Here is a 55432-nt window from a genome sequence, read left to right on the forward strand (position 1 = left end):
GCTCGTTCCACAGACTTCCACCCGAAGGCTTCCGTCTGCTTCCCGCGCTCGACTTGCATGTATTAGGCACGCCGCCAGCGTTCGTCCTGAGCCAAGATCAAACTCTCCAAAGAAAACTCACTTTTGGTTCTTTCAAAAGTGTAGTTGCACTTGTGCAAGTAAGAATCGCTTCTTATTTGCCAAAAAAGTTTGTCTATGATTGACACCAATCAACCATAGGTTTAAGTCTTAGCTTTAAAATTGAATCCAGGGAAAAAGCATTTGCTTTTGTCCTGTTTCGCTTGACATACTGGTTGTTTTGTTCAGTTTTCAAAGAGCAATTCATAAGTTGTCGTTTTTTGCGACGAAATTAAATTTACCATGAAAGGCAGTTGGTTGTCAACACCTTTTTTGATAAAGTTTTTAAGACGCGAAAAATGTTTAATTTGCTTTAATGACGACAAGAAATAATATAGCATAATCACATGTTATGTGCAATAGAAAAAACCAAAAAACCATAAAAATGATTTTTTGGTTCATTCGAATTAAATGATGCTGTTACTGATTCTCTGTTCGTCTGGGCATATACTTAATGCATTCCTGCTCACTTGCCACCCGGCGAAACAGGTTGAAAAGGATTTGATATCGTTCCCGCATTGCACGCTTTACCATATGATCTATTCGATGATCTTCCAGGTCCATCAATAATTCTTCCAATTCTCGCTTCAATAAGTATTCCATTTCTTTTTGTTCCACATCATTAATTAACAATCCAAGCATTTTAGTTCACCTCAACTCTTCTACAACTAATCAGATTTTGCTTACCCCTTTTTCATGAATCGAAACATTTAACGCTTTCCACCGCCTGAGAACTTCCATTATGAAACTGCATAACACAAATAGATTTTTCCAATCTAATGCAGCTCCCAAAAAAACAAATCCAGCAGTGGAAAGCTGGTTTTATCATCTCTTTTATAAGTTTGAACGTTGTCACTATATTTATTCGAAATAATTATCGAATTCCGTCGGTTATTATTAGTTTATGTGTCAAAACAATAAAACGTGATTCGGCTTACTTACTTCCTTAAACATACTATTCCCCAATTCGCAGCAATTTCAATCATCATTTTTTCAACCGATCCAAAAGCTCGTTCATAATACGTATTTCAGGTCATAGAATATGATAACGATGATTGGGAGGAATTATGAATGGATCATTTTTATGTTATGCGGATTAACAAGTGGAAACGCTGGCTGGTTGTGGTGGCATTCGCATTCTTTGCAGCGTTGCTGTTATGGTTTGAGAGCATGGGCTCGTTGGCTGTTTTTTCCAAAGGTGAACCTGCCGCCTTTACAAGAGGAAATCCGGATCAATCAAATATTGCATTAACCTTTAATATCAGCTGGGGTGAAGAAAAGGTTCATGATATTTTAAAAATGCTCAAAAAACATAATGTACAAGCCACCTTTTTTGTGAGCGGCGAATGGGCGGAGCGTCACCCTGAAATCCTAAAAAAGATAACGAAAGGAAAACATGAACTGGGAATGCTCGGCTATCGCTATGAGAGCTACTTGGATATGGAATTGGAGCAGGTTGGCAAAGATCTGCGGCATGCACGGGAAGTTTTTAATAAACTTGGATATGAAGATATGGAATTGCTCCGGCCGCCAAGTGGACATTTCAACAAAGAAATCATCAAGCTTGCCGAGGAAATGGATTACAAAGTGGTCCACTGGAATGTAAGTCCGCATGATTGGGAAAATCCGGGAACACAACAAATTATTAATTTTGTCATGGAGAAAACAAAAAATGGTGATATTATTCTTATGCATGCATCCGACTCTGTAAAACAAACAGGCAAAGCATTAAAAACCATTTTACCCGGCTTAAAAAAGAAAGGATTTCAGTTTGTTTCCGTTTCAGAACTTATTAACCAAGCGCATGCGGAAGCAAAAATAGTGGAATAAATAATAAATAAGCCGTAGCACCAATCCAGGTGATACGGCTTATTATAACATTACTTACGATTTTACTGTGCTGGTTTGCGCCTGATTGTCCTTTTTGGCATCTTCCGCACTCTTTGTTATTTTGTGCAACACGAGCAGCTGATACGTATTGCATGCAAGCAGCGGAATAATCATCAGCCAAGCATAATCGGAACCGCTTGTGCGCAGACCCGGAACCCACTCAACTGAGGTAATGACTACCATTAGAAATAGTGCCGGAATAAACGCACGCTGATTCGTTGCCCGGGCTTTCAGCTTTGCAATCAGCCATCCATAAGCTAAAATTCCCGCAGCCATCAATATGTATAAGAACAGTGAAACATCGCCATCTGAAGCATTATATGGAAAGTAAATTAAATCAAATACGACAAACGCAATAAGTAACACCTGTACGGTCGGCCAGAATGTACGAAAAAGACCAAGTCCAAATTGATTTATAAACAAATACGCAAAAAAGCCGGTTTGACTGATAACACTGAACACCAGTCCCAACCCGATAAAGAAGATCACCAAACCACTTAATTCCATAAAATCAATGGGATTTAAAATTTTGGCATAGGATTCAGTTTTTACAAAAAAACTGGTAATAAGCCCCGCAGCCGCGCCGATTAAAAGCGTCTTTAAAAACAATCCCACCCACTTGCGACTATTCAATCTGTTTTCCTCCTAGTGTGTGTTCAACATTCAAGCCTATTTTATCACGAACAGTCGTACTTTTCCTCCATAAAGTGCATATTTTTTCTTCTTCACACTCATATTAAACATGAGAGGAAGGAGGAGTAACAAGTGAAACGAGCAATATGTGCAGCATTCATCACATTGCTCATAGTTGTCCTAAGCGCTTGTAGCGGGGAAAGTTCTGCAAGTAAACAGGCCGATTACGACGCGACCAAAAAAATGGTCGTTGATATACTGCAGACAGAAGATGGAAAAAAGGCCCTGAAAGAAATATTATCGGATGAGAAGCTGAAAAAACAGCTTGTAATCCAGTCCGATGTTGTTAAAAAGTCATTGAATGAAGTGCTGACTTCCGATAAATCAAAAGAAATGTGGACAAAATTATTCGAGGACCCCAAATTTGTAAAAGCCTATGCAAAAGCAATGGCTGATGAGCATAAAAAGTTGATGAAGGAATTAATGAATGATCCCGAATTCCAGAAACAAATGCTTGATTTAATGCAAAATCCGCAAATTGACAAGCAAATGCTTGAGGTTATGAAAAGCCAGGATTTCCGCAAACATCTGGAAAAAACAATCCAGGAGACATTGCAGTCACCGTTATTCCAGGCAAAAATGACTGAAACTTTATTAAAAGCAGCTGAAGAGCAAAGTAAACAAGGCGGCAAGCAATCACAGAGCAGCGGTCAAAGTGGTCAATCAGGCGGATCGGGAGGATCAGGCAGCTCCGGCAGTGCAGGTGGTCAATAAAAGAAGAGGTGACAGTTTATTGCCACCTCTTCTTCTTTTTGGAAACAGCCGGTTCCTTATTCTTCCACTTTTGCGATAACCTTCGCGGCTATTTTATGATATTCTTTTCCAAGTGGATGGTCCTGCTGATAAACAGATGGAGCAAACTCATCCTCTTCTTCATAAGGCTGCTGCAGCGGCAAATGTCCAAGCACTTGTGTTTTAAGTACTTCAGCTAATTTTTTTCCGCCGCCGCGTCCGAAAACATATTCCTTCTCGCCCGTTTTTTTGCTTTCAAAATATGCCATATTTTCCACAACACCCAAAATTTCGTGCTCCGTTTTAATTGCCATTTGCCCAGCACGTGCGGCAACAAATGCTGCTGTTGGATGTGGTGTGGATACAATAATTTCTTTACAGGTTGGCAACAGTTCATGTACATCCATCGCTATGTCGCCGGTTCCCGGTGGCAAATCAAGCAGCAGATAATCCAGGTCGCCCCATTCCACTTCTTTGAAAAAGCTGTTCAGCATCTTACCAAGCATTGGACCGCGCCAGATAATTGGTGAATTATCCTCTACAAAGAAGCCCATGGATATCACTTTGACACCAAAGCGTTCGACCGGAATAATTTTCTCACCGCGCACTGCCGGCCGCTCCTCTACACCCATCATGTCAGGAACACTAAAGCCATATATATCCGCATCAATAATACCGACTTTTTTACCAAGACGCATCAATGCCATCGCCAGATTCACTGTGACCGTAGACTTTCCGACACCGCCTTTACCACTGGAAACAGCAATAAAATTAGGATGCTTTCCTCCGCCCATCAGGTTTTTCTCCTGTTCTTCCTCGGCGGCAGGTTGATATTGCCGAATTACATCATCCGGCAATTGTTCAAAACGCAAACCGACAGTTGAAGCACCATTCCGCTTCAAAATACCAACAATCTCCTGCTGAAGCTGCATCTGCTCAGCGGTATTGGTTTTTCCTATCCCTATTTTAACACTGACATGTTTTTTCTCTTCTTTAATAGTTACCTCTTTTACTCCGCCTGTTTCTTCAAGCGTTCTATGTAAAAATGGGTCATTAACAGGATAAAGCAATTCCTTCACTTGTTCTTGTGACAGCACAGTCAGTCACCTTCCTTTTCCTAGCGTATTTATAATAAGTTCATTATATTTTTTCACACAACGCTAGTATAACACAAATCACCTAATTTCTAAGTGATTTGAATCATATACGGAAAGCGGAAATAACTGCATTGTTTTTGCCTCCACGCATCGCAGGCGGATCAGCATTTTCGAATGGATTCTTAACTTGCATCATCAGCTGTCATCCTTTTCTTTTTCCGGCTCCTCTGTGACATACCTGAGAATGCCGTGGTAAATACTGCCGGCTAATTTTCGCTGATACGTATCTTTTTTCAAATGTTCACGTTCATGTTCGTTCGAAAGGAATCCCGCTTCGACCAATGCAGATGGAACTTCGGCATGCTTCAGCAGATATACACCTTTGATTGGCAATGATTCACGATTGGTGTTTTCCAGGTTGCGGATTATTTCAGCCTGAATCATTCTGGCGAGGTGCCTGCTTTTATCATATTTCGGGAAATAAAAGGTCTGTGCCCCATGCCATCTTGACGACGATAAAGCATTTAAATGAATCGTAATAAAAAAGTCCGCGTTCTTCTTTTTAATAAATTCCAGTCGATTCCGTATATCCTCAGCTTTTCGACGTGATAATCCAGATGTATCCTTATCAGCAAGATCTGTATCATTTTCCCTTGTCAAATATACAAGTGCACCTGCCTGCTGCAAAAAATCCTGCGTCTTCTTTGCAATTTCCAGCGCAATATCCTTCTCAAGGGTCTCGTCCTTGCCTACTGCCCCGCCATCAGGACCACCATGGCCGGGGTCAAGAACAATTGTTTTGCCAGCCAATGGCAAAGACCATGTTTTCCAGGTTGAATCTGCTTGCTTTATCGGATATTGAATCAAAAAAGCCAATATAACAAAGCCCACTCCCCAAATAAATACTTTTTTAAATCGTTCCATGGCACTCGCTCCTTAATAATCTGCTTGCACTATTGTATGGGACAGGCGAGTAGTTTATGATTAGTATAGAAAACGGTTTAGAAATGCATTGCTGTGGTAATATAATTATCAGAGAATACTGGAAGGAGAGTTTTGCATGGATTGGATAGGAATTGGCGTCATTATTATCGGACTGGCCTTATTAGCATTAGTTGCTTTTTTGATTAAACCATTGAAAAATTTAACAGAGGTGTTTGCCAATCTCCAAAAAACGACAGATGAACTGCCGGATCAGATTGCTGATATTACAACAGAGACGGCAAACGCTATCAGTGAAGGCAGAAATGCCATTAAACAGGTGAACAGCCAGATGGAAGTGTTGAAACCCCTATTTCGACTGATTGGCAATATAGTTTATGCAGTAAATGGTCTTACATCATCAATTGTACAAGTCAATGCAACGATGAAAGAAAAAGCGGAAAAAGGCTCTGCAATTGAGCGATACAACCTTGAATGGATTTATGGCATCATGACAATCGGCTATTGTTTTGTACAGCGAAAAAAAGCATCTAAATAAACATAAAAGCGCAAGCGCCCGTTTAGCAACGAGCGACTGTGCCATACTCCAAAACTAAAAAATCCCCAACCAGGGGATTTTTATTTATCTTCGGTTGTCTTCTTTTTTCGGGAAATATTGAATTTCGCCAGAGGTGAGGTCAGCTTTCGCGACATTTCACCAACATCGCCAAGCACGTAGAATAGAGGGCTTAGCGTCCGCAATTTTTCATTTACGTCAGATAATGTATCATTCGTATGGTTAATCAAACTGCCTGTCTCCCGGAAAATATCATCCAGTTGATCCGGCAGTGGTTCAACTGTTTTTTCAATCCCGCGGAGAATGTTGGCAAGGTTATTTAACGTCCATGCCAAATAAATGGCCAGTACTAAAAATGCAACTCCAATAAATATTACTCCAATTCCTGTTAATGTCATCTTAATCCCTCATTTCTTTTATTTCTTTACAGGCAGATTTTCTTTCTGAACGATTATTTCATTCTTCGTATTTTGCTTCTTCCATCTTCGAAAGACCTTAAAGGCAACTTGCCCCCACTTCGCTCCTTCTGTCAAGCGCTCAATCGTTTGCGGCGAGCTGTACTCCGGGAGTTTTCGGCTTTGCTTTTCCAATAGCCTGCTGCAGGCATTAATGGATTGACCGGTATTTTCCATAGCATCGAACAATCCATCTGTTGCATTCATTTTATCACTAAAATCATCGACAAGCTTCTCAGTTTCATGCAACGTGTTCCGCAGCTCCGGTGTGAGGTAATTCAATTTTTGTTCAACATCACCCAACGAATTCCCAAGCGATTTCATCGTACGTGAAACCCGAAACAATACGTAGGATATATATATGGCTATCAGTGCAAATGCCAATGCACAAAGCAGTATTCCAATATATACGAAATCCATTTTTATGTACCTCCCTTATAGACTGATTTACCACCAGCTGAATGAATTAAAACGTTACCTGTTCAAAAGACCTGTAACAAAATACTCTTTCCAACTGACATTATCATATTTCCCAATACGTTTCCATTGTATGTCTGTTATATCTAGTGACGTAATGAATGGTGTACCGTTTCGGAATTGATCCCAATCCCCTTGCGCCGCCCATTCACCTGTATCTGCGCCTTTCTTTATTTCGATTAGGTCACCCATGTTAATACCTGTTTGAACCTTTTGCCGCTGCAGCAATCCTTGATCAGTCAGCATCCATACATTGGTTCCAAATAACTGGTTTTCCCTGACCACTGCAGCATTTTGTGAAGCTTTCGTTGTGATGGCCAGTTTTGCATGATATCCCGGAAGCAGCTTTTCTGTATTGGTGCCATCTTCAAACTTCACCTGAAACGGGTAGACACTCGCTGTATGTACATTAACAGTTTGCGGTGTGTCACTGATTGCACTAAGTGTTCCCTTGAGCATATCACTGTTTTCACGAATATTCACTTTAACAGGCATCTCCGGCTCGACTTCCATCCGCTCTTCCTCAGTGAGTTTACCGGCTGCCTCCAATTCCATTCCTCGGATCATAACGACTGGATTTTCCAAGGTTTCCGAAAGTTTGGCAACCCTGCCCTGATATGCACTTTCTACGGTAATCGTATCCCCGGACGATTCCAAATCCGACAATTGACCCTGAATACTATCGAGCTCCGCTTTTTTTTGGGCAAGTTCTTTTTTCTGCTCAGCAATGTATGCCTCCTTCATATATTCTACCTCAACAGGCTCGTGTGTCAGATCAAATTTTGCGCTTTCTCCTTCAAATTGTGCCTCTAAATCTGACTGTGGTGCCTGAAAGGAGGATACTCTGGCAATTGCCTCCTCAATTGCGGCAATCTGTCCGTTCAATGAAGCGGCATCACTTTCCAATTGTGCTTTTGTTTCATAAAAGTTTCGCGGTTCATATGTAAAAAGCGCATCACCGACATCAACTTCCGCACCATCTTCCACCTTGAACTCCAGAAAACTCCCTTTATCTTCATCAAAATAGACACTATTTTCTTTAGCTGCTTGTAATACTCCGTCTGTCTCAATCGTTTCATACATATCCTGCTTGGTTATGGCAGCCCATTCATCAATATAGGAGAACCGATCGACTTTCTCGTCTTCATCCAAATAAACGAGCAAACAATTAACACCAAAAAACAACACGATTAATGTTAGTATTACTTTCCTGCGATTCATCCAAACCACCCGCCAAGTAAATAAATATCGGCAACAGCCAATGCTGCGGCAAGACCCCAGTAAAGAATATGTAAAATGATAACAACTGTCCAAATCAGGCGCCTGCTGCCATCAGCCAGAAAGCTTATGAATCTTGCCTGAAACCAAATAATCCAAAACTGAAAAAGCGATATCGCACCACAAAAATAGATTATCCATGTTTTTTCCGTAAAGTATGAAGCAATGATGCCGAATGACCATGGTGAAACATGCCAGTCCAGACCCCAAAATACAGCCAGTGGAATCCACAGAACCCGTTCAACCAACATCACAAACAAAACAATCTGCTGCATAACAAGCAGTTTTTTGTACGGGATTCCAGTCAGCCAGTAAAAGATTAACGAAGGTATAAATAATACCAATAACGCGAACAGAACAGCAAAGCTCATTCTGCCAAGAACAAACCAGAATTTTGTCACCTCATATTGAAGTCCGCCGAGGGCTGTCGCAGTTTCAGATACAGGCTGCGACCCGAGCCCGAGCCCAGCCATCCAGGTATAAACAGCTATACTTAACAGCAAAAGCAGCAAAAATACTCTCCAAACGTTTTTTAGTGCTTCCGCTTCACGAATCCGATATAAATTGTCATCTATTGGAAAGAAAAATTTTATAAGATTCACCCGATAGAGCATGTACCACAGTCCTTTTAGTCAAATCTGGTCGATTTCCATCTGATTCCTATTTTAACGTAAAATTCACTAATATCCTATCATTTTCGATATTTTACGAAAATAATAGGGATTTTTTCCTATATTAGTAGAAATCCGGAAAATAAGTTTGTCGGCTAGGTACAATACGTTCCAATATTTTTACTTGCTCCGGATCTCCGGAAACCAAACCGGCTTCGTGCAGTTCCATTGGACGCTTATATCCCATCAGCATCGATGCAAGCTGCTGAACATTGCATTGGATTTCGTTTTGGCCATTCGATGATTTTAGACAGGTTATACCTGTTCCGCTTCGGGTGAGCTGATACGTTCCCGTGTTTTCAGGCAGGAAATCATCGACAACATTCAATGCCGGCAGTGATTGGCTTTCGACAGGCTGGAACGGAAATTGCTCCAGGAAACGATGCACATCGACAATTCGTGCCATGAAATAAGGTTGCAGTTTTTGGTCGAATCGCGGCTCATCAAGCAGAAGTGAAAGATTGTCATATTCAGGAACAACCATTTTGACATTTTCCGCCATTGAATCATGATTGGCAATAAATTGAAGCAGCTGTTTCAAACCATCCAGTGTCTTATACATCATTTCTTTTACAGTAAAAACTTCTTCTTTTACCTGATAAATGATATATGCTGTCGGATGATGGTCTTGATCGTAGGCAGCTGCCACATGATTATTTCCCTTTAAAACACGCTGTTCCCACCACTTAACATCTCTCACAAGTGTTCCGTTAAACCGCCGGGCATGCGCTGTGTATACATCATGAAGCAGACCGATATCGTCTTCTGCACGGCGAACATATCCATTTGTGTCCCACTGACGTTTTAATTTAGCGAGTGGTATGGAATAATGTTTTTCGACAAATGCAGTTTCCCATCCATACTTCCGGTAAAAGGCAAATGAAAAAGGATGCAGAAATGAAATTGTCTGGCCGTGTTCCTTCATGTAGTTTAATGCATGATGAAGCAGTTCTTTAACCGCCCCTTGTCTACGGTACTCCGGCCATGTGGCAACTGCACTTATCCCGCCCATTTCAAAGACTTTTCCGTTAATATAGCAGGTTAACGGAATCAGATGCAGTTTGGCCGCCAGTTCATCATTCGACATCCATCCCCAAATAATATGTCGATTCGCCTCTTCTTCCTTTTGTCGAAGTGCCTCTCCGGTCATTTCATATTGAAAAGCAAATTGCGACAGCGCGAAAATTGCCGGATAATCGCGATTAGTGAGTGTTTTTATGTATGACATCGTGATCCCCCTCAATTCATTCCTGTACAACAATCATACATTAATTTATTCAAAATATACCAATTTTGGAGTTTATTCGAGGGATGACAAATTCATATGGCAAGTGGTTCGCGCTGAAGAATGTGTCGAACCCGCTGAACAAAATGCATTTCGCGCTGAAGAAAGAGCCGTACCCGCTGAACAAAATGCATTTCGCGCTGAAGAAACCGCCAATGCTGCCGAACAATGCGCACAGCCCTTATTCAAGGCTAGCTTGTGCTGTAAAAAAACCAACCTTTCCAGACAACAAAAAAACCCCCCTTCCCGCAAAAGGAAAGAGAGCTTTTGTACAAGCAAAATTAACGCTTTGAGAATTGTGGTGCACGACGAGCGCCTTTAAGACCGTACTTCTTACGTTCTGTTTCGCGGGCGTCACGAGTCAGATATCCTTCACGCTTCAATGTTGCGCGATATTCAGGATCTGCTTTCAGCAGTGCACGTGCAATACCGTGGCGGATTGCACCTGCCTGTCCAGTGAATCCTCCACCATGCACATTTACTAAAACATCATAAGTTCCTTGAGTTTCAGTGCTTGCAAGTGGCTGATTCAAAATTAATAGCTGTGTTTCATATGGGAAATAGTCTTTAGCATCACGGTCATTGATCAGTACACGGCCGGTACCTGGAACCAGACGTACACGAGCAGTTGATCTTTTACGGCGACCAGTGCCATAGTATTGTACTTGTGCCAATTGATTTACCTCCTTTTAATTATCCTCGAAGCTCGTAGACTTCCGGCTTTTGAGCTTGATGATTGTGTTCTGAACCTCTGAATACGTGCAGTTTTTTACCCATTTTGCGGCCAAGCGGACCTTTAGGAAGCATACCTTTTACAGCAAGTTCCAGCATTTGTTCCGGGTATTTTGTACGCATTTCTTCAGCATTGCGTTGTTTCAAACCACCTGGATGGTTTGAATGACGGTAATACATTTTGTCATCCATTTTCTTACCTGTCAGCTCTATTTTTTCTGCGTTGATAATGATTACATAATCACCAGTATCAGCATGTGGTGTATAAGTTGGTTTATGCTTTCCGCGCAGGATAGCAGAAACTTCACTTGCCAGACGGCCTAAACGTTGGCCTTCAGCATCCACAACAAGCCATTTGCGTTCAATGTTATTTTCATTCGCCATGAAAGTTGTGCGCATGATGGTTTCCCTCCAAATTTCAATTCGATTCAATGTTATTCCTATATTTAACATAATTAGTTTCCGGGGCTAATCATGGTTTAGAAATAAAATGCCACAAATCATCATATACCATCTATAGCAAGTTTGTCAAGTCCTAAATAAAACAGCCTCCCTCACTGAGAGAAGCTGCCTCATTATCTTATAAAACACCGCGCATGAAGGTTTGTATTTTTTTCGAGAATATGAATAATACAATACCTGCCAGAACAGCGATACCACCGATTATTCCAAAATAATAAATTTCTGATGATGGATCATACAATTTAACAATTTGCGCGTTTACTGCTTGTCCCGCTGCATTGGACATGAACCATAAACTCATGGTCTGTGCAGAAAACGCAGCAGGTGCCAATTTGGTTGTTGCAGATAAGCCTACCGGTGACAGGCAAAGTTCACCAAGTACTACCAGGAAGAAACTCAATACAAGCCATAATGGACTTACCAATGATTCTGTTCCATTAATGACTGCCGGGAATATCAAAACCATAAACGATATTCCGCCAAGGATGATTCCAAGCGAAAATTTCTTCGGTGTAGATGGCTGACGATTTCCAAGTTTCACCCACATTGTTGCGAAAAGTGGTGTCAGCATAATAATGAATAGCGGGTTCAGTGACTGGAACCATGATGCATACAAGTCAATTCCCAAAAAGCTTAGTTCAGTCCGTTCTTTTGCATATAACGCAAGGATAATCGATCCCTGTTCCTGAATTGCCCAGAAAACCATAGATGCGATAAACAGCGGGATATACGCCAAAATACGTGAACGTTCCTCTTCGTTTGTTTTCGGACTTTTATACATGACAATAAAGTATGCAGTCGGAATCACAACGCCAAGGAAACTGATTAGATACGTAAATGTTGTAATATTCAATATATGAGTTGGAATAGTAATGGCAAGCAGGATAACCAAAATTACTGCGCCAATTCCAAATCGTTTAAATACAATCTTGCGTTCCTGAACATCAAGCGGATTTGCCACATATGTTCCGGCAAGTCCAAGATATTTTTTTCGTGTCAAAACAAAAACAACCAAACCAAGGAACATTCCGATTGCAGCAAGGCTGAATCCAAGGTGATAATTATATTGCTGTCCAACTGTTCCAACGACAAACGGTGCAATCAATGCCCCCAAATTAATACCCATGTAAAAAATACTGAAGCCTGCATCGCGGCGGGTATCCTTCTCACTGTACATATCCCCGACAACACTGGAAACGTTCGGTTTCAGAAGACCTGTACCAATGGTTATGAATAACATCGACAGAATTAAACCAGTAACTCCTATCGGCAAAGAAAGCACAACGTGACCGATCATGATGAGAATACCGCCATAGAAAATAGTTTGCTGCGTACCAAGCAAACGGTCTGCAATCCAACCACCGATGACACCTGTCATGTAGACAAGTGCACCATAAATAGCCATAATGGATGCAGCTACATCTTTGTCAATTCCCAGACCGCCATTAAATAGCTGGTCGTACATGTAGTAAAGCAGCAGAGCACGCATTCCATAGTAGGAAAAGCGCTCCCAAAACTCTGTGAAAAATAAAGTGAATAACCCTTTAGGCTGTCCAAAAAAGCCACGCTGGGGAACACTTTGTACAATTTTCTCCTTATCAAACTTCATGCTGTGAAAAACTCCCTCTCTCGTATTAGCTGTATAATAAGCCATATTAAATTTTACTTTTTTCTGATAATTATGCTTCAGCAAACTTCGGAAAAAATAAGGGCACGTTCCATAATATGTCGTGAAATCCCGCATGTCAACTGAGTGAAAACGCATAAAAATCACAAAAAAATAATCAATTAAAAAAACTTGGTACGATAGCACCAAGTTTTGGAAATATTCAATAGGTCACCTTCCACAGATATAATCCCTGTGCCGGAACTGTATCGCCTACAAGCCGCCGGTCTTTCTTTTCCAGGAGCCCTGTGATGTCCGACGCACTTCGTTTCCCCTGACCAATATCAAGCAATGCCCCAACAATAATACGGACCATATTGTACAAAAAACCGCTGCCCCGAAAAATAAACTCAATCTGACTGCCGTTTTTTTGACAGGAAACTTCATACATCTTTCGGACTTTACTTCCTTTTATAGTAGCTTTTGCAGATGAAAAGGTGGTAAAATCATGTTCACCTTCCAAAAGGTTACATGCCTTTTTTATTTCCTGCATATCTAATTGATAAGGAAACTGGTAGTAGTAGTTTTGTTTAAAAACATCTTTTCCCCGCTTATTCCATACATAATATCGGTATTCCTTTTCAACTACATCATATCTGGCATGGAATGTATCAGCGGCAGTCTCCACCACATGCACATATAGATCATCGGGCAATAACGTATTGATCGCCATTTTCCAGTTATATAACGGAAGATTGAAGGAAGTTTCAAAGTGGATGGTCTGTCCCTTCGCATGCACACCAGTATCGGTCCGTCCGGATGCCTGTATTCGGATATGCTCCCCTTTATGGATGCGCCGTAAAGCCTTCTCCAATTCGCCTTGTATTGTGCGCTGACGGGGCTGAATCTGAAAGCCGGAAAAATTCGTCCCGTCATAGCTTATAATGCATTTAATTTTTGCCATGGCCTCTCAGCCCCTTTCATTAATATGATCTGGTTAAAAACAGTCCTGCAACAACACATATAAATAATAGATAAATGACAATATCCCGTGTTTCAATCTTTAATTCACGCAGCTTGGAACGGCCTTCTCCCCCCTGATACCCCCGCGCTTCCATTGCCATAGCGAGCTCCTCTGCACGTTTAAACGCACTGACAAACAAAGGGACAAGCAGGGGCACAACTGCTTTGACACGTTCTTTCAGTGTACCTGTGCGGAAATCAACACCACGGGATGCTTGTGCTTTGGAAATTTTCTCCGTTTCCTGCAGCAGTGTAGGAATAAATCGTAATGATATGGACATCATCAGTGCCAGCTCATGCACCGGAAATTTAAATTTTTTCAGCGGATGCAGCATTTCCTCGATTGCATCCGTAATTTCAATTGGTGTTGTCGTCAATGTCAGCAGCGACGTTACCAATATCAGCAGAAAAAAGCGCATGGAAATGGCGAATCCCTGAATAAGCGCACCGGAAAATATTTTAAACGAAAACACCTCAACGAGTACCTCACCCTGTTTCGTGACGATTAAATGCAGGATAAAGGTGAAAATAATTAAAAACCAGATAGGTGTCAGCCCTTTAATAATAAATCGTAATGGTATCCGGGTCGTAAATGTACTGGCCAGTGCAAATGCAGTCAGTATGCCATAGCTCCATACCGAATTTGCAAAAAAAACGACGAACACAAAGAAAAATATAATCGTGATTTTAGTTCGCGGATCAAGCTTATGAACAAGGGAATGACCAGGGACGTACTGGCCGATTATCAGTGCATTATTCATGCTGTTCACGCCCCTTCAACAGCTGCCCGATATCGTTAGCAGCTTCTGCAATCGTTTGCCGCCTGAATGGGATTGCTTTTCCGAATCTCTGTTCAAACGCATTTAAAAATTGAACCATCTCCGGTACATCAAGCTGAACCTTCTGCAGGGCTTCTTTTTGTGAAAAAACTTCCTCAGGTTTGCCTTCCATGTATTTTGTTCCCTTATTTAAAATGATTACATGATCAGCATATTTAACGGCATCCTCCATGCTGTGCGTAACTAAAACCGTTGTTTGACCCTGTTTGTGATGCATATCAGCAAACATTTCCATCATGTCTTTTTGACCGCTTGGATCAAGCCCTGCAGTCGGCTCGTCCAGCACAAGAATCTTCGGCCGTGTTGCCAGCACACCAGCTATCGCAACCCTGCGCATCTGTCCGCCGCTTAAATCGAAAGGAGATCGCTGCATCAATTCCTCTGTCAGACCAACATCAGACATAATCGCTGGAATTCGTTTTTCAATTTCATCCTTTGGCACGTCAAAATTTTCCGGTCCAAATGCAATATCCTTCCTGACCGTTTCCTCAAACAATTGGTGTTCAGGATATTGAAAAACTACTCCGACACGGCGGCGCAGATCTTTCATATTCTTTGGCTTTTCATCGGCAGTTAAGCGGAAATCACCAATCGTAACTTCCCCTGCTGTTGGCTGAAGCAACCCATTTAAATGCTGAATCAACGTTGACTTTCCGGAACCGGTATGCCCGATTACCGCAACAAATGACCCTGACGGCACGGTGATAGACAAATCCCTCAATGCCTGGTGAGCAAACGGGGTATTCGGTTGATATGTATAACTTACATGGTTAAATGTGATTTCCATAAGTCCTCCAGCAGCTCTTCATGATTTAATGGTTCACTCGTAACGGTAACACCTGCTTTTTTAAGCTCGTCTGACAATTGTGCAATAAACGGCACATCCAATCCGATTTTACGAAGTGCTTCTTTTTTAGAGAAAATTTCCCTCGGTGCCGCCTCACCCCATATTTCACCTTCATTCATCACAATCACACGCTCAGCCTGCACCACTTCCTGCAAATCATGTGTAATCGTGATCAAGGAAAGTTCACGTCCGTTTTGCACACTGGAGATTATGTTCATGATTTCGGAACGACCTTTAGGATCCAGCATTGCTGTCGCTTCATCCAAAATAAGGACCTTTGGTGAGATAGCCAGGACACCCGCAATGGCAACCCGCTGCTTTTGTCCACCTGAAAGTTTATGTGGTTCAGTTAGCCGGTAATCCTGCATGCCGACTGCATTCAATGTTTCGTCAATCCGTTTAACCATTTCCGCACGGGGCAGACCACGGTTTTCCATTCCAAACGCAACATCATCCTGTACCGTTGTACCGACAAATTGATTATCCGGATTTTGAAAAACCATTCCGACGTCTTTCCGGATTTCCCAGACCGATTCATTTGTCAGCTTCTGACCGTTAATGATTATCTCCCCTTCCTGGGGGAAAAGCAATCCATTCATCAGTTTTGCTATTGTCGACTTCCCAGAGCCATTGTGACCAATAATGGCCATCGACTCATTTTCATAGATTTCAAACGAACAATTATTCAACACCCACGGCTGCTCTTCTCCATATCTGAACGATACATTTCTGAACTCTATTAATTTATTTCGCATATGATGTTCCTCCTCTGTCTCCGCTCAAAAGCCTGGGTGTGTAAAGAAACTTACATTCCATTCCTTAGTATGTTTGTTGTTATCATCCTGGAAAGATCGACTTCCGACAATGAAATTCATCCTGCATCATGTTTGGTCGATTCTCTGGCCACGACGGTTGATTCCGTTCATTGGAAGTTGATTCTTCGGCCACGACGGTTGATTTCGCTCCATTGAAGGTTGATTCCTCGGCCACGATGGTTGATATGTCCGGCTGAAGGTTGATTCTATGGACACGAAAGTCGATCCCGCCAGCCAACATGTTGGTCGATTCTTTGGCGTTGTAATCCATGCCAACCGACCGCATAGAACGCCAGTCAGCCGCCTCCGCTTTTCTATTCTACAAAAAAAGGGCTTGGATTCACCTCATGGAAGAGATTCAGTCCTGCCCTTATGCTTACGGTATCGTTAAACTAGTTCAATGATTGCCATTTTAGCTCCGTCACCTTGACGAGCTCCCAGCTTAAGAACACGTGTATATCCGCCCTGTCTGTCTTCGTAGCGTGCAGCAACGTCATCGAAGAGTTTTTGAATTACATTTTCATTGTCGTTTGCTTCCTGATTGTACAGGAATGATGCTGCCTGTCGACGTGCGTGCAAATCACCACGTTTTCCAAGCGTAATCATTTTTTCAACAACTGTTTTTAATTCTTTTGCTTTTGATTCCGTTGTTTCAATCCGTTCATGGATGATTAAATCAGATGCAAGGTTTCGTAACAAAGCCATACGTGCATCTGTCTTACGGCCTAATTTTCGAGCCATGGACTATCCCTCCCTTTTCTTGAAAGTCTATAGGTGTCGATTAGTCGTCATCACGCAATCCCAAGCCCAAATCTTCCAGTTTAACCTTTACTTCCTCCAATGATTTGCGGCCCAGGTTACGAACTTTCATCATGTCTTCTTCAGATTTATTTGAAAGCTCTTGTACTGTATTAATTCCAGCGCGTTTCAAGCAGTTATAGGATCTGACAGATAAATCAAGTTCTTCAATTGTCATTTCCATTACTTTTTCTTTTTGGTCTTCTTCTTTTTCAACCATGATTTCTGCATTTTGTGCTTCATCTGTTAATCCCACAAAAATATTAAGATGTTCTGTGAAAACTTTTGCACCTAAAGAAACTGCTTCTTCAGGACGAATGCTTCCATCTGTCCATACATCCAATGTTAATTTATCGTAGTTTGTGATTTGCCCTACCCGCGTATTTTCCACTTGATATGTTACACGTGACACTGGTGTAAAGATGGAATCAATTGGGATAACACCGATGGGTCTCTCATCATGATTATTTGCATCAGACGGGCGGTACCCACGGCCGGACTCTGCAGTAATCTTCATGTGCAGACTACCTTCACCGTTAATTGTTGCGATATGCAGGTCAGGATTCAATACCTCTACATCACTATCATATGTCAGGTCTGCAGCCGTAACTTTCCCTTCCCCCTGCACATCAATCTCCAATGTCTTCTCATCATCAGAGTAGATTTTCAGAGCGAGTTTTTTCAGGTTCAAAATGATGGTTGTTACGTCTTCAACAACTCCCTCAATTGTTGAAAATTCATGCTGTGCCCCATCCATTTGAACTGATGTAACAGCAGCACCCGGGAGTGAGGATAGTAGGATACGACGCAAGGAGTTTCCTAGAGTAGTCCCATACCCACGTTCGAGCGGTTCGACGACGAACTTTCCAAATTTAGCATCATCGCTGATCTCAACCGTTTCTATTCTTGGCTTTTCAATTTCGATCATTCCATAAAACCCTCCTTTAAAACGTCGAAATACCGGTTAGACGATAAGGTGTCTAACCGAGATTCCCCAAATAGGCAGTAGGCATTTCTGCGCTATTGTAAAGATTAACGTATTCGCTTGTCGCTGTCATGTTGTATCATAAAAGTCTTGCAAAAGGGATAAACCCTTTCCGCCTTATACTTTTAGTCATCATAACCCATTATTGACAGGGTGACAAATTCTATACGGTACAATTATACGCGACGACGTTTTGGTGGGCGGCAACCGTTGTGCGGAACTGGTGTTACGTCACGAATTGCTGTAACTTCCAATCCAGCTGCCTGCAGTGAACGAATCGCTGCTTCACGGCCGGCACCAGGGCCTTTTACAGTTACTTCCAAAGTCTTCATGCCATTTTCCACAGCAGACTTGGCTGCAGTCTCAGCTGCCATCTGTGCGGCAAATGGTGTTGATTTACGGGATCCTTTAAAGCCCAATGCGCCTGCTGAACTCCAGCCAATCGCATTACCTTGCACATCTGTAATCGTAACAATTGTATTGTTAAACGTAGAACGAATATGTGCAACTCCCGTATCTATATTCTTTTTTACACGACGCTTACGTGTGTTTGTTTTACGTGCCATTGATTTTACCCTCCTTCACGTTACTTTTTTTTGTTTGCTTGTGTACGGCGAGGACCTTTACGGGTACGTGAATTGTTTTTCGTTTTTTGACCACGCACCGGCAGTCCGCGGCGATGTCTGATTCCTCTGTACGATCCGATTTCGATTAAACGTTTAATATTCAATGAAGTCTCACGTCGAAGGTCACCTTCAACAGTAAAATCACCGATTTCTTTACGGATTTTAGCTAATTCATCCTCCGTCAGATCGCGTACACGAGTGTCTTCTGATACTCCTGCTTGTTTCAGGATTTGCTGTGCTGTTGTTTTTCCAACGCCATAAATATAAGTTAGTGAAATAACTACTCGCTTATCGCGTGGAACATCAATACCTGCAATACGTGCCATATAGGTTTCGCACCTCCTTGTTTTTTAGCCTTGTTTTTGTTTGTGTTTCGGGTTTTCGCAAATCACCATTACTTTGCCTTTGCGTTTTATTACCTTGCATTTTTCACAAATTGGTTTTACAGATGCTCTTACTTTCATCACCTTTACCTCCTTTTATATCGGAGCTCACGCTTCTATTTATAACGGTACGTAATTCGTCCTCTGGTTAAATCATACGGGGAAAGTTCTACCGTTACTTTGTCGCCCGGTAAAATACGGATGAAATGCATACGGATTTTGCCTGATACATGCGCCAAAACCGTATGGCCGTTTTCAAGCTCTACATTAAACATCGCATTCGGCAATGTCTCTGTAACGGTTCCTTCCACTTCGATTACATCATCTTTCGCCATCGTGTTGATCTCCCTTCTTCAAATCAGTCACAACTTCATTGACAAATTTTGCTATGGCAAATCGCAACTTGCCATTTGTGACACGACCAGTATCCAGAAGGCTGTTTTGGACTTCCGGAGAAATGTAGTCCATGGTTTCAATATGATGCAGATTCTTTTTCTTCGGTCGATCATATTTACGTTTCTCTCCGTCTGCCAGCAGGACATAACGATCATCAATCAATTTCAATACTACCGCATACTGTCCCGCCTCGCGTCCTTGCATAATGCGAACAACTTGACCGGCTTGCGGTATCGAATCAGTTTCGCTCAACAACGATCACCTTCACTTAGGCTTTTATTTTATACCTATCATAAGGTAAATCAAAATAATTATCCTGTGTCACTTTTATATCAAGTTATACATGAATCAGCAACAACTACGACATTCATTATATCTTTAAACAGATGGTAATGCATCCATTCCATGCTGGTTATACAGTAAAAAGCTTATTTTTCTATTTTCGCCTGGATATCCTGAAACACCTGGTCAATATCCCGATCCCCATTAAGCGTTACAAGGTATCCCTTTTCCTTATAATAATCCAACAAAGGCTGGAGTTGCTTGATATTGACATCAAGACGGTTTTTCACCGTTTCCTCCTGATCGTCTTCACGCTGGATTAATTCGGAACCATCTTTATCACATTTTCCTTCCTCTTTTGGAGGATTATAGACGATGTGATATGTTGCTCCGCATGTCGGACAAATTCTACGACCTGTAAGACGCTCCATTAATTTTTCTTGCGGTACATCCACATGCAGGACATAGTCAATCGATTCATTCATTTCGGTTAAAATGGATTGCAGCGCATCTGCCTGTGCAATCGTTCTTGGAAATCCATCAAGCAGAAATCCATCCTTACAATCATCTTTACCCAAACGTTCTTTAACAATTCCTATTGTTACCTCATCCGGAACAAGGTCACCTTGGTCCATGTAGGATTTTGCCTGCTTGCCAAGTTCTGTTCCTTCTTTTATAGCCAGTCGAAACATATCTCCTGTTGAAATATGAGGGATGTTATATTTTTCATTTATCTTTTCCGCTTGTGTACCTTTACCGGCACCAGGCAGACCCATTAATATCAAATTCAACAAATTTCCCCTCGCTCTCATTGGCCGTTATCCAGATTACTTTATAAACCCTTTGTAGTGACGCTTCACTAATTGGCTTTCCAATTGTTTCATAGTCTGCAGTGCAACACCGACAACAATCAGTAAGCTGGTACCGCCGATTTGTACTGCTTGAGGCAGATTTGCAAGACCACCTAGAAGGATAGGAAGCACAGAAACAGCTGCAAGGAAAATTGATCCTACAAACGTCAATCTGTACATCACACGTGTCAGATACGTTTCTGTGTTTTTTCCAGGCCGGATGCCCGGGATATATCCACCTTGTTTCTGCAAGTTTTCTGCCATCTGTTCCGGGTTAACTTGCACAAATGTGTAAAAATACGTGAAAGCTATAATCAACGCTACATAAATAACCATTCCAATCGGCTGTGTATAATCAAAGATATTTTCGATTGTTCCTGCAATCTCATTACCTTCGAAAAGTCCAGCAACCGTCCGTGGCGCGATAATGAATGCAATCGCAAAAATTACCGGGATAACTCCGGCAGCATTTACCTTTAACGGCAAGTGTGTGGAGTGTCCGCCAACCGGTGAACGATTTACGAGCTTTTTTGCATATTGAATTGGTATTTTCCGCAGTGCCTGCTGGATAAAAATAACCCCAACGGTTACTGCTATTACAACCAGCGCAATCATTGCAACAATTACAATATTGATGAACAATTCATCGCCGGGATTCATGAAGTACTGACTGTATAACTGTTTTACCCCATTTGGAACTGCTGCTACAATACCAGCAAAAATCAATATGGATATTCCGTTGCCAACACCGTTTGCTGTGATTTGTTCACCCAGCCACATCAAAAATGTTGTTCCACTGGTCAGTACGAGAGCAATGACAATGAACTTTAAAATTCCGGGGTCTGAAATCAGCATCCCGCCAGCCATTGCATTAAATCCAATTGACATTGCGATTGCCTGGATAAACGCAAGAATTACTGTGCCGTAACGCGTAATCTGTGCTATCTTCTTACGTCCCATTTCACCTTGCTTTTTCCATTCAGTGAACTTTGGTACAACATCCATTTGCAACAATTGCATAATAATCGATGCCGTAATGTATGGCATGATGCCCATCGCGAAAATGGAGAAATTCTGTAACGCTCCCCCGCCAAACGTATTCAGAAAACCAAATACATTTTGCTGGCTCATTAAAGATTCAATAGCTTCATTATTCGTAAATGGAACTGGAATAAATGTACCCAGACGGAAAACGACTAACATTAATAACGTAAAGATAATCTTCCGTCTGATGTCACCTACGCGCATTAAATTGGAAATCGTACTGATCATTAAATCACCTCTGCTTTACCGCCCGCTGCTTCAATAGCTTCACGCGCTGAAGCAGAGAACTTATGAGCTTTTACTGTAAGATTCTTTTCGACAGCACCCTTACCGAGCACTTTAACGCCTGCTTTAAGTTTGCTTACGACACCTTCTTCAAGTAATAGCTCAGGTGTAACTTCTGTGCCTTCATCAAAACGATTTAAAGCATCAAGGTTAACAATTGCAAATTCTTTACGGTGAATATTAGTGAAGCCGCGCTTAGGCAAACGCTGGAATAATGGCATTTGACCACCTTCGAATCCAACACGTGTATTACCGCCTGAACGAGCTTTTTGTCCTTTATGTCCTCGACCTGATGTTTTACCATTGCCGGATGACATACCGCGACCTACGCGATTACGTTTTTTGCGGGTTCCTTCTGATGCCTTCAATTCATGAAGTTTCATGCGAGCACCTCCTCTTTACGCTAATGTGTAATTAAACTTCCTTAACCGTTAGTAGATGGGATACTTTATTAACCAAACCGCGAACGGCTGGAGTATCTTCACGAACTACGGATTGATGGATTTTTTTAAGTCCTAGTGTCTGAACAGTTTTACGTTGTGCTTCTGTTCTGCCAATAACACTGCGCGTGAGGGTGATTTCTAATTTTTTAGACATAGTATTTCCCTCCTTATCCTAACAGTTCTTCTACAGACTTTCCGCGCAGTTTCGCTACTTCTTCCGCGCGCTTTAAGTTTGTCAGTCCGTTTAGTGTTGCACGAATCATGTTGATTGGTGTGTTTGAACCAAGTGATTTTGTCAAAATATCACCGACTCCTGCAAGTTCCAGTATAGCACGAACAGGTCCGCCGGAAATAACTCCCGTACCTTCTGTAGCTGGTTTCATCAACACATTTCCAGATCCATATCTGCCATGAATTTCATGTGGAATAGTCGTTCCAACAATCGGTACTGTGATCAGGTTCTTCTTCGCATCATCAACAGCTTTTTTAATCGCTTCAGGTACCTCTTTTGATTTCCCGGTACCAAAGCCTACATGACCATTCTTATCTCCAACTACAACCAGTGCAGCAAAGCGGAAATTACGTCCACCTTTAACTACTTTTGCAACACGGTTGATCGTAACAACGCGTTCTTCAAGATCTAATTTGTTCGGATCAATGCTTGTATGCATCTATGTCCCTCCTTTATCTATCGGTTAAAATTCAAGACCAGCTTCACGGGCTGCATCTGCCAATGCCTTTACACGTCCATGATAAAGGTAGCCTCCGCGATCGAACACAATCAAGTTATAACCTTTATCCTGGGCACGTTTTGCAACCAACTTACCTACCTCTGCAGCTGCTTCAACATTGCTTCCTGATGTTACATTGATATCATTGTCTTTTGTTGAAGCACTTGCCAGTGTTACACCTTCAACATCATCAATCAATTGTGCGTACATGTGTTTATTTGAACGGTACACATTCAGACGCGGGCGTTCCTGAGTTCCGGAAACTTGCTTGCGAACGCGAGTATGTCTTCTTTTGCGTACAGCGTTTTTGTCAGGTTTTGTGATCATCTGGGTCACTCCTTTCTGCTGCTATTCTAATTACTTAGCAGTTTTACCTTCTTTGCGTCGTACATATTCACCTTCGTAACGGATACCTTTACCTTTATAAGGCTCAGGCGGCCTGATTGCTCGAATGTTTGCTGCAACTGCACCAACCAGTTCCTTGTTAATACCTTTAACAATTACTTGTGTATTTTTAGGAACATCTATTTCAATGCCTTCAATTGGTTCAATTTCCACCGGATGTGAGTAACCAGCGTTAATAACAATTTTGTTGCCCTGCTTTTGCGCACGGTAACCTACACCATTGATTTCAAGGCCTTTTTCGAATCCTTTGTGAACCCCTTCAACCATGTTGCCGATCAGACTGCGGGTTGTTCCATGCAATGCACGATGCTCTTTATGATCGCTTGGACGTTCTACAGTTAGAACATTGCCGTCAATTACCACTTTCATGTCTTCATGAAAGTCTCTGCTCAGTTCACCTTTAGGGCCTTTAACTGTAATTGTGTTCCCGTCCATTTTAATTTCAACGCCCTCTGGAATTTCAATTGGTTTAAGTCCTATACGAGACATTCCCTGCACCTCCTTGTCATTAGATGTTTATTTACCAGACGTATGCCAATACTTCGCCGCCAACAGCTTGTGTACGTGCTTCTTTATCGGAAAGCACACCATTTGATGTTGAGACAATAGCAATTCCCAAACCGTTCAGTACACGAGGCACCTCGTCAGCTTTTGCATAAACGCGCAAGCCCGGTTTACTGATACGTTTAATTCCTGTAATTACACGTGCTTTTTTAACGCCGTACTTAAGGAAAACACGCAGTACACCTTGCTTGTTATCTTCAATGAATTCATAATCGCGCACAAAACCTTCACGTTTGAGGATATCGGCGATTTCCTTTTTAATCTTGGAAGCCGGGATTTCCAGCTTTTCATGACCTGCCATGTTGGCATTTCGAATACGAGTCAGCATATCTGCGATTGGATCTGTCATAACCATTACATATTACCTCCTTCCCTGATCGGGGTTTACCAGCTTGCTTTTTTGACACCAGGAATTTGACCTTTATAGGCAAGTTCGCGGAAACAAATACGGCAAAGTTTAAATTTACGGATTACTGAATGTGGTCGGCCACATCGTTCACAGCGAGTGTATTCACGCACTTTAAATTTCTGTGGACGTTTTTGTTTCGCAATCATTGATTTTTTAGCCACAATTTTCCCTCCTTGTGATTAGCTCTAAACGAATCCTCTCGAGTTATTTCTGGAAAGGCATGCCCAGTTGAGCCAACAGTTCACGTGCTTCTTCATCAGTATTGGAAGTTGTAACGATGACAATATCCATACCACGCACTTTGCTTACTTTATCATAGTTAATTTCCGGGAAAATCAGTTGTTCTTTGACACCCAGCGTATAATTGCCTCGGCCGTCAAAAGCTTTTTTGGAAATACCGCGGAAATCACGTACACGCGGAAGTGAAACAGCAATCAGCTTTTGGAGAAATTCGAACATACGCTCACCGCGCAGTGTTACTTTTGCTCCGATTGGCATTCCTTCACGTAAACGGAAACCTGCAATTGATTTCTTGGCACGGGTAACCATAGGCTTTTGCCCGGAGATTAATGATAGCTCTTCAACAGCATTATCCAATGCTTTTGAATTCTGAACAGCATCACCAACACCCATATTAATAACTATTTTTTCAATACCAGGTACTTGCATTACTGATTCGTAATTAAATTTACTCATCATTGATGGTACTATATCATCACGATATTTTTGCTTCAGTTCATTCATCATGTCGCCCTCCTTTCGCCTGCGAACTATTTATCTACTGCTTCACCGGACTTTTTAGCGATGCGGACCTTTTTTCCGTCCTTTACTTGATAACCAATGCGAGTTGGTTCACCGGATTTCGGATCTACCAGCATTACGTTAGAAACATGAATCGGTGCCTCCTGATTGAGGATACCACCTTGCGGATTATCCTGAGATGGTTTCGCGTGTTTTTTAACCATGTTAATACCTTCAACCAAAACACGGTCCTTCTTTGGATAAGCTTCTAAAATAGTGCCTTGTTTACCACGATCTTTACCGGAAATAACTTTAACTTTATCACCTTTTTTTACATGCATGCTTTACGCACCTCCTTGACAAGGCTTGACTTTTTCGCTTTATAAAACTTCTGGAGCTAGAGATACGATTTTCATGAATTTTGCATCACGCAATTCACGTGCAACCGGTCCAAAGATACGTGTTCCTCTTGGACTCTTGTCGTCACGGATAATTACGGCAGCATTTTCATCAAAACGAATGTATGATCCATCTTTACGGCGCATTCCTGATTTGGTACGAACAATGACTGCTTTTACGACATCGCCTTTTTTAACAACGCCTCCTGGTGTTGCGTGTTTTACCGTACAAACAATTACATCACCGATATTAGCAGTTTTTCGTCCGGATCCGCCCAATACTTTAACGGCCAATACTTCTCTTGCACCAGAGTTGTCTGCAACTTTTAAACGAGTTTCTTGCTGAATCATATCGCTATGACCTCCCTTCGGATACCTTCCGAGCGAACTTTAATTATATTATTACCGCTTCTTCAACGATTTCTACCAAACGGAAACGTTTTGTGGCAGATAGCGGACGTGTTTCCATGATTGAAACGATATCACCAGTTTTTGCCTGGTTGTTTTCGTCATGTGTCTTAAATTTCTTTGAGTATTTCACACGCTTGCCATACAGTTTATGGAACTTATATGTCTCAACCAAGACAGTGATAGTCTTATCCATCTTGTCTGATACGACACGGCCTGTGTATACTTTACGATCATTACGCTCACTCATTTGAGGCTAACCTCCTCTCTAGGTTTCAGTTATTGATGCTCAATTCACGTTGGCGTACAACGGTTTTCATTCGGGCAATCGATTTTTTCACTTCACGGATACGTGCAGTATTTTCTAATTGGCCGGTTGCAAGCTGAAAGCGTAAATTAAAAAGCTCTTCTTTTAATGATTTAACCTTTTGTTCAATTTCGGCAGTGGTTAGTTCTCTGATTTCATTAGCCTTCATTGATTTCACCACCAATTTCTTCACGTTTTACAAACTTAGTTTTAATCGGCAGTTTATGAGAAGCAAGGCGCAGCGCTTCACGTGCCACATCTTCTGATACACCTGCGATTTCAAACATGATTTTTCCTGGTTTTACTACTGCTACCCATCCTTCTGGAGCACCTTTACCGGAACCCATGCGGACTTCAAGGGGCTTTGCAGTATATGGCTTGTCAGGAAAGATTTTAATCCAAACTTTACCGCCACGTTTCATATAACGGGTCATTGCGATACGGGCAGCCTCGATTTGACGGCTGGTGATCCATGATGCTTCAACTGCTTGCAATCCGTATTCACCAAAGGCAACTGTAGTGCCGCCTTTTGCACGTCCTTTCATTTTACCACGATGCTGTCTGCGAAATTTTACGCGTTTAGGCATTAACATAATGCATTTCCCCCTTCCTTATTTGTTGGTTTTAGTTGGAAGGACTTCCCCACGATAGATCCATACTTTGACACCAAGCTTACCATAAGTTGTGTCAGCTTCTGCAGTGCCATAATCAATGTCGGCACGCAATGTATGAAGTGGTACTGTTCCTTCACTGTAATGTTCCGCACGGGCGATATCGGCACCGCCAAGACGTCCGGATACTTGTGTTTTAATTCCTTTTGCTCCAGCACGCATTGCACGTTGAATAGTTTGCTTTTGAGCACGACGGAATGAGATACGGTTTTCCAGTTGACGAGCAATGTTGTCAGCAACAAGTGCAGCATTCAAATCAACTTTCTTGATTTCAACGATATTGATATGAACCCGCTTGCCTGTCAGGCTGTTTAATGATTTACGTAGAGCTTCTACTTCTGAACCGCCTTTACCGATAACCATTCCTGGTTTACCAGTGTGAATAGTAATATTTACACGGTTTGCTGCACGTTCAATTTCGATAGAAGAAACAGCAGCAATGCGCAAGCGATTTTCAAGATATTCTCTGATCTTAATATCTTCATGTAGTAAGTCTGCATAGTCTTTGCCTGCATACCATTTTGATTCCCAGTCTTTAATGATACCGACACGAAGACCTTTAGGATTTACTTTTTGACCCACTGACTATCCCTCCTTCTTTTCAGTTACAACCACGGTAATGTGGCTTGTGCGTTTATTGATTTTACTTGCACGTCCTTGTGCGCGTGGACGGAAACGTTTCAATGTTGCACCTTCATTAACGAATGCTTCGGAAATTACCAGATTATCTGGCTCCATCTCATAGTTGTGTTCTGCATTAGCAATTGCAGAGTTTAGAACTTTTTCTACAACTGGAGAAGCACCACGTTGTGTGTGACGCAGAATTGCGACTGCTTCACCAACTTCTTTTCCTCGAATCAAATCTACGACTAAACGAACTTTACGAGGAGCAATACGAACTGATTTAGCAACGGCTTTTGCTTGCATGTGGAGTGCCTCCTCTCATTAGCGTTTTGTTTTCTTATCATCGCCAGAATGCCCTTTAAACGTACGGCTTGGCGCAAATTCTCCCAATTTATGACCGACCATATCTTCTGTTACATAGACAGGCACATGTTTGCGTCCATCATATACAGCAATTGTATGACCGACAAATGTAGGGAAAATTGTTGAACGACGAGACCAAGTTTTAATAACTTGTTTTTTGTCAGTTTCATTCAGATTATCAATCTTTTTCATTAGATGGTCATCTGCAAAAGGTCCTTTTTTCAAGCTGCGACCCATGGATAAACCTCCTTTCGTAATCGAACGGCGAACGATTTGCGCCGTTCTGTCCGTTTATTTTTTGCGCTTACGAACGATAAATTTATCTGTAGGTTTGTTGCGCTGACGAGTCTTGTAACCAAGTGTTGGTTTACCCCAAGGTGACATAGGCGACTTACGTCCGATAGGCGCACGTCCTTCACCACCACCATGCGGGTGATCGTTAGGGTTCATAACAGATCCGCGAACAGTCGGGCGCTTGCCTAACCAGCGTGTACGGCCTGCTTTACCAACACGAACAAGTTCATGCTCGATATTTCCAACCTGACCAACAGTTGCACGGCATGTTGACAGAATCAACCGCACTTCACCTGAAGACAAACGAACAAGTGTGTATTTACCTTCACGGCCAAGAACCTGTGCTTCAGCACCTGCAGAACGTGCGATCTGACCACCGCGGCCCGGTTTCAATTCAATATTGTGAATAACCGTACCTACAGGGATATTTTTAAGCGGAAGAGCATTTCCAAGTTTGATGTCGGCATTTTCTCCGGCTTCAATTTTATTGCCTACCTTAATCCCTTTTGGTGCAAGAATATAACGCTTTTCACCATCTGCATAGTGAATTAATGCAATGTTTGCTGAACGGTTCGGATCGTACTCGATAGTAGCAACGCTTCCTGGTATACCATCTTTATCGCGCTTAAAGTCAATAATACGATATTGACGCTTGTGACCGCCGCCTTGATGACGAACAGTTAATTTACCTTGGTTATTACGACCACCGCGTTTGTACAATGGACTTAACAGGGATTTTTCAGGTGAATCTGTTGTAATCTCTGCGAAGTCTGATATTGACATATTGCGTCTTCCATTAGAGGTCGGTTTGAATTTTTTAATCGCCATCTTTTTCCCTCCTTCACTCTTTTATAACTTACGCTTCAAAGAAGTCCAGTTCTTTACTGTCTTCTGTCAGTTGTACGATAGCTTTTTTACGATCTGAGCGGTAACCGCCATAGCGGCCCATCCGCTTAAATTTACCTTTAATATTCATCGTGTTGACACGTACCACTTTAACACCAAAAACCAGTTCAACTGCATCTTTGATTTCTGTTTTGTTTGCTTTCGGGTTTACCTCAAACGTATATTTCTTTTCCGCCATTAAATCAGCAGTATTCTCTGTAATGACAGGGCGCTTAATAATATCACGTGGTTCTTTCATTATGCAAGCACCTCCCCTGCTTTTTCAGCTGCCTCTTTCGTGATGATCAGCTTGTCATGCATTAGCAAGTCCAGTACATTCAGTTCATCTACAGTAAGAACATTTACATGCTGCAGATTGTTTGCTGAACGAATAACTGTTTCATCCTTATCAGCTGTAACAACCAATGCTTTGGAATCTACATTAAGTGCTTCCAGCATTTTTACAACTTCTTTTGTTTTTGGGGCATCAATCGCAATGCTCTCCAGCACTAATGCATCTTCTTCTTTTACTTTGGAAGACAATGCAGATTTAAGTGCAAGCCGACGTACTTTCTTCGGCAATTTGTAGCTGTAGCTGCGTGGAGTTGGACCGAACACAGTTCCACCGCCTACCCATTGTGGGGAACGGGTTGAACCTTGTCTCGCACGGCCAGTTCCTTTTTGACGCCATGGTTTACGTCCTCCGCCTCTTACTTCTGAGCGGTTTTTCACGGCATGTGTACCCTGACGAGTTGATGCGCGCTGCATCAGTACCGCTTCATTCAAAACATGCGTATGCGGCTCAATGCCAAAAACAGAATCATTTAGTTCCACATCGCCTGCTTGAGATCCATCTTGTTTAAATAGTGCTACTTTAGGCATGACATATCCTCCCTTCGTATCTATGATTAGTTAGCCTTTAATGCACTCGTGATTTTCACAAATGATTTTTTTGCACCAGGAATATTACCTTTGATCAAAAGAAGATTGCGCTCAGCATCTACTTTTACCACTTCAAGGTTTTGAATGGTGATTTGCTTTCCGCCCATTTGACCTGGTAATTTCTTGCCTTTGAAAACACGCGCCGGGTCTGCTGCCATAGCCATTGCACCTGCACTTCTATGAAAGTGTGAACCATGGGAAGACGGACCGCGTTGTTGGTTATGACGCTTGATCGCACCCTGGAAACCTTTCCCCTTTGAAGTACCGGTGGCATCCACCATATCGCCAACCTCAAAAACTTCTACGCTTAACTCTTGACCTACTTCATATTCATCAAGATTTGCGTGACGGATTTCACGAACGTAGCGCTTAGGGGCTGTGTTTGCTTTATCAGCATGACCTTTTTCCGCTTTGTTTGTACGTGATTCCTTTTCATCTGCAAAACCGATTTGTAGCGCTTCGTAGCCATCGTTTTCCAATGTCTTTTTCTGCAATACTACGTTTGGCTCAGCCTGAACAACTGTTACAGGTACTAATTCTCCCTCTTCAGAGAAAAGCTGAGTCATGCCGATTTTACGACCTAAGATTCCTTTCGTCATCCGTTACACCTCCTATAATAATTCAATGATTTATAATTTAATCTCAATATCCACACCGGATGGCAAGTCAAGTCTCATAAGAGAGTCAACTGTTTGCGGTGTTGGATTGACAATGTCGATTAACCGTTTATGAGTACGCATTTCGAACTGCTCACGAGCGTCTTTGTACTTGTGTACAGCACGCAGAACGGTATACACTGATTTCTCTGTAGGCAACGGGATTGGTCCAGATACACTTGCACCTGAGCGCTTAGCCGTTTCTACAATTTTTTCAGCGGACTGATCTAAAATACGGTGATCATACGCCTTTAATCGAATTCTAATCTTCTCTTTTGCCATTATTTTCCCTCCTTTTCGCCCATTTTATAATAGACATTCTCCGTGAAAATTTTCTCAACCACCCGCCATGGCAAAGGGGCCGGGTGTGTCGACAACCTTTCACTTCATCGCCTTTCTGACCAACATTCATATTATATAGATATAATGCGGTCAATGCAACCATTTCAACTAAAATATTATTAGATTGCACATCTATGTATTATACAAACTTATTGCACGGAATGCAAGGGATAGCGGCAAATTTTTTGTGGAAAATTAGCATAACCATTTATATTGAATAATTATGGAAAAATTGCAGCTGAATTAAACTTTGACAACCACGTGCGAAAATGAGTGCCTAAGCGTCGCTCCGGAAATACACTTCGCTGGTTGTTGTTCTGTCGTACTATCTACAATTGTACTTAGGAAAAATGCTGGAATCACTTTATCGCTGGAATATGAAGGACTCCAAGGGATCTCATTTTGAAAACAATTCTACACGAAAGCAGCGAAACTAAAATTATACGCAAAAACAGGCAGCGTCGTCACGCTGCCTGTTTTCTTTAGCTAGCTAGCTTATTGCCCTATTACTTTTCGATGGTTGTTACAACACCGGATCCAACAGTACGTCCGCCTTCACGGATAGAGAAACGTGTACCGTCTTCGATAGCGATTGGTGAAATCAATTCAACAGCCATTTCAATGTTATCGCCAGGCATTACCATTTCCACGCCTTCTGGAAGCGTAATAACTCCAGTAACGTCTGTAGTACGGAAATAGAACTGTGGACGATAGTTTGCGAAGAATGGAGTATGACGTCCACCTTCTTCTTTTGACAATACGTAAACTTCAGCTTTGAAGTTTGTGTGTGGTGTGATTGAACCAGGCTTTGCCAGTACTTGACCACGGTTGATGTCTTCACGGGCAACACCGCGAAGCAGTGCACCGATGTTGTCACCAGCCTCAGCATAATCAAGAAGCTTACGGAACATTTCTACACCAGTTACAGTTGTTTTAGAAGCTTTTTCAGCAAGACCGATTAATTCTACTTCGTCACCAACTTTAACAGATCCGCGTTCAACACGGCCAGTTGCAACTGTACCACGGCCAGTGATTGAGAACACGTCCTCAACAGGCATCATGAATGGCTTGTCATGGTCACGTTCTGGAGTTGGAATGTACTCATCAACTGCAGCCATCAGTTCATAAATTTTTTCTTCGTAGTCTGCATCGCCTTCAAGAGCTTTCAGTGCAGAACCTTTAATAACTGGTACATCATCACCAGGGAAGTCGTACTCAGTTAACAAATCACGAACTTCCATTTCAACAAGCTCAAGCAATTCTTCGTCATCAACCATGTCACATTTGTTAAGGAATACAACGATTGCAGGTACCCCAACGTTACGTGAAAGCAGGATGTGTTCACGAGTTTGCGGCATTGGACCGTCGGCAGCAGATACTACCAGAATAGCTCCATCCATTTGTGCTGCACCAGTGATCATGTTTTTAACATAGTCAGCGTGTCCCGGGCAGTCAACGTGAGCATAGTGACGAGTGTCGGTTTCATACTCAACGTGGGAAGTTGCAATTGTAATTCCGCGTTCTTTTTCTTCCGGAGCACCGTCGATTTGGTCATAAGCCATTGCAGTACCTTTACCGGATTGTTTGTGCAATGTAGTAGTGATTGCAGCAGTCAAAGTAGTTTTACCATGGTCAACGTGTCCAATAGTTCCAATGTTCACGTGACTTTTTGAGCGATCGAACTTTTCTTTAGCCATTTATAGTTTCCTCCTTTAAATAAATACAAATATATTATAGGTTATAACCTGAATGTCTGCCTTCAATAAAAGTTATACTTCAGAACGAAGAAAAAATCAATTATTCTCCAGCATTTTTCTTAATAATTTCTTCAGAAATACTCTTCGGCACTTCTTCATAGTGGTCAAAATGCATTGTGTACTGTCCACGACCCTGGGTGTTTGAACGTAATACTGTCGCATAGCCAAACATTTCCGAAAGTGGAACAAATGCTTTAATAACCTGTGCAGGGCCACGTGCTTCCATACCTTCCACACGGCCTCTTCGTGATGTTACATCACCCATGATATCTCCCATATATTCTTCCGGGATGACAATTTCAACTTTTTCAACCGGCTCAAGCAGAACTGGCTTACATTTTTCTTTTGCAGCCTTCAAGGCCATGGAACCGGCAATTTTAAATGCCATTTCGTTAGAGTCTACATCATGGTAGCTTCCATCATAAACTGTTGCTTTGAAATCAATCAGCGGATACCCGGCTAATACGCCGCTTTCTGCTGATTCTTTGATACCAGCTTCAACAGATGGGATGTACTCACGCGGAATAACACCACCAGTAATTTTGTTTACAAATTCAAATCCTGCGCCTTCTTCATTTGGCTCAAATTTAACCCAGGCATGACCGTATTGTCCACGTCCACCAGATTGTTTAATAAATTTACCTTCCACATCAGCAGAGGCGCGGAATGTCTCACGGTATGCAACTTGCGGAGCACCAACGTTTGCTTCAACTTTAAATTCAGCTTTCAAACGATTGACAATAACGTCAAGGTGCAGCTCACCCATACCGGAAATAATCGTTTGACCAGTTTCCACATTTGTTTCGGTTTTAAATGTTGGGTCTTCCTCAGCAAGTTTACCTAAAGCAATAGCCATTTTATCCTGGTCAGCTTTCGTTTTGGGTTCAATTGCAACAGAGATAACCGGATCAGGGAATTCCATGGACTCCAGAATAACGGTATCTTTCTCGTCACAAAGTGTGTCCCCGGTTGAAGTATCCTTCAAACCTACAGCAGCTGCAATTTCACCGGAATAAACCGTTTTGATTTCTTCACGGGAGTTAGCATGCATCTGCAGAATACGACCAACACGTTCACGTTTATCTTTTCCAGAGTTTTTAACATAGGAACCAGAATCTAAAGTTCCGGAGTAAACGCGGAAGAAAGTTAGCTTCCCAACATATGGGTCGGTCATAACTTTAAATGCAAGTGCTGAAAATGGCGCCTTATCGTCTGATGGACGAGTTGTTTCTTCCTCTGTACCTGGAACGATACCTTCAATTGGAGGTACGTCTGTAGGTGCAGGCAGGTAATCAATTACGCCATCAAGCATGAGCTGTACGCCTTTGTTTTTAAATGCAGAGCCGACAAATACAGGGTAAAACTCAACATTCAATGTCGCTGTCCGAATCGCTTTTTTCAGTTCATCTTCAGAGATTTCTTCTCCCTCAAGATACTTCATCATCAAGTCTTCGTCCAGCTCGGCTACTGCTTCAACCAGGCCAGCTCGTAACTCTTCAGCCTTGTCTTTATATTCAGCAGGGATTTCACGGGCCTCTGCGCGTGTTCCCAAATCATCTTCATAATAATAGGCTTCCATTGTAATCAGGTCAATGATACCTTCGAAATTATCCTCAGCACCAATTGGTAGCTGCACAGCATGCGCATTAGCACCCAAACGTTCTTTCAAAGTGTTTGTTGAATAAAGGAAGTCTGCACCGACTTTATCCATTTTGTTAATGAAGACAACTCTCGGTACACCGTATGTTGTTGCCTGACGCCATACGGTTTCGGTTTGTGGTTCAACACCCGATTGGGCATCAAGCACTGTTACCGCACCATCAAGCACACGCAAAGAACGTTCAACCTCAACAGTAAAGTCCACGTGCCCCGGTGTATCGATGATGTTTATGCGATGGCCTTTCCATTGAGCAGTGGTTGCTGCGGATGTAATGGTGATACCGCGTTCCTGCTCCTGCTCCATCCAGTCCATCTGTGATGCACCTTCATGAGTTTCACCAATTTTATGAATACGTCCTGTGTAGAAAAGAATACGCTCAGTAGTAGTGGTTTTACCTGCATCAATATGCGCCATAATACCAATATTACGCGTCTTTTCCAAGGAGAACTCTCTAGCCATGTATTCTTCTCCTTCCTGTTAAATGCTTTATTTGGTTTTTTACCAGCGATAGTGAGCAAATGCTTTGTTTGCTTCTGCCATCTTGTGTAATTCTTCGCGTTTTTTAACAGATGCACCTGTATTATTGGAAGCATCCAGAATTTCGTTTGCAAGACGCTCTTCCATTGTTTTCTCTCCGCGCAGACGCGAATAGTTAACAATGTAACGCAAGCCTAATGCCTGGCGACGTTCCGGGCGCACTTCCATTGGCACCTGATAGTTCGAACCACCGACACGGCGTGCCCGCACCTCAAGTACTGGCATAACATTTTTCATTGCCTGTTCAAAAACTTCCATTGCATTTTGGCCGCTGCGTTCAGCAACAAGTTCAAATGCGTTATAAAGAATCTTTTGTGCCTTTCCCCTTTTACCATCAACCATAATCTGGTTAATCAGGCGAGTTACTAATTTAGATTTATAAAGCGGATCCGGCAAGACATCGCGTTTAGGTACTGGTCCTTTACGTGGCATATGTCCCCCTCCTTTCTTTGTTGTTTATCATCCGTTCATTATTTTTTTGGTTTTTTAGTACCGTATTTAGAACGGCCTTGCATGCGCCCTTCCACTCCGGCAGTATCAAGTGCTCCGCGCACGATATGATAACGTACCCCTGGAAGGTCTTTCACACGTCCACCACGAAGCAATACTACACTGTGTTCCTGCAGGTTGTGACCAATTCCAGGAATGTATGCAGTTACTTCCATATTATTGGACAAACGCACACGTGCATATTTACGCAATGCAGAGTTTGGCTTCTTAGGTGTCAGCGTACCAACACGAGTACATACACCACGCTTTTGAGGTGAATTCTGGTTGGTGAACTTTTTCTTGAAGCTATTATATCCTCTGTTTAATGCTGGAGAGTCATATTTTTTCGGTTTGTTTACGCGACCTTTTCGTACCAGTTGATTAATAGTAGGCATTTCATTTTCCTCCCTTCTTCTTTCAGTTTTAAGTTAAATCAGCGTCCACCAGCTGGTGATTTGTAATCCCACATATCCAGGTGGTTCATCTTTTGGCAAAAAACAAAGCTTTCGCGACAAAATTTACGCCAAAACCATTATTGCTTTACAGCAGCCGCCGATGCACCAACATCGATCCCGCATGCTTTACCCAACTTTTCCATTGAGTCCACACGCTGGCAGGAAACATTCATTTCTTCTGCCAAAACTTCTATCTTCTCTGTGATATGCTGATCAGCATCATCAGCAATAAACACTTCGCTTACTTGACCATTTTTCATAGCTTTAAGCGTTTGTTTTATTCCGATCACTAACTTGGATTTATCCTGAGCTACTTTTTCATAAGACATCTGCATATCCTCCAAAGCAACAAGTAGAATCGGAAGCACCTTGCTTATATTATCATTCTCATTTTTTAATGTCAATACAAAATATAATGTTTTTGGTGCTTCCGATTTTATTTTACTTGTTATATGAAAATGGTTATTGCACCGGTTCTGTTTCTTCGGTTGCCTCCGCATTTTCTTCCAATTCATCAGTGGATGGCCTGATTTTGCGGTAACGGTTGATTCCCGTACCAGCAGGAACAAGCTTCCCGATGATAACATTCTCTTTCAGTCCAAGCAGTTCATCCCGCTTTCCTTTGATAGCTGCATCTGTCAGGACACGAGTTGTTTCCTGGAATGATGCGGCTGAAAGGAATGAGTCGGTTTCGAGAGATGCTTTTGTAATACCCAGAAGCACTGGCTTCCCTGTTGCCGGTTCCTTGCCATCCTGCAGTACAGGAGTGTTTGCTTCTTTGAACTGGTGTATTTCAAGCAATGAACCTGGCAGAACGTCCGTATCGCCTGATTCAATGACACGGATCTTACGAAGCATCTGGCGAACCATAACTTCGACGTGTTTGTCACCAATTTCAACACCCTGCATCCGGTATACACGCTGAACTTCGCGAAGCAGATAATCCTGAACGCCTTCAACTCCTTGAACACGAAGCAGTTCTTTCGGATCAACAGAACCCTCGGTGAGTTCTTCCCCTGCAATCACTTTATCGCCTGTAGTTACTTTCATACGGGCATTGTATGGAACCGCATAGGAACGTTGTTCAACATCACCCTGAACGACAATTTCCTGCTTATCTTTTACTTCTTTAATTTCATGGATGGTACCATGGATTTCACTGATAACAGCCTGCCCTTTAGGATTACGTGCTTCAAACAATTCCTGGATACGCGGAAGACCCTGTGTAATATCGTCTCCTGCGACACCGCCTGTATGGAATGTACGCATTGTCAGCTGTGTACCTGGTTCACCAATGGACTGTGCGGCAATAATACCAACTGCCTCACCCACTTCAACTTTATCGCCTGTTGCAAGGTTTCGACCGTAACACTTCTGGCACACACCATGTTTTGTATTACATGTGAATGCAGTACGGATTGTTACTTGTTCCACACCAGCTTCAACGATTTGTTTCGCCTGATCTTCGGAAATAACTGTATCATTTTCAACGAGCACTTCGTTCGTTTCCGGATGTTTAACATCCTCAAATGCGGTACGGCCAATCAGCCTGTCAATTAATGGCTCAATTAGTTCTGTTCCATCCATCAACGATGAAACAGTAAGACCGCGATCAGTTCCGCAATCATCTTCGCGGATGATGACATCTTGCGCCACATCCACAAGACGGCGTGTCAGGTAACCAGAGTCAGCCGTTTTCAGGGCTGTATCGGCAAGACCTTTACGGGCACCGTGTGTGGAAATAAAGTATTCCAATACGGTTAAACCTTCACGGAAGCTTGATTTAATCGGTAATTCAATAATCTTACCGGATGGATTTGCCATCAGACCGCGCATTCCGGCCAGTTGTGTAAAGTTGGATGCGTTACCTCGTGCTCCTGAATCACTCATCATAAAGATTGGGTTCCGCTTATCAAGTGACTCCATCAATTTTTCCTGAATGGTGTCTTTCGCTTGAGACCAAACGGCAATAACCCGGTCATAGCGTTCTTCATCGGTAATTAAACCACGGCGGAATTGCTTCAATACTTTATCAACTTTCTGCTGGGCATCATTGAGTATGTCTTCTTTTTCTGACAATACAACGATGTCAGAAACACCTACTGTCATACCCGCCTTGGTGGAATAGCTGAACCCAAGGTCTTTCATTCGGTCAAGCATTTTGGAAGTCTCACTGATTTTGAAGCGTTTAAAGACTTCAGCAATGATATCTCCAAGAATACCCTTCTTGAATGGGTTAATAATATCACGCTTTTTGATTTCCTCTTTAACATCTGTTCCCTGCTCAATAAAGTACTTTTCAGGTGTTTCAATCTCCAGATTGCTCTTTGTCGGTTCATTGATATATGGGAACGATTCAGGCAATATTTCGTTAAAAATCAGTTTTCCGACTGTGGTCAGAAGCAACTGACTGTTTTGTTCCTCCGTAAACGACTTCTTATGCAGGCTTGATGCCTGAATAGCAACCCGTGTATGAAGATGCACATAACCGTTTTGATAAGACATCAGCGCTTCGTTTAAATCTTTAAAGACACTGCCCTCACCAACGGCATCTTCACGCTCAAGTGTCAGGTAATAGTTACCCAAGACCATATCCTGTGAAGGGGTTACAACCGGTTTTCCGTCTTTCGGATTCAAAATGTTTTGTGCTGCCAGCATCAGTATACGTGCTTCTGCCTGTGCCTCTGCTGATAATGGCACGTGTACAGCCATTTGGTCCCCATCAAAGTCTGCGTTGTATGCTGTACATACCAATGGGTGCAGACGAATTGCACGACCTTCAACCAATGTCGGCTCAAATGCCTGAATCCCCAAACGGTGCAGTGTTGGTGCCCGGTTAAGCAATACCGGGTGTTCCTTGATTACCTCTTCCAAAACATCCCAAACTTCCGGGTGCACGCGCTCAATTTTCCGTTTTGCTGATTTAATATTATGGGCGAATCCTTTTTCAACCAATTCTTTCATAATAAATGGCTTAAATAACTCAAGCGCCATTTCTTTCGGCAGTCCGCACTGATACATTTTCAAATGCGGCCCAACGACAATTACGGAACGTCCCGAGTAGTCAACACGTTTACCCAGCAAGTTCTGACGGAATCGTCCTTGCTTACCTTTTAGCATATGTGACAGTGATTTCAATGGTCGATTGCCCGGACCTGTTACTGGACGACCGCGGCGCCCATTATCAATCAATGCATCAACTGCTTCCTGCAGCATCCGTTTTTCGTTTTGAACGATAATACTTGGCGCACCCAGGTCCAATAAACGCTTCAAACGGTTGTTCCGGTTAATAACACGACGATAAAGATCGTTCAAATCAGATGTTGCGAAACGACCGCCATCCAATTGAACCATCGGACGAATTTCCGGTGGAATCACCGGCAGTACATCCAAAATCATCCAGGATGTTTCGTTTCCGGAATGACGGAATGCTTCCAACACTTCCAAACGTTTAATCGCACGTGTTCTGCGTTGACCCTGTGCTGTTTTCAGTTCTTCTTTTAACATATCAACTTCTTTTTCCAAATCAATATCCTGCAGGAGCTTGCGGATTGCCTCAGCACCCATTTGCGCCTTAAAGGATTTACCATATTTATCATAGTAAGCACGATATTCTTTTTCGGACAGAAGCTGTTTTTTCTCTAACGGTGTATCTCCTGATTCTGTAACAATATATGCTGCAAAATAGATAACCTCTTCCAGTGCACGCGGTGACATATCAAGAACAAGACCCATGCGGCTTGGAATTCCTTTAAAATACCAGATATGTGATACAGGGGCAGCAAGTTCGATATGGCCCATGCGCTCCCGGCGTACTTTCGCCTTTGTGACTTCCACTCCACAACGGTCACAAACGACACCTTTGTAACGTACACGCTTATACTTTCCGCAATGACATTCCCAGTCCTTTTGCGGGCCAAAGATCCGTTCACAGAACAGACCGTCTTTCTCAGGCTTCAACGTACGATAGTTGATTGTTTCCGGCTTTTTAACCTCGCCATAAGACCAAGAGCGGATTTTTTCAGGTGAAGCTAAACCAATTTTCATATACTCAAAGTTATTTACATCTAGCAAGGGGCCTACCTCCCTTTTAGTGTCCGATTTTCCCAAATGCCATGCAAAATTTATATGGATGGATGCCGGCTCTCTTTATAAAGAACCGGCAATCCCGTTATTTTTAACCTTCTTCAACTTCCAGATTCAATTTGCTTGCAGCCTGCGTGTCCTCTTCTTCCAGCTCACGCATTTCAATTTCCGATTCATCACTGGACAGCATCTTGACATCAAGTCCGAGACTTTGCAGTTCTTTAATCAGAACCTTGAATGATTCCGGAACACCAGGTTCAGGTACATTGTCACCTTTAACAATCGATTCATAGGTTTTCACACGACCAACAACATCGTCCGATTTAACCGTAAGAATTTCTTGAAGTGTATATGCGGCACCATATGCCTCCAATGCCCAAACTTCCATCTCACCGAAGCGCTGACCACCGAACTGTGCTTTACCGCCAAGCGGCTGCTGGGTTACCAGTGAGTATGGACCAGTTGAACGGGCGTGCAGCTTATCATCAACCATGTGGGCAAGCTTAATCATGTACATAACACCCACAGAAACCCGATTATCAAATGGATCACCGGTTCTTCCGTCGTACAGGATGGACTTGGCATCCTTAGGCATTCCTGCTTCTTCCAGTGTATCCCAGACATCCTGTTCGTTGGCACCATCAAATACCGGTGTTGCCACATGCAGACCAAGTTGTCTGGCTGCCATACCAAGATGCAACTCAAATACCTGTCCGATGTTCATTCGCGATGGTACCCCCAATGGATTCAACATGATATCAATTGGTGTTCCATCTGGAAGGAACGGCATATCTTCTTCAGGAAGTATTTTGGAAATAACACCTTTGTTACCGTGACGTCCGGCCATTTTATCGCCTTCTGAAATCTTACGTTTCTGAACGATATACGCACGAACGAGTTGGTTAACACCCGGCGGCAACTCATCTCCATCTTCACGGTTGAAGATTTTTACATCCAGCACAATTCCTCCGGCACCGTGTGGCACCCTGAGTGACGTATCGCGAACTTCGCGGGCTTTTTCACCGAAAATAGCGTGAAGCAGCCGTTCCTCTGCAGAAAGCTCTGTGACACCTTTAGGAGTTACCTTCCCTACCAGAATATCACCATCAGAAACCTCTGCTCCGACACGGATGATCCCTTGTTCATCAAGGTTTTTCAAAGCATCTTCACCGACATTCGGAATATCTCTTGTGATTTCCTCCGGTCCAAGCTTTGTATCACGTGCTTCCGACTCATATTCCTCAATATGAATCGATGTATATACATCGTCTTTTACAAGACGCTCACTCATAATGATGGCATCCTCGTAATTATAACCTTCCCATGTCATGAAGCCGACAAGAACGTTTTGCCCAAGTGCCAGTTCACCGTCTTCCATGGAAGGACCGTCTGCAAGGATTTCACCTTTTGTAACACGGTCACCCTGGCTGACAATCGGACGTTGGTTATAACAGGTTCCCTGGTTGGAACGGATATATTTCTGCAGACGATAGCGATCCAAGTCGCCTTTCACTTCTTTCCCGTCAACTACCGAAATACGGCGGACATGTACCGACTTAGCTTCCACCTTCTCGACAACACCTTCGTTGCGGCAAATGATTGCAGCACCGGAATCTTTACCAGATACATATTCCATACCGGTTCCAACGATAGGAGCTTGCGGCTGCATCAACGGTACTGCCTGACGCTGCATGTTCGCACCCATCAAAGCGCGGTTGGAGTCATCATTCTCAAGGAACGGAATACATGCTGTCGCAGCAGAAACAACTTGTTTTGGAGAAACATCCATGTAATCAAGTTTTTCACGTGGAACAATTGTGTTCTCCCCACGGAAACGGGCAATTACTTCTTCATCAGAAAAAGTACCGTCTTCATCCAATCGCGCGTTCGCCTGTGCAACCACATAATTGTCTTCTTCATCAGCAGTCAGGTAATCAATTTCTGCTGTAACTTTCCCTGTATCCGGATCGACCCTGCGATACGGAGTTTCAATGAAACCGAATTTATTCACTTTTGCATAACTTGACAGCGAGTTAATTAAGCCGATGTTTGGTCCCTCAGGCGTCTCAATCGGACACATACGCCCATAGTGGGAATAGTGAACATCCCGCACTTCAAAACCGGCACGTTCACGCGTTAAGCCGCCTGGTCCCAATGCAGATAGGCGCCGTTTGTGGGTCAGCTCTGCCAATGGATTGGTCTGGTCCATAAACTGGGATAACTGTGAACTTCCGAAAAACTCTTTAATTGATGCAATTACCGGACGAATATTGATTAACTGTTGCGGCGTAATACTGGAAGTGTCCTGAATAGACATCCGTTCACGAACAACCCGTTCCATTCGTGACAGCCCGATCCGGAATTGATTTTGCAGCAATTCGCCTACAGAGCGAAGCCGGCGATTACCCAGATGGTCAATATCATCCGTATCTCCAACCATATGGAGCAAATTGAAGAAATAACTGATGGCTGAAAGAATATCAGCAGGCATAATATTTTTTACATCCCTGTCAATTCCCGCATTCCCGATAACTGTCAGGTCATGTTCCCCGTTCGGATCAGTCGGGTCCATAATCTTAATGGACTGGAGTTGAATTGGATCCTCCAAAACTCCTTCAGCAGGCATCAATTCCTTCTCACCAATTTTACCTTCTTCTTTATCAAGGTAAGGGATGATTTTATTCAGCAATTTCCGCTCCAGCTTATCACCTTTTTGCGCCAGGACTTCCCCGGTTTCCGGATCAACTACCGGCTCCGCAAGAACCTGATTAAACAGACGGTTTTTGATATGAAGCTTTTTATTCATCTTATACCGGCCAACATGTGCCAGGTCATAACGTTTCGGGTCAAAGAAACGGGAAATTAATAGACTCTTCGCATTTTCGACTGTTGGCGGTTCACCCGGACGAAGCCGTTCATAAATTTCCAGCAACGCCTTTTCAGTTGTTTCGGTATTATCTTTTTCAAGTGTATTTTTCAGGTATTCATTTTCACCCAAAAGATCGATAATCTCCTGGTCTGTGCCAAACCCGAGCGCACGCAAAAGCACCGTTACCGGTAATTTACGCGTACGGTCAATTCTTACATATGCAACATCTTTTGCATCCGTTTCAAGTTCCAGCCAGGCTCCACGGTTTGGAATAACGGTTGCCGTTACTCCCCTCTTACCGTTTTTATCTATTTTTTCGTTATAATAAACGCTCGGTGAACGAACAAGTTGTGAAACGATGACACGTTCAGCTCCATTAATAATAAATGTTCCTGTGTCTGTCATTAACGGAAAGTCACCCATAAATACTTCTTGTTCTTTCACTTCACCGGTCTCATTATTGATCAAACGCACCTTCACACGAAGCGGAGCATTATATGTCACGTCCCGGTCCTTGGATTCATCTACAGGATACTTTGGTTCTCCCAGACTATAATCGACAAACTCGAGTGATAGGTTACCTGTAAAATCTTCAATAGGGGAAATATCCTTGAACATTTCCCGTAACCCTTCTTCCAGGAACCACTGATAAGAAGCGGTTTGGATTTCGATTAGATTTGGTAATTCTAACACCTCGCTGATACGCGCATAGCTTCTGCGCTGGCGATGACGTCCATACTGAACTAGTTGACCTGTCAACTGCTTCACCCCTCAAATCAAGCATTTTTCAGCCGGGCAATACGACCCGTTGAAAAATGACTAATAATATTTATTGAAAAAAACCGCTGCAAATACAGCTGTTTTGAATCTTGTTAAATTGCTGATAAGAAACAACAATAGCACTTGTACTATTGCCTGAAAACCATACTTAACAAACTTGTAATCCGAAGTAATTACAAGCTCATATTCATTTGTTTCCTGCCATTTAAAACAGCTGATATCCATAAAGTATAAAAACAGAAAAAAGGTTTTTCGACAAAAACCTTCATTGTGTATTTTGGTGGATTCTACCATTGTCTCCGTTTGGCAATGAAATATACGTTTCTTTCCAATGAAATTTCCACTTGACAAAAGAAATCCCATGTTAGCATTTTACTATATTATCATATGGATGATATTAGGTCAAATATAAACCTTTTGACCCTATTATTTCACAGAAACGAGAAGAAAGTAACCCTTGCTGCGTGACACTACTTCTACATTGCCAAATATGGACTCCATTTTTTCTTTGGCTGAGGGGGCACCCTGTTTCTTCTGGATAACGACCCACAGCTGTCCACTCTTCATTAATGCAGCGCCACTCTCCTCAAACATTTTATGAACAACATCTTTGCCCGCCCGAATTGGCGGATTTGTCACAATTGCTGCAAAAAACCGGCCGCCCAAATTCGCAAAACGGTTACTATGAATAATATCAACATTGGAAACGCTATTAAGCGAAGCGTTCTGTTCGGCCAGGGTAAGGGCACGTTCATTCACATCGGAAAGCACCACATTCCGGTCACGAAAACAATCAGCCAATGATATTCCTATTGGGCCATAGCCGCAGCCCAGATCCAACAAATTACCGTCAATCGGCGGTGCGTGAAATTGTTCAACCAGCAACCGCGAGCCGAAATCCACTTCATTTTTTGAGAAAACGCCATAATCGCTGACAAACGTATAATCTCTGCCACGCAAAGAATAACTCCATTTTCTTGGTGAACTTTTAGATTGGGGTTTTTGCGAAAAGTAATGCTCAGACATACGGGCACCTACTTTATTAATGGTTATAATTGGAGAAATAAACACATATAGAGCCCGCCGTTAACCGACGAGCTCTTTATATAAAACTGCCATTACTTAACTTCTACTGATGCTCCAACTTCTTCAAGCTTACCTTTGATTTCTTCAGCTTCTTCTTTAGAAACGCCTTCTTTAACTGCTTTAGGTGCGTTATCTACTACATCTTTAGCATCTTTGAGGCCAAGACCAGTGATTTCACGAACCGCTTTAACAACTTTGATTTTGGAATCTCCAGCGCCTTCAAGCACAACATCAAATTCTGTTTGCTCTTCAGCAGCTTCTCCGCCGCCAGCGCCGCCGGCAACAGCAACTGGAGCTGCAGCAGTTACACCAAATTCTTCTTCAATTGCTTTTACAAGATCGTTCAAGTCCAATACGGACATTTCTTTAATCGCATCAATGATTTGTTCTTTCGTCATGATTATTTTCCTCCATTTTTCATTTTAGTTTTGTATTTCCGATACGCTTAAATCGCGTATTTAAGCACCTTGCTCTTCTTTTTGATCTGCAACAGATTTTGCTGCATATGCAAAGTTGCGGATTGGAGCCTGCAGTACACTAAGCAGCATGGATACCATACCATCGTAGTTTGGCAAGTCACCAAGTTCGTTAATTTGATCAAGTGTCGCAATTTCACCTTCAATTACGCCACCTTTAATTTCAAGCGCTTCATGCTCTTTAGAGAAGCCTTTCAAAATTTTAGCTGGTGCTACCACGTCTTCGTTACTGAAGGCAATTGCAGTCGGACCAACCAGATTTTCGGAAAGATCTCCCAATTCAACAGCGTCAACCGCACGGCGTGTCATTGAATTTTTGTAAACTTTAAAATCAATGCCTGCTTCACGCAGCTGTTTACGTAATTCTGTAACTTCCGCAACATCAAGACCGCGATAATCTACAAGAACTGTTGTCTGACTATCTCGGAATTTGTCGGCGATTTCTTGAACTTGTTGTTGTTTTTGCTCAATGATCTTACTGTTAGACATTCTTCCACCTCCTGTAGTTACATTCATCATACCGGACATTGGCGCCCATGGGCAGCCCTTCTGTATCAAAAGGAAAGCCCCCATGCAGACATGGGGGCTTTATATATACATGAAAAAAACGAAAACGTATTTCTTCATGCGTTTAAAACACCTCGGCGGGATATTAAGCGATTGCTCGCACCTGCTGTCTGCGGTACAACGTATTCAATTTATAACGAAGATTAGTATATCCGAAAATTAATCGGATGTCAACCGTAATTAACGGCGATAGCCTGAAACATCCACTTTGATTCCCGGTCCCATCGTTGAAGTGATGGATGCATTTTTCATATAAACACCTTTGGCTGCCTGTGGCTTGACCTTCATCAGTGTTTCAGTCATTGCACCAAAGTTTTCAGCAAGTTTTTCATTATCAAATGAAATTTTGCCGATCGGCACATGAATATTCGCAGATTTATCTACACGATATTCCACTTTACCAGCTTTGATATCTTTAACAGCTTTTTCCACTTCAAATGTTACCGTGCCAGTTTTCGGATTCGGCATTAATCCTTTTGGTCCAAGCACACGGCCAAGTTTACCAACTTCAGCCATCATATCCGGTGTAGCAACAATCACATCAAAATCGAACCATCCCTGGTTAATTTTGTTGATCAGGTCCTGTTCACCAACATAATCTGCACCAGCTGCTTCAGCTTCGTTTGCTTTATCGCCTTTTGCGAAAACAAGGACACGTTGCGTTTTACCTGTTCCATGCGGTAAAACCATTGCCCCGCGAATTTGCTGATCAGCTTTTTTCGGATCAACACCAAGACGGAAAGCAGCTTCAACTGTTTCGTCGAAGTTTGCTTTTGCAGTTTCTTTCAATAAAGCAACTGCTTCTTCTAACTCATATGATTTTGAACGATCAACAAGTTTTGTAACATCTTGATACCTTTTACTTTTTTTAGCCATTTTGTTTCCTCCTCAGGTTGTGGTTTTAGCGGTAAGACCTCCCACTTGTAAAAGCACCCGATATTCCCGGCGCTTTTATCACTTGTGAAAAAGGCTGCAAGAGACAACGCTCGCATTCACAGCCATTTCAGAAGTCCTTGAGACTATTATTAGTCTTCAATTGTAATGCCCATGCTGCGTGCAGTTCCTTCAACCATACGCATTGCTGCATCTACATCAGCCGCATTCAAATCAGGCATTTTTGTTTCCGCAATTTCTTTTACTTTGTCGCGTTTAACAGCAGCTACTTTATTGCGGTTTGGTTCACCTGAAGCAGTATCAATTCCGGCTGCTTTTTTAAGCAAAACTGCTGCAGGCGGAGTTTTTGTGATAAATGTAAATGAACGGTCTTCAAATACCGTGATTTCAACCGGAATAATCATACCAGCTTGATCTTGCGTACGTGCGTTAAATTCCTTACAGAATCCCATGATGTTAACACCAGCTTGACCCAGTGCAGGTCCTACCGGTGGTGCCGGGTTTGCTTTGCCAGCAGGGATTTGCAATTTAACCAATTTGATTACTTTTTTAGCCACGAGACACACCTCCTTAAAGTCCGTGATGTGGTAATAGGGTTTTCCCCTCCCACTCATTATTAGCCATTTCCCTCAAAATTCGAGGACATAAATAACAAAAGAATTTTAGCATGAATTGATAAATTATGCAAGGTTTTGCTGCAAAATCGTTTTTTGTTCAGGATTTTATTATTTACAGCTTCTCAATCTGTGAGAAGTCGAGTTCAACCGGTGTTTCGCGGCCAAACATGTTGACATGCACTTTAATTTTCTGCTTGTCGACATCAATATGTTCAATCGTTCCGGTGAAGTTCGTAAATGGTCCATCTGTAACCCGAACGTTCTCTTTCAGTTCAAAGTCAATTTGTGTTACCGGCGCTGCAACACCCATCCGTTTCAGTACCGCATCCACTTCCTCCGGCAACAGTGGTGTCGGTTTTGATCCATGACCGCTCGATCCAACGAACCCTGTAACACCTGGGGTATTGCGCACAACGTACCAGGAATCATCTGTCATAACCATTTCTGTCAGCACATAACCGGGAAAGAATTTCTTTTTGGAAACTTTCTTTTTTCCATTCTTGATTTCAGTTTCCTCATCTTCAGGAACAATGACACGGAAAATTTTATCTTCCATTCCCATCGTTTCTACACGTTTCTCCAAATTCGTCTTCACTTTGTTTTCATACCCGGAATACGTATGAACTACATACCAGTTTTTTTCCATTTAGACAGGACAAACACGATTTGCCCTTCCCTCCCTTTCGGTCAATTTATACTGCATATTTGAGAACAATCGGCTTATCGCCAAGTACCAGTTGTTGTATACACATTTTCAAGCATATTAAAAAACCCGTTAGACCGGGTTTTTTATGAACAATCTATTTATTTTCCATTATAGCATATTTATAAGGCTATTATTCAAAATAAATTCAGGAATTGTGTTATACCAAGATCAATTAGTGCGAAAAATATTGCCACAAATGCAACTGTTGTTATAACAGTAACTGTATAGCTTGTCAACTCACGACCCTTTGGCCAGCTGACTTTTTTCATTTCTCTCGATACGTTTTTGAAAAACTTAATGAGATTCATTCATGTACCCCCAGATTCTCCCCGAAAAAACAGTTATTTCGTCTCACGATGCAATGTGTGCTTCCCACACGATTTGCAAAATTTGCGGACCTCCATTCGTTCCGGCTGTGTGGCTGTATTTTTATGGGTTGTATAATTTCTGCCTGAACAAATTGAACACGCCAAAATAATCTTCTTATTCAACAAATCACCCCATTTAAGGGTTTTCACTCATATAAATGTAGCACGGTTCGCAAAAAGTGTCAATGGAATGTCAAATACTGACCTCATTGGTTTCAATCAATTGCTCCAGCTTCCGTTTTACCCGCTGGAGTGCATTATCGATCGATTTTTCATGACGTTTCAACTCAGCTGAAATCTCCTGATACGTACGGCCGTCCAAGTATAAGTGAAGCACTTTCTTCTCCAACCCGCTTAATAATTCTGATAACTTACCTTCCATATTTCCCAGATTTTCTTGGTTAACCAGTAATTCCTGGGGATCAATGGATTTTGATCCGGCAATAACATCCAATAATGTCCGGTCGGATTCTTCATCAAAAATCGGCTTATCAAGTGAAACGTATGAATTAAGTGGAATGTGTTTTTGTCTTGTAGCGGTTTTAATTGCGGTAATAATCTGCCTTGTCACGCATAATTCGGCAAAAGCCCTGAAGGAGGACAGCTTGTCCCCATCATAGTCCCGGATAGCTTTATAAAGACCAATCATCCCTTCCTGCACAATATCTTCCTGATCAGCACCAATAATAAAATATGTTCTGGATTTCGCGCGCACAAAACTAAGATATTTGGTTATCAGAAAATCAAGCGCCTGACTGTTCCCTTGATGAATCAGCTGAATAACTTCATCATCACCAAGCATTTGCAAACTCTGACTATTTGACTCTATCAGCTTGACACTCACCAAGAATGACCTCCCGACTATGCTGTCAACTTAAAAGTATTATACAGTAAGCGCTTCATTATAGTCAACACGGCATTTCTATCAAGATAGATTATTAATGATTTCCCCGCCTCCATTTCTCGAATTTTTCCAGCACTTCCTTTTCCAGAGGAATTTTGATATGCGGCCGGCCTTTTTGATGTTCCTCAATACTTATTGCAATCTCCCGTTCAATGTCCTTTAATTCGATGAACAGTTCCCTTGCTGATTTCCTTAATGCACCACGACCGAATATCGTGCGTTGTTCTGCATAATCTGATGTGGCAACGTAAACTTGGGTACGAACATTTTTTAAATCTTTGACAAGCTTCTCGATACACTCATCGGCAGTTTCATTTTCTCTTGTATAAATAATTTCAATTTTATACGATTCCAATTTGCTTTCAATCCCTTTTACATAATAGGCATCAAAAACAACAATCACGCGTGCACCTGAGTAAGCCTGGTAATCCGCAAGCAACTCAATCAGACGGTCGCGGGCCTGTCCGATATCTTTCTCTTTCAGCTTTTTCAGTTCTTCCCAGTCACCGATAATGTTATAGCCATCCACCACTACAATGTTATTCATGATTCATTTTCAACCGGATACCGTTTCCGATACACCTCATAGAGCAAAAGGCTGCAGGCCACAGACGCATTCAAAGATGATACATGCCCATTCATTGGGAGGCTGACAGTCCAGTCGCACGATTCCTTCACAAGGCGGCTCATTCCTTTTCCTTCATTTCCGATAACCAGCGCAATTGGGAGTTTCCCATCCAGCATACGGTAATCCTCTGTCCCGTCCGCTTCCGTTCCAACGATCCATACATTGCTTTTTTTCAATTCTTTAATCGTGTTGACAATATTCGTGACCCGGGCTACAGGAATGTGTTCCAGTGCTCCGGCGGCAGTCTTCGCAACCGTTGCAGTCAGGCCAACCGATCGTCTTTTTGGGATGATCACCCCATGTGCACCGGTTGCATCAGCTGTCCGTAAAATGGAACCAAGATTATGCGGATCCTCCAGTTCATCCAAAATGATAAAAAAAGCTGATTCGTCTTTTGCTTCGGCTTTTTGAAACAAATCATCCAGGGATGCATAATGATAGGAAGCAACAAACGCTGCCACACCTTGATGGTTTCCATCCGCAAGCTGGTCCAGTTTATTTTTAGGTACTTTCTGAACAATTGTACCAGCTGTTTTACTTAGCTGCTGCAGTCTGCCGAAAGTCTGGTTATTTATTTGCTTGGACACCATTACTTTATTTACTGGTCTTCCTGATTGCAATGCTTCAATGACCGGATTTTTGCCGATGATTAGTTCCTGATCCATGTTATGCTTTCCTCCCTTCTGCAATTTGGATTGCACTTGTTATCAGCTCATTTAGCCGGGTTTCATTTCCCATTAAATAATGGAAGCCGATTAACGCCTCAAAAGCTGTACTATAGCGGTATGTTTGTACATTTGTATTCTTGGGAACAGATCCGGACTTGGCGTTTCGTCCTCTAGTAACAACTTTACGTTCTTCATCTGACAGACAGCCGTTGTCCAGCCAGTGTAAAATAACGGCTGCCTGCGCCTTGGCTGACACAAATGAAACGGCAGAACGGTGCAGCTCATTTGGCTTTACTTTTCCGCTTCGCAATAAATGCTCCCGGACATTCACTTCATAAATTGCGTCACCCATATATGCCAATGCCAGACTTTTCATCTGCCTTACATCAAGACTCATTTCCGCCTCTTTTCCACCGTGTTCCCTGTGGGGTATCTTCCAAAATGATATTTTTTTCTTTCAGATGATCTCTTATTTCATCAGCACGGCTGAAATTGCGGTTTTTTCGCGCTTCTTCCCGTTCCTGCAACAGACCTTCAATTTCATCATCCAACAGTTCTTCTGTTTCTGTAATCGTAATTCCCAGTACGTCAAGCTGCTCGGAAATCGTCTGACGGAATACATCAATAACCTTTTCGGAAGTATGCTCTCCCTGCAGGTATACATTGGCTTCCTTCGTTACATCAAACAAGACAGAAATCGCATTTGCAGTATTGAAATCATCATCCATCGCTTCCTCAAATTGCTTTTTCAACGTATCCACTTTTGTAAGCCACGTATCTTCAGCCTGGTCCATATTCATGCTTGCACCTTTACGATACCCGAGATTAAAATAAGCTGTCTCAATTCGTTCCAGGCTATTTTTAGCTCCTTCCAGCAGTTCTTCCGTAAAATTAATCGGATTGCGGTAATGAACACTTAGCATAAAGAATCGAACCGCTTTCGGATCATGGTGCTGAATGATGTCTCTCGTCAACACAAAATTACCAAGTGATTTAGACATTTTTTCATTGTCAATATTAATATATCCATTGTGCATCCAATAATTAGCAAACGTCTTTCCAGTCATCGCTTCCGATTGAGCTATTTCATTTTCATGGTGCGGAAAAGTTAAGTCCTGACCGCCAGCATGAATATCAATCGTTTCCCCTAAGTATTTCTTTGCCATGGCTGAGCACTCAATATGCCAGCCGGGGCGCCCCTGTCCCCACGGCGAATCCCAGGCAATTTCATTTTCCTTTGCTTTCTTCCACAGGGCAAAATCAAGCGGATCTTCTTTCTGTTCCCCGACTTGAATTCGCGCCCCGGAACGCAGCTCATCAATTGATTGATGGGATAGTTTCCCGTAGCCATCAAAGGAACGGGGCTTAAAATAAACATCCCCGTCGACTGCATATGCATGCCCTTTGTCAGTCAGGGTTGAAATAAACGTTAAAATATCATCCATTGTTTCGGTTACCCGCGGATTGTGTGTAGCCTCTTTGACACCAAGGGATTCAATATCTTCCAAATATGCATCAATAAAACGGTTTGCCACATCTGCTACTTCCTCATCCAGTTCATTTGCAGCTTTAATAATTTTGTCATCAACATCTGTAAAATTTAACACATACTCAACTTCATAGCCTTTATATTCCAAATATCGTCTGACAGTATCAAACACAATCGCAGGCCGTGCATTTCCAATATGGATATAGTTGTATACCGTAGGACCGCATACATACATCTTTACTTTTCCTTCTTCGAGCGGTTTAAACATTTCCTTTTGTCGAGTTAAGGTATTATAAATAGTTATCGGCATGTTTTTTCCCTTCCTTCAGCTTTGCTATTTCCTCTTTCAGTTCATCAATTTCCTGTTGCAGATGGTCGCATCGGTCAGCAACCGGATCCGGCAGTTTGTGGTGGTCCAGATTTCTGCGTACCCTCTCCCCATTTTGAACAACAACGCGGCCCGGGACTCCAACAACTGTTGAGTGATCGGGCACATCTTTCAGTACGACAGATCCGCCACCTACCTTGGAGCTCTCTCCGATTGTTATGGAGCCAAGTATTTTCGCCCCGGTCGAGATTAAAGCATTGTCCTTTATGGTCGGATGACGCTTTCCTTTTTCTTTGCCGGTACCTCCCAGGGTTACACCTTGGAAAACAGTTACATTGTCCCCAATTTCACACGTTTCTCCTATGACAACACCCATGCCATGGTCGATAAAAAACTTTCGTCCGATAACTGCACCAGGATGGATTTCGATGCCGGTAAAAAATCTGCTTATTTGTGAAATAGCACGCGCAATAAAAAACAACCGTCGTTTAAAGAAAAAATGTGCGACACGATGAGCCCAGACAGCATGTAATCCGGAGTAAGTAAGACAAACCTCGAAATAGGTCCGTGCAGCCGGATCCTGTTCAAACACCACATCCATATCCTCTTTTAATCTTTTGAAAAAACCCATATTCTTATCCCCCTCCTGTTGTATATGTAAGGTCCCCTGGACTTGTTTGACACCGCTCTGGAAATATACTCCGCTTTCCCGCAGGAGTCTTCGCTTATTTCCTGCGCTGGATTTAATTTACTGTATCTTATTCAACATGTATATTGTAATTTGTAAAAAGCATCAATATAAAAAACGTCCCTGTGTAATAACTTTACACAGAGACGCTTTGGCGCGGTTCCACTCTGTTTGAAGAATTTAAACTTCTTCCAACTCATCCCTGATAACGGCAGGGTACCGCCTTTTTCGGACTCCAAGGTGCATTTCAAAAACAATGCTTAAAATCACTCACAGCCAACGGTGATTCTCTCTGGGTAAGCGGTTTGTTTCCTACTTCTCCTTGTCAACGTTCCATATTGTATTATTACTATATTATATTATTGTTCTGTTGTGAACTGTTTAGGCTCCGAGCTTTTTCAGCACTGCATCAAGCCGTTTTAAAATAACTTCTTTCCCAAGCAGTTCAATCGCCAACGGAAGTTCCGGACCGTGTGCCTGACCGGTTGTAGCAACACGAATCGGCATAAACAGCTTTTTGCCCCTGTGGCCGGTTTCCTTCTGGGTTGCCTTTATTTCCGCCTTAATGCTGTCTTTATTATAATCATCCAGGTGAATTAATTTATCCGTAAATACCTGCAGCACTTCCGGTACCTGTTCTTCACCCAATACCTTCATGGCATCCTCATCATAGCTGATTGTATCCTGGAAGAACAACTCCGTCAATTCAACAATTTCTGCTCCATATCTCAGCTGCTCTTTGTATAGGGCAATCACATCTTCCGCCCACTTTTTGGTTGTCTCACCCATATCTTCCGGCAATCTGCCTGCTTTAATCAGATGCGGCATTGCAAGATCAATCACCCTGTCCAAATCAGCTGCTTTAATATATTCGTTATTCATCCACTTCAATTTATCTTTATCAAAAATGGCAGCCGATGTTGAGAGACGTTCCGGATCAAAAATCTCAATCAACTTGTCCTGACTGAAAATCTCTTCTTCGCCAACTGGTGACCAGCCTAGCAGTGTGATAAAATTGAAAAGTGCTTCCGGTAAATATCCCAAATCACTATACTGCTCAATGAACTGCAGAATATGCTCATCGCGCTTACTTAATTTTTTGCGCTCTTCATTCAAAATAAGCGTCATATGACCAAATGATGGGGGCTCCCAGCCAAATGCTTCATATACCATCATCTGCTTCGGAGTATTGGATATATGCTCTTCCCCGCGTAGAACATGAGTGATCTCCATGAGATGATCATCGATCGCAACTGCGAAATTGTATGTTGGTGTTCCATTTTTCTTAACGATCACCCAGTCGCCAAAGTCACTTGATTCAAAGGTAATGTTCCCGCGAACAATATCATTAAACGTATACGTTCTTCCTTCTGGAACACGCAACCGGATACTTGGTTTGCGGCCCTCCGCTTCAAATTCGGCAATTTGCTCCGCAGTCAGATTACGGTGTGCGCCGGAATATTTGGGAACTTGTCCATTTGCACGCTGTTCTTCACGCTCTGCCTCTAATTCTTCCTCAGTCATGTAGCATTTATAGGCAAGTCCATTTTCGAGCAATTCATCAATATATTTTTTATAGAGGTCAAGCCGCTCCATCTGACGGTATGGACCATATGAACCGCCGAGATCAGCACCTTCATCCCATTCAATTCCAAGCCATTTTAAATATTTCAGCTGGCTTTCTTCACCGCCGGCCACATTGCGCTTTGCATCTGTATCCTCAATACGGATAATAAATTTTCCATCAAAATGTTTTGCATATAAATAATTAAACAGTGCCGTCCGCGCATTTCCAATATGCAAATTACCTGTTGGACTTGGCGCATAACGAACACGAACCTGATTTGACATAAAGGTTCTCCTTTCTATTAAAACCCGGGTAGTAATCATCAATAATTATTTCAAAATCAGTAACAAAAAGTGATAACAAATCCTGTTATCACTTTTTGTATCCTCTATAAGTTATACCTTTTTTAGAGTGCTTTTTCAAGTAATTTTGGTTTTGCGAAAATCATACGGCCTGCTGATGT

The 55432-nt window shown here is 42.4% G+C and carries 73 protein-coding genes, 1 rRNA gene and 2 other annotated features (1 of these 76 cut by a window edge); of the genes, 4 read left to right on the plus strand and 70 right to left on the minus strand.

Features of this window, described 5'->3' with window-relative positions; all coding sequences use genetic code 11:
* Together B1K71_RS00090 and B1K71_RS00095 are read right to left on the minus strand one after the other, a co-directional pair.
* Positions 1 to 113, minus strand: a 16S ribosomal RNA gene (locus B1K71_RS00090); the annotation flags it as partial.
* 424 nt (positions 114 to 537) lie between these two features.
* Complete coding sequence (locus B1K71_RS00095) at positions 538 to 759, minus strand: hypothetical protein (RefSeq protein WP_077323999.1); 222 nt, start codon at positions 757 to 759, stop codon at positions 538 to 540.
* Positions 760 to 1188: 429 nt separating this feature from the next.
* On the opposite strand from B1K71_RS00095, the gene pdaB reads away from it, so the two are divergent.
* Positions 1189 to 1947: a polysaccharide deacetylase family sporulation protein PdaB gene (pdaB, locus tag B1K71_RS00100; RefSeq protein WP_077324000.1), complete on the plus strand. Its 759-nt coding sequence runs from the start codon at positions 1189 to 1191 to the stop codon at positions 1945 to 1947.
* Positions 1948 to 2001: 54 nt separating this feature from the next.
* Here pdaB and B1K71_RS00105 read toward each other — a convergent pair whose 3' ends face one another.
* Positions 2002 to 2640, minus strand: coding sequence for a KinB-signaling pathway activation protein (locus tag B1K71_RS00105; RefSeq protein WP_077324001.1), 639 nt, complete (start codon positions 2638 to 2640; stop codon positions 2002 to 2004).
* Between the two features lie 132 nt (positions 2641 to 2772).
* Between B1K71_RS00105 and gerD the strand changes: the two genes are divergently transcribed.
* Positions 2773 to 3414: a spore germination lipoprotein GerD gene (gerD, locus tag B1K71_RS00110; protein WP_077324002.1), complete on the plus strand. Its 642-nt coding sequence runs from the start codon at positions 2773 to 2775 to the stop codon at positions 3412 to 3414.
* A gap of 56 nt (positions 3415 to 3470) precedes the next feature.
* On the opposite strand, the gene B1K71_RS00115 is transcribed toward gerD, so the two are convergent.
* Positions 3471 to 4529 carry an Mrp/NBP35 family ATP-binding protein gene (locus tag B1K71_RS00115; RefSeq protein ID WP_077324003.1) on the minus strand — a complete coding sequence of 353 codons (1059 nt, stop codon included), beginning with the start codon at positions 4527 to 4529 and terminating at the stop codon, positions 3471 to 3473.
* 195 nt (positions 4530 to 4724) lie between these two features.
* Positions 4725 to 5453 carry an N-acetylmuramoyl-L-alanine amidase CwlD gene (gene cwlD, locus B1K71_RS00120; protein WP_077324004.1) on the minus strand — a complete coding sequence of 243 codons (729 nt, stop codon included), beginning with the start codon at positions 5451 to 5453 and terminating at the stop codon, positions 4725 to 4727.
* A 136-nt stretch (positions 5454 to 5589) separates the two neighbouring features.
* On the opposite strand from cwlD, the gene B1K71_RS00125 reads away from it, so the two are divergent.
* Positions 5590 to 6009: a DUF948 domain-containing protein gene (locus tag B1K71_RS00125; protein WP_077324005.1), complete on the plus strand. Its 420-nt coding sequence runs from the start codon at positions 5590 to 5592 to the stop codon at positions 6007 to 6009.
* Positions 6010 to 6089: 80 nt separating this feature from the next.
* On the opposite strand, the gene B1K71_RS00130 is transcribed toward B1K71_RS00125, so the two are convergent.
* From B1K71_RS00130 to B1K71_RS00150, 5 genes are all read right to left on the minus strand, one after another.
* Positions 6090 to 6425, minus strand: a complete 336-nt coding sequence (locus B1K71_RS00130; RefSeq protein WP_077324006.1) for a DUF948 domain-containing protein — start codon at positions 6423 to 6425, stop codon at positions 6090 to 6092.
* A gap of 18 nt (positions 6426 to 6443) precedes the next feature.
* Positions 6444 to 6902 (minus strand): DUF948 domain-containing protein, encoded by a 459-nt coding sequence (locus B1K71_RS00135; protein WP_077324007.1) that lies wholly within the window; start codon positions 6900 to 6902, stop codon positions 6444 to 6446.
* 54 nt (positions 6903 to 6956) lie between these two features.
* Entirely contained in the window at positions 6957 to 8180 is a 1224-nt protein-coding gene (locus B1K71_RS00140) for an HlyD family efflux transporter periplasmic adaptor subunit (protein ID WP_077324008.1), read from the minus strand.
* Positions 8177 to 8851, minus strand: a complete 675-nt coding sequence (locus B1K71_RS00145) for a hypothetical protein (RefSeq protein ID WP_077324009.1) — start codon at positions 8849 to 8851, stop codon at positions 8177 to 8179. The genes B1K71_RS00140 and B1K71_RS00145 overlap by 4 nt, the downstream gene beginning before the upstream one ends.
* Positions 8852 to 8972: 121 nt before the next feature.
* On the minus strand, positions 8973 to 10136 hold the full coding sequence (locus B1K71_RS00150) for a GNAT family N-acetyltransferase (RefSeq protein WP_077324010.1): 1164 nt from the start codon (positions 10134 to 10136) through the stop codon (positions 8973 to 8975).
* Between the two features lie 83 nt (positions 10137 to 10219).
* Here B1K71_RS00150 and B1K71_RS00155 point away from each other — a divergent pair, with 83 nt between their 5' ends.
* The gene (locus B1K71_RS00155; protein ID WP_077324011.1) at positions 10220 to 10486 is read left to right on the plus strand and encodes a hypothetical protein; all 267 of its coding nucleotides are present in this window, start codon (positions 10220 to 10222) and stop codon (positions 10484 to 10486) included.
* Here the strand turns inward: B1K71_RS00155 and rpsI are convergent.
* From rpsI to B1K71_RS00465, 60 genes are all read right to left on the minus strand, one after another.
* Positions 10475 to 10867 (minus strand): 30S ribosomal protein S9, encoded by a 393-nt coding sequence (gene rpsI / locus B1K71_RS00160; protein WP_077324012.1) that lies wholly within the window; start codon positions 10865 to 10867, stop codon positions 10475 to 10477. The two genes, B1K71_RS00155 and rpsI, sit on opposite strands and share 12 nt — an antisense overlap.
* A 19-nt stretch (positions 10868 to 10886) precedes the next feature.
* Positions 10887 to 11324 carry a 50S ribosomal protein L13 gene (gene rplM, locus B1K71_RS00165; protein WP_077324013.1) on the minus strand — a complete coding sequence of 146 codons (438 nt, stop codon included), beginning with the start codon at positions 11322 to 11324 and terminating at the stop codon, positions 10887 to 10889.
* A gap of 181 nt (positions 11325 to 11505) precedes the next feature.
* Complete coding sequence (locus tag B1K71_RS00170) at positions 11506 to 12996, minus strand: peptide MFS transporter (protein ID WP_077324075.1); 1491 nt, start codon at positions 12994 to 12996, stop codon at positions 11506 to 11508.
* 220 nt (positions 12997 to 13216) lie between these two features.
* The gene (gene truA / locus B1K71_RS00175; RefSeq protein WP_077324014.1) at positions 13217 to 13957 is read right to left on the minus strand and encodes a tRNA pseudouridine(38-40) synthase TruA; all 741 of its coding nucleotides are present in this window, start codon (positions 13955 to 13957) and stop codon (positions 13217 to 13219) included.
* Positions 13958 to 13976: 19 nt separating this feature from the next.
* Positions 13977 to 14777 (minus strand): energy-coupling factor transporter transmembrane component T family protein, encoded by an 801-nt coding sequence (locus B1K71_RS00180; protein WP_077324015.1) that lies wholly within the window; start codon positions 14775 to 14777, stop codon positions 13977 to 13979.
* Positions 14770 to 15642: an energy-coupling factor ABC transporter ATP-binding protein gene (locus B1K71_RS00185; protein WP_077324016.1), complete on the minus strand. Its 873-nt coding sequence runs from the start codon at positions 15640 to 15642 to the stop codon at positions 14770 to 14772. Before B1K71_RS00185 ends, B1K71_RS00180 begins: the two co-directional genes overlap by 8 nt.
* On the minus strand, positions 15618 to 16457 hold the full coding sequence (locus B1K71_RS00190; protein ID WP_077324017.1) for an energy-coupling factor ABC transporter ATP-binding protein: 840 nt from the start codon (positions 16455 to 16457) through the stop codon (positions 15618 to 15620). The genes B1K71_RS00185 and B1K71_RS00190 overlap by 25 nt, the downstream gene beginning before the upstream one ends.
* Before the next feature lie 447 nt (positions 16458 to 16904).
* On the minus strand, positions 16905 to 17258 hold the full coding sequence (gene rplQ / locus B1K71_RS00200; protein ID WP_077324019.1) for a 50S ribosomal protein L17: 354 nt from the start codon (positions 17256 to 17258) through the stop codon (positions 16905 to 16907).
* Positions 17259 to 17298: 40 nt separating this feature from the next.
* On the minus strand, positions 17299 to 18243 hold the full coding sequence (locus B1K71_RS00205) for a DNA-directed RNA polymerase subunit alpha (protein WP_077324020.1): 945 nt from the start codon (positions 18241 to 18243) through the stop codon (positions 17299 to 17301).
* 233 nt (positions 18244 to 18476) lie between these two features.
* Positions 18477 to 18866 carry a 30S ribosomal protein S11 gene (gene rpsK / locus B1K71_RS00210; RefSeq protein ID WP_077324021.1) on the minus strand — a complete coding sequence of 130 codons (390 nt, stop codon included), beginning with the start codon at positions 18864 to 18866 and terminating at the stop codon, positions 18477 to 18479.
* Between the two features lie 20 nt (positions 18867 to 18886).
* Positions 18887 to 19252 carry a 30S ribosomal protein S13 gene (rpsM, locus tag B1K71_RS00215; RefSeq protein WP_077324022.1) on the minus strand — a complete coding sequence of 122 codons (366 nt, stop codon included), beginning with the start codon at positions 19250 to 19252 and terminating at the stop codon, positions 18887 to 18889.
* A gap of 24 nt (positions 19253 to 19276) precedes the next feature.
* Entirely contained in the window at positions 19277 to 19390 is a 114-nt protein-coding gene (gene rpmJ / locus B1K71_RS00220) for a 50S ribosomal protein L36 (protein ID WP_010095733.1), read from the minus strand.
* A 35-nt stretch (positions 19391 to 19425) separates the two neighbouring features.
* Positions 19426 to 19644, minus strand: coding sequence for a translation initiation factor IF-1 (infA, locus tag B1K71_RS00225; protein WP_010095735.1), 219 nt, complete (start codon positions 19642 to 19644; stop codon positions 19426 to 19428).
* Entirely contained in the window at positions 19631 to 19957 is a 327-nt protein-coding gene (locus B1K71_RS00230; RefSeq protein ID WP_077324023.1) for a KOW domain-containing RNA-binding protein, read from the minus strand. The genes infA and B1K71_RS00230 overlap by 14 nt, the downstream gene beginning before the upstream one ends.
* A gap of 176 nt (positions 19958 to 20133) precedes the next feature.
* Positions 20134 to 20778 carry an adenylate kinase gene (locus B1K71_RS00235; RefSeq protein WP_077324024.1) on the minus strand — a complete coding sequence of 215 codons (645 nt, stop codon included), beginning with the start codon at positions 20776 to 20778 and terminating at the stop codon, positions 20134 to 20136.
* A 36-nt stretch (positions 20779 to 20814) separates the two neighbouring features.
* Positions 20815 to 22110, minus strand: coding sequence for a preprotein translocase subunit SecY (secY, locus tag B1K71_RS00240; protein WP_077324025.1), 1296 nt, complete (start codon positions 22108 to 22110; stop codon positions 20815 to 20817).
* Positions 22110 to 22550: a 50S ribosomal protein L15 gene (rplO, locus tag B1K71_RS00245; protein WP_077324026.1), complete on the minus strand. Its 441-nt coding sequence runs from the start codon at positions 22548 to 22550 to the stop codon at positions 22110 to 22112. Before rplO ends, secY begins: the two co-directional genes overlap by 1 nt.
* Positions 22551 to 22581: 31 nt before the next feature.
* Positions 22582 to 22764: a 50S ribosomal protein L30 gene (rpmD, locus tag B1K71_RS00250; RefSeq protein ID WP_077324027.1), complete on the minus strand. Its 183-nt coding sequence runs from the start codon at positions 22762 to 22764 to the stop codon at positions 22582 to 22584.
* A gap of 13 nt (positions 22765 to 22777) precedes the next feature.
* Entirely contained in the window at positions 22778 to 23281 is a 504-nt protein-coding gene (gene rpsE, locus B1K71_RS00255; protein WP_077324028.1) for a 30S ribosomal protein S5, read from the minus strand.
* 24 nt (positions 23282 to 23305) lie between these two features.
* The gene (gene rplR, locus B1K71_RS00260; protein ID WP_077324029.1) at positions 23306 to 23668 is read right to left on the minus strand and encodes a 50S ribosomal protein L18; all 363 of its coding nucleotides are present in this window, start codon (positions 23666 to 23668) and stop codon (positions 23306 to 23308) included.
* Between the two features lie 30 nt (positions 23669 to 23698).
* Positions 23699 to 24235 carry a 50S ribosomal protein L6 gene (rplF, locus tag B1K71_RS00265; protein ID WP_077324030.1) on the minus strand — a complete coding sequence of 179 codons (537 nt, stop codon included), beginning with the start codon at positions 24233 to 24235 and terminating at the stop codon, positions 23699 to 23701.
* 31 nt (positions 24236 to 24266) lie between these two features.
* Positions 24267 to 24665: a 30S ribosomal protein S8 gene (rpsH, locus tag B1K71_RS00270; protein WP_077324031.1), complete on the minus strand. Its 399-nt coding sequence runs from the start codon at positions 24663 to 24665 to the stop codon at positions 24267 to 24269.
* A 29-nt stretch (positions 24666 to 24694) separates the two neighbouring features.
* Positions 24695 to 24880, minus strand: coding sequence for a type Z 30S ribosomal protein S14 (locus B1K71_RS00275; protein ID WP_077324032.1), 186 nt, complete (start codon positions 24878 to 24880; stop codon positions 24695 to 24697).
* A gap of 43 nt (positions 24881 to 24923) precedes the next feature.
* On the minus strand, positions 24924 to 25463 hold the full coding sequence (gene rplE / locus B1K71_RS00280; RefSeq protein WP_077324033.1) for a 50S ribosomal protein L5: 540 nt from the start codon (positions 25461 to 25463) through the stop codon (positions 24924 to 24926).
* A 26-nt stretch (positions 25464 to 25489) separates the two neighbouring features.
* On the minus strand, positions 25490 to 25801 hold the full coding sequence (gene rplX / locus B1K71_RS00285; RefSeq protein WP_077324034.1) for a 50S ribosomal protein L24: 312 nt from the start codon (positions 25799 to 25801) through the stop codon (positions 25490 to 25492).
* Positions 25802 to 25840: 39 nt separating this feature from the next.
* The gene (gene rplN, locus B1K71_RS00290; protein ID WP_077324035.1) at positions 25841 to 26209 is read right to left on the minus strand and encodes a 50S ribosomal protein L14; all 369 of its coding nucleotides are present in this window, start codon (positions 26207 to 26209) and stop codon (positions 25841 to 25843) included.
* Between the two features lie 43 nt (positions 26210 to 26252).
* Positions 26253 to 26516, minus strand: a complete 264-nt coding sequence (gene rpsQ / locus B1K71_RS00295) for a 30S ribosomal protein S17 (protein WP_077324036.1) — start codon at positions 26514 to 26516, stop codon at positions 26253 to 26255.
* Between the two features lie 25 nt (positions 26517 to 26541).
* On the minus strand, positions 26542 to 26742 hold the full coding sequence (rpmC, locus tag B1K71_RS00300) for a 50S ribosomal protein L29 (RefSeq protein WP_077324037.1): 201 nt from the start codon (positions 26740 to 26742) through the stop codon (positions 26542 to 26544).
* Positions 26732 to 27166 (minus strand): 50S ribosomal protein L16, encoded by a 435-nt coding sequence (gene rplP, locus B1K71_RS00305; protein WP_077324038.1) that lies wholly within the window; start codon positions 27164 to 27166, stop codon positions 26732 to 26734. Before rplP ends, rpmC begins: the two co-directional genes overlap by 11 nt.
* A gap of 18 nt (positions 27167 to 27184) precedes the next feature.
* Complete coding sequence (gene rpsC, locus B1K71_RS00310; RefSeq protein WP_077324039.1) at positions 27185 to 27826, minus strand: 30S ribosomal protein S3; 642 nt, start codon at positions 27824 to 27826, stop codon at positions 27185 to 27187.
* A 3-nt stretch (positions 27827 to 27829) separates the two neighbouring features.
* Positions 27830 to 28171, minus strand: a complete 342-nt coding sequence (gene rplV / locus B1K71_RS00315) for a 50S ribosomal protein L22 (protein WP_077324040.1) — start codon at positions 28169 to 28171, stop codon at positions 27830 to 27832.
* A gap of 18 nt (positions 28172 to 28189) precedes the next feature.
* Positions 28190 to 28468: a 30S ribosomal protein S19 gene (rpsS, locus tag B1K71_RS00320; protein ID WP_077324041.1), complete on the minus strand. Its 279-nt coding sequence runs from the start codon at positions 28466 to 28468 to the stop codon at positions 28190 to 28192.
* A 54-nt stretch (positions 28469 to 28522) separates the two neighbouring features.
* Positions 28523 to 29353 carry a 50S ribosomal protein L2 gene (gene rplB, locus B1K71_RS00325; protein ID WP_077324042.1) on the minus strand — a complete coding sequence of 277 codons (831 nt, stop codon included), beginning with the start codon at positions 29351 to 29353 and terminating at the stop codon, positions 28523 to 28525.
* 28 nt (positions 29354 to 29381) lie between these two features.
* Positions 29382 to 29669 (minus strand): 50S ribosomal protein L23, encoded by a 288-nt coding sequence (rplW, locus tag B1K71_RS00330; RefSeq protein ID WP_077324043.1) that lies wholly within the window; start codon positions 29667 to 29669, stop codon positions 29382 to 29384.
* A complete protein-coding gene (gene rplD / locus B1K71_RS00335; protein WP_077324044.1) occupies positions 29669 to 30292 on the minus strand; it encodes a 50S ribosomal protein L4 in 624 nt (207 codons plus the stop codon). Before rplD ends, rplW begins: the two co-directional genes overlap by 1 nt.
* Before the next feature lie 26 nt (positions 30293 to 30318).
* Positions 30319 to 30951, minus strand: coding sequence for a 50S ribosomal protein L3 (gene rplC / locus B1K71_RS00340; protein ID WP_077324045.1), 633 nt, complete (start codon positions 30949 to 30951; stop codon positions 30319 to 30321).
* Positions 30952 to 30981: 30 nt separating this feature from the next.
* On the minus strand, positions 30982 to 31290 hold the full coding sequence (gene rpsJ, locus B1K71_RS00345; protein ID WP_077324046.1) for a 30S ribosomal protein S10: 309 nt from the start codon (positions 31288 to 31290) through the stop codon (positions 30982 to 30984).
* A gap of 566 nt (positions 31291 to 31856) precedes the next feature.
* Complete coding sequence (tuf, locus tag B1K71_RS00350) at positions 31857 to 33047, minus strand: elongation factor Tu (protein ID WP_077324047.1); 1191 nt, start codon at positions 33045 to 33047, stop codon at positions 31857 to 31859.
* A gap of 100 nt (positions 33048 to 33147) precedes the next feature.
* Positions 33148 to 35226 (minus strand): elongation factor G, encoded by a 2079-nt coding sequence (fusA, locus tag B1K71_RS00355; RefSeq protein WP_077324048.1) that lies wholly within the window; start codon positions 35224 to 35226, stop codon positions 33148 to 33150.
* 39 nt (positions 35227 to 35265) lie between these two features.
* On the minus strand, positions 35266 to 35736 hold the full coding sequence (gene rpsG / locus B1K71_RS00360) for a 30S ribosomal protein S7 (RefSeq protein ID WP_077324049.1): 471 nt from the start codon (positions 35734 to 35736) through the stop codon (positions 35266 to 35268).
* A 38-nt stretch (positions 35737 to 35774) separates the two neighbouring features.
* Positions 35775 to 36188, minus strand: a complete 414-nt coding sequence (rpsL, locus tag B1K71_RS00365; RefSeq protein WP_077324050.1) for a 30S ribosomal protein S12 — start codon at positions 36186 to 36188, stop codon at positions 35775 to 35777.
* Positions 36189 to 36325: 137 nt separating this feature from the next.
* Positions 36326 to 36577: a 50S ribosomal protein L7ae-like protein gene (locus B1K71_RS00370; RefSeq protein ID WP_077324076.1), complete on the minus strand. Its 252-nt coding sequence runs from the start codon at positions 36575 to 36577 to the stop codon at positions 36326 to 36328.
* 133 nt (positions 36578 to 36710) lie between these two features.
* A complete protein-coding gene (gene rpoC / locus B1K71_RS00375) occupies positions 36711 to 40322 on the minus strand; it encodes a DNA-directed RNA polymerase subunit beta' (RefSeq protein ID WP_077324051.1) in 3612 nt (1203 codons plus the stop codon).
* Positions 40323 to 40425: 103 nt separating this feature from the next.
* Positions 40426 to 43962, minus strand: a complete 3537-nt coding sequence (gene rpoB, locus B1K71_RS00380; RefSeq protein ID WP_077324052.1) for a DNA-directed RNA polymerase subunit beta — start codon at positions 43960 to 43962, stop codon at positions 40426 to 40428.
* Between the two features lie 447 nt (positions 43963 to 44409).
* A complete protein-coding gene (locus tag B1K71_RS00390) occupies positions 44410 to 45009 on the minus strand; it encodes a class I SAM-dependent methyltransferase (protein WP_077324054.1) in 600 nt (199 codons plus the stop codon).
* A gap of 92 nt (positions 45010 to 45101) precedes the next feature.
* A complete protein-coding gene (gene rplL, locus B1K71_RS00395) occupies positions 45102 to 45467 on the minus strand; it encodes a 50S ribosomal protein L7/L12 (protein ID WP_077324055.1) in 366 nt (121 codons plus the stop codon).
* 60 nt (positions 45468 to 45527) lie between these two features.
* The gene (rplJ, locus tag B1K71_RS00400; protein WP_077324056.1) at positions 45528 to 46034 is read right to left on the minus strand and encodes a 50S ribosomal protein L10; all 507 of its coding nucleotides are present in this window, start codon (positions 46032 to 46034) and stop codon (positions 45528 to 45530) included.
* Between the two features lie 61 nt (positions 46035 to 46095).
* Positions 46096 to 46246: a sequence feature (ribosomal protein L10 leader region), on the minus strand.
* A 46-nt stretch (positions 46247 to 46292) separates the two neighbouring features.
* Positions 46293 to 46988 (minus strand): 50S ribosomal protein L1, encoded by a 696-nt coding sequence (gene rplA, locus B1K71_RS00405; protein WP_077324057.1) that lies wholly within the window; start codon positions 46986 to 46988, stop codon positions 46293 to 46295.
* Between the two features lie 149 nt (positions 46989 to 47137).
* On the minus strand, positions 47138 to 47563 hold the full coding sequence (gene rplK, locus B1K71_RS00410; RefSeq protein WP_139343265.1) for a 50S ribosomal protein L11: 426 nt from the start codon (positions 47561 to 47563) through the stop codon (positions 47138 to 47140).
* Between the two features lie 172 nt (positions 47564 to 47735).
* Positions 47736 to 48269 carry a transcription termination/antitermination protein NusG gene (nusG, locus tag B1K71_RS00415; RefSeq protein ID WP_077324059.1) on the minus strand — a complete coding sequence of 178 codons (534 nt, stop codon included), beginning with the start codon at positions 48267 to 48269 and terminating at the stop codon, positions 47736 to 47738.
* Positions 48270 to 48463: 194 nt separating this feature from the next.
* The gene (gene secE, locus B1K71_RS00420; protein ID WP_077324060.1) at positions 48464 to 48637 is read right to left on the minus strand and encodes a preprotein translocase subunit SecE; all 174 of its coding nucleotides are present in this window, start codon (positions 48635 to 48637) and stop codon (positions 48464 to 48466) included.
* 33 nt (positions 48638 to 48670) lie between these two features.
* A complete protein-coding gene (rpmG, locus tag B1K71_RS00425; RefSeq protein ID WP_077324061.1) occupies positions 48671 to 48820 on the minus strand; it encodes a 50S ribosomal protein L33 in 150 nt (49 codons plus the stop codon).
* A 70-nt stretch (positions 48821 to 48890) separates the two neighbouring features.
* The gene (gene sigH / locus B1K71_RS00430; RefSeq protein ID WP_245799108.1) at positions 48891 to 49499 is read right to left on the minus strand and encodes an RNA polymerase sporulation sigma factor SigH; all 609 of its coding nucleotides are present in this window, start codon (positions 49497 to 49499) and stop codon (positions 48891 to 48893) included.
* Between the two features lie 136 nt (positions 49500 to 49635).
* Complete coding sequence (locus B1K71_RS00435; RefSeq protein WP_077324063.1) at positions 49636 to 50148, minus strand: NYN domain-containing protein; 513 nt, start codon at positions 50146 to 50148, stop codon at positions 49636 to 49638.
* Positions 50145 to 50894: a 23S rRNA (guanosine(2251)-2'-O)-methyltransferase RlmB gene (rlmB, locus tag B1K71_RS00440; protein ID WP_077324064.1), complete on the minus strand. Its 750-nt coding sequence runs from the start codon at positions 50892 to 50894 to the stop codon at positions 50145 to 50147. The genes B1K71_RS00435 and rlmB overlap by 4 nt, the downstream gene beginning before the upstream one ends.
* Before the next feature lies 1 nt (position 50895).
* The gene (locus B1K71_RS00445; RefSeq protein WP_077324065.1) at positions 50896 to 51294 is read right to left on the minus strand and encodes a Mini-ribonuclease 3; all 399 of its coding nucleotides are present in this window, start codon (positions 51292 to 51294) and stop codon (positions 50896 to 50898) included.
* Positions 51284 to 52696 carry a cysteine--tRNA ligase gene (gene cysS / locus B1K71_RS00450; protein WP_077324066.1) on the minus strand — a complete coding sequence of 471 codons (1413 nt, stop codon included), beginning with the start codon at positions 52694 to 52696 and terminating at the stop codon, positions 51284 to 51286. The genes B1K71_RS00445 and cysS overlap by 11 nt, the downstream gene beginning before the upstream one ends.
* The gene (gene cysE / locus B1K71_RS00455) at positions 52677 to 53345 is read right to left on the minus strand and encodes a serine O-acetyltransferase (RefSeq protein ID WP_077324067.1); all 669 of its coding nucleotides are present in this window, start codon (positions 53343 to 53345) and stop codon (positions 52677 to 52679) included. The genes cysS and cysE overlap by 20 nt, the downstream gene beginning before the upstream one ends.
* A gap of 196 nt (positions 53346 to 53541) precedes the next feature.
* Positions 53542 to 53740 (minus strand) — a binding site (T-box leader).
* A gap of 43 nt (positions 53741 to 53783) precedes the next feature.
* Entirely contained in the window at positions 53784 to 55253 is a 1470-nt protein-coding gene (gene gltX / locus B1K71_RS00460) for a glutamate--tRNA ligase (protein WP_077324068.1), read from the minus strand.
* 122 nt (positions 55254 to 55375) lie between these two features.
* Positions 55376 to 55432, minus strand: partial view of a PIN/TRAM domain-containing protein gene (locus B1K71_RS00465; protein ID WP_077324069.1) — the 3' end only. Its footprint extends 1050 nt past the window's final position; only the last 57 of its 1107 coding nucleotides appear in the window; its start codon lies off the right edge, out of view; the stop codon is at positions 55376 to 55378.

The sequence above is a fragment of the Virgibacillus siamensis genome (assembly GCF_900162695.1).
Taxonomy (GTDB): domain Bacteria; phylum Bacillota; class Bacilli; order Bacillales; family Amphibacillaceae; genus Lentibacillus; species Lentibacillus siamensis_A.

Excerpts from the sequence above, each read along its gene's own strand:
- B1K71_RS00095 (WP_077323999.1), bottom strand. The coding sequence starts at position 759 with ATGCTTGGATTGTTAATTAATGATGTGGAACAAAAAGAAATGGAATAC.
- pdaB (WP_077324000.1), top strand. The coding sequence starts at position 1,189 with ATGGATCATTTTTATGTTATGCGGATTAACAAGTGGAAACGCTGGCTG.
- cwlD (WP_077324004.1), bottom strand. The coding sequence starts at position 5,453 with ATGGAACGATTTAAAAAAGTATTTATTTGGGGAGTGGGCTTTGTTATA.
- B1K71_RS00125 (WP_077324005.1), top strand. The coding sequence starts at position 5,590 with ATGGATTGGATAGGAATTGGCGTCATTATTATCGGACTGGCCTTATTA.
- B1K71_RS00130 (WP_077324006.1), bottom strand. The coding sequence starts at position 6,425 with ATGACATTAACAGGAATTGGAGTAATATTTATTGGAGTTGCATTTTTA.
- B1K71_RS00135 (WP_077324007.1), bottom strand. The coding sequence starts at position 6,902 with ATGGATTTCGTATATATTGGAATACTGCTTTGTGCATTGGCATTTGCA.
- B1K71_RS00140 (WP_077324008.1), bottom strand. The coding sequence starts at position 8,180 with ATGAATCGCAGGAAAGTAATACTAACATTAATCGTGTTGTTTTTTGGT.
- B1K71_RS00145 (WP_077324009.1), bottom strand. The coding sequence starts at position 8,851 with ATGCTCTATCGGGTGAATCTTATAAAATTTTTCTTTCCAATAGATGAC.
- B1K71_RS00150 (WP_077324010.1), bottom strand. The coding sequence starts at position 10,136 with ATGTCATACATAAAAACACTCACTAATCGCGATTATCCGGCAATTTTC.
- B1K71_RS00155 (WP_077324011.1), top strand. The coding sequence starts at position 10,220 with ATGACAAATTCATATGGCAAGTGGTTCGCGCTGAAGAATGTGTCGAAC.
- rplM (WP_077324013.1), bottom strand. The coding sequence starts at position 11,324 with ATGCGCACAACTTTCATGGCGAATGAAAATAACATTGAACGCAAATGG.
- B1K71_RS00170 (WP_077324075.1), bottom strand. The coding sequence starts at position 12,996 with ATGAAGTTTGATAAGGAGAAAATTGTACAAAGTGTTCCCCAGCGTGGC.
- truA (WP_077324014.1), bottom strand. The coding sequence starts at position 13,957 with ATGGCAAAAATTAAATGCATTATAAGCTATGACGGGACGAATTTTTCC.
- B1K71_RS00180 (WP_077324015.1), bottom strand. The coding sequence starts at position 14,777 with ATGAATAATGCACTGATAATCGGCCAGTACGTCCCTGGTCATTCCCTT.
- B1K71_RS00185 (WP_077324016.1), bottom strand. The coding sequence starts at position 15,642 with ATGGAAATCACATTTAACCATGTAAGTTATACATATCAACCGAATACC.
- B1K71_RS00190 (WP_077324017.1), bottom strand. The coding sequence starts at position 16,457 with ATGCGAAATAAATTAATAGAGTTCAGAAATGTATCGTTCAGATATGGA.
- rplQ (WP_077324019.1), bottom strand. The coding sequence starts at position 17,258 with ATGGCTCGAAAATTAGGCCGTAAGACAGATGCACGTATGGCTTTGTTA.
- B1K71_RS00205 (WP_077324020.1), bottom strand. The coding sequence starts at position 18,243 with ATGATCGAAATTGAAAAGCCAAGAATAGAAACGGTTGAGATCAGCGAT.
- rpsK (WP_077324021.1), bottom strand. The coding sequence starts at position 18,866 with ATGGCACGTAAAACAAACACACGTAAGCGTCGTGTAAAAAAGAATATA.
- rpsM (WP_077324022.1), bottom strand. The coding sequence starts at position 19,252 with ATGGCACGTATTGCAGGTATTGATGTTCCACGCGATAAGCGAGTAGTT.
- rpmJ (WP_010095733.1), bottom strand. The coding sequence starts at position 19,390 with ATGAAAGTAAGAGCATCTGTAAAACCAATTTGTGAAAAATGCAAGGTA.
- infA (WP_010095735.1), bottom strand. The coding sequence starts at position 19,644 with ATGGCGAAAGATGATGTAATCGAAGTGGAAGGAACCGTTACAGAGACA.
- secY (WP_077324025.1), bottom strand. The coding sequence starts at position 22,110 with ATGATCAGTACGATTTCCAATTTAATGCGCGTAGGTGACATCAGACGG.
- rplO (WP_077324026.1), bottom strand. The coding sequence starts at position 22,550 with ATGAAACTTCATGAATTGAAGGCATCAGAAGGAACCCGCAAAAAACGT.
- rpmD (WP_077324027.1), bottom strand. The coding sequence starts at position 22,764 with ATGTCTAAAAAATTAGAAATCACCCTCACGCGCAGTGTTATTGGCAGA.
- rpsE (WP_077324028.1), bottom strand. The coding sequence starts at position 23,281 with ATGCATACAAGCATTGATCCGAACAAATTAGATCTTGAAGAACGCGTT.
- rplR (WP_077324029.1), bottom strand. The coding sequence starts at position 23,668 with ATGATCACAAAACCTGACAAAAACGCTGTACGCAAAAGAAGACATACT.
- rplF (WP_077324030.1), bottom strand. The coding sequence starts at position 24,235 with ATGTCTCGTATAGGACTTAAACCAATTGAAATTCCAGAGGGCGTTGAA.
- rpsH (WP_077324031.1), bottom strand. The coding sequence starts at position 24,665 with ATGGTTATGACAGATCCAATCGCAGATATGCTGACTCGTATTCGAAAT.
- rplE (WP_077324033.1), bottom strand. The coding sequence starts at position 25,463 with ATGAATGAACTGAAGCAAAAATATCGTGATGATATAGTACCATCAATG.
- rplX (WP_077324034.1), bottom strand. The coding sequence starts at position 25,801 with ATGCATGTAAAAAAAGGTGATAAAGTTAAAGTTATTTCCGGTAAAGAT.
- rplN (WP_077324035.1), bottom strand. The coding sequence starts at position 26,209 with ATGATTCAGCAAGAAACTCGTTTAAAAGTTGCAGACAACTCTGGTGCA.
- rpsQ (WP_077324036.1), bottom strand. The coding sequence starts at position 26,516 with ATGAGTGAGCGTAATGATCGTAAAGTATACACAGGCCGTGTCGTATCA.
- rpmC (WP_077324037.1), bottom strand. The coding sequence starts at position 26,742 with ATGAAGGCTAATGAAATCAGAGAACTAACCACTGCCGAAATTGAACAA.
- rplP (WP_077324038.1), bottom strand. The coding sequence starts at position 27,166 with ATGTTAATGCCTAAACGCGTAAAATTTCGCAGACAGCATCGTGGTAAA.
- rplV (WP_077324040.1), bottom strand. The coding sequence starts at position 28,171 with ATGCAAGCAAAAGCCGTTGCTAAATCAGTTCGTATTGCTCCTCGTAAA.
- rpsS (WP_077324041.1), bottom strand. The coding sequence starts at position 28,468 with ATGGGTCGCAGCTTGAAAAAAGGACCTTTTGCAGATGACCATCTAATG.
- rplB (WP_077324042.1), bottom strand. The coding sequence starts at position 29,353 with ATGGCGATTAAAAAATTCAAACCGACCTCTAATGGAAGACGCAATATG.
- rplW (WP_077324043.1), bottom strand. The coding sequence starts at position 29,669 with ATGAAAGAACCACGTGATATTATTAAGCGCCCTGTCATTACAGAGAAT.
- rplD (WP_077324044.1), bottom strand. The coding sequence starts at position 30,292 with ATGCCTAAAGTAGCACTATTTAAACAAGATGGATCTCAAGCAGGCGAT.
- rplC (WP_077324045.1), bottom strand. The coding sequence starts at position 30,951 with ATGACGAAAGGAATCTTAGGTCGTAAAATCGGCATGACTCAGCTTTTC.
- rpsJ (WP_077324046.1), bottom strand. The coding sequence starts at position 31,290 with ATGGCAAAAGAGAAGATTAGAATTCGATTAAAGGCGTATGATCACCGT.
- tuf (WP_077324047.1), bottom strand. The coding sequence starts at position 33,047 with ATGGCTAAAGAAAAGTTCGATCGCTCAAAAAGTCACGTGAACATTGGA.
- fusA (WP_077324048.1), bottom strand. The coding sequence starts at position 35,226 with ATGGCTAGAGAGTTCTCCTTGGAAAAGACGCGTAATATTGGTATTATG.
- rpsG (WP_077324049.1), bottom strand. The coding sequence starts at position 35,736 with ATGCCACGTAAAGGACCAGTACCTAAACGCGATGTCTTGCCGGATCCG.
- rpsL (WP_077324050.1), bottom strand. The coding sequence starts at position 36,188 with ATGCCTACTATTAATCAACTGGTACGAAAAGGTCGCGTAAACAAACCG.
- B1K71_RS00370 (WP_077324076.1), bottom strand. The coding sequence starts at position 36,577 with ATGTCTTATGAAAAAGTAGCTCAGGATAAATCCAAGTTAGTGATCGGA.
- B1K71_RS00390 (WP_077324054.1), bottom strand. The coding sequence starts at position 45,009 with ATGTCTGAGCATTACTTTTCGCAAAAACCCCAATCTAAAAGTTCACCA.
- rplL (WP_077324055.1), bottom strand. The coding sequence starts at position 45,467 with ATGACGAAAGAACAAATCATTGATGCGATTAAAGAAATGTCCGTATTG.
- rplJ (WP_077324056.1), bottom strand. The coding sequence starts at position 46,034 with ATGTCTAACAGTAAGATCATTGAGCAAAAACAACAACAAGTTCAAGAA.
- rplA (WP_077324057.1), bottom strand. The coding sequence starts at position 46,988 with ATGGCTAAAAAAAGTAAAAGGTATCAAGATGTTACAAAACTTGTTGAT.
- nusG (WP_077324059.1), bottom strand. The coding sequence starts at position 48,269 with ATGGAAAAAAACTGGTATGTAGTTCATACGTATTCCGGGTATGAAAAC.
- secE (WP_077324060.1), bottom strand. The coding sequence starts at position 48,637 with ATGAATCTCATTAAGTTTTTCAAAAACGTATCGAGAGAAATGAAAAAA.
- sigH (WP_245799108.1), bottom strand. The coding sequence starts at position 49,499 with ATGCTTGGTGATGATGAAGTTATTCAGCTGATTCATCAAGGGAACAGT.
- B1K71_RS00435 (WP_077324063.1), bottom strand. The coding sequence starts at position 50,148 with ATGAATAACATTGTAGTGGTGGATGGCTATAACATTATCGGTGACTGG.
- rlmB (WP_077324064.1), bottom strand. The coding sequence starts at position 50,894 with ATGGATCAGGAACTAATCATCGGCAAAAATCCGGTCATTGAAGCATTG.
- B1K71_RS00445 (WP_077324065.1), bottom strand. The coding sequence starts at position 51,294 with ATGAGTCTTGATGTAAGGCAGATGAAAAGTCTGGCATTGGCATATATG.
- cysS (WP_077324066.1), bottom strand. The coding sequence starts at position 52,696 with ATGCCGATAACTATTTATAATACCTTAACTCGACAAAAGGAAATGTTT.
- cysE (WP_077324067.1), bottom strand. The coding sequence starts at position 53,345 with ATGGGTTTTTTCAAAAGATTAAAAGAGGATATGGATGTGGTGTTTGAA.
- gltX (WP_077324068.1), bottom strand. The coding sequence starts at position 55,253 with ATGTCAAATCAGGTTCGTGTTCGTTATGCGCCAAGTCCAACAGGTAAT.